This window comes from Syntrophomonas sp. UBA1041, from assembly GCF_002316705.1.
Classification (GTDB): Bacteria; Bacillota; Syntrophomonadia; order Syntrophomonadales; family Syntrophomonadaceae; genus DTU019.
In genome coordinates, this window is sequence record NZ_DCEA01000001.1 from 917 (window position 1) to 58587 (window position 57671).

Below are 57671 nucleotides of genomic sequence, written 5' to 3' on the forward strand. Positions count from 1 at the left end.
AGGGACCTCGGCCATCATCCGGCGCATGGCGTATTCGCGCTGAATCTGCTTCTGCCGGGCCTTGAGCTGAGGATCGCCCTCGCTCTGTTTGTATTCCTGCCGGATGTCATATTTGCTCATTTTCAAGGACTGTTCGTACTCATACCACTGGTAGAAATAATCCATAACCCCGATAATTATAAGCACCAGGCCGACTTTTAAAGCCAACTCAAATATCATATTGCTGAGCATTTTCACTATGGCCAGGGGGTCCATATCCACAAAACGCGGAAACAGGTCAAACTGCGTCTTGATGGTGGTATATACGATCCAGCCTACGATAACCACCTTGGCCATCGACTTGCCGAATTCCACCAGGGCGCGTTTGGAGAAGATGCGCTTGAATCCGGACAAAGGGTTGATGCGATCCGGCTTGGGAGATAAGGGTTCAGCGCTGAACACGAATCCCACCTGCATATAAGAAACCAGCAGGGCCGCTAAAAAGGTAGCTCCCATTATGGGCAAACATAACCGGGCCAGGACCAGCACCACTTCTCCCAGCAGGAACCGGGCATACTCCGGGGTAAACTCATACCAGCCCCGGTCCAGCAGATAGGTGGCGGTAAAGTGTTGCAAGGTGGAGACCATATGAGGCAGAGTGGCGAAGGTAACCACCGTTCCTACCGCCAGGATGACTGCCGCATTCAGGTCGCTGCTCTTGAATACCTGGCCTTTTTGCCGGGCCTCTTCCCTTTTTTTGGGGGTGGCCGGTTCCGTCCTTTCCCCGCTGCCCTGATCTTCTGCAAAAAGCTGGAGGTTAAAGCGATACCCGGCAAGCCGTTCATCCATGTCAGTTACCTCATCAAAGCCATGATTCCGTCAATATAGCCGAAAAACCTGGAGAAAAGCAGGTCAAATACCCACAGATATACCGGCAGCATCACCAGCAAACAGCCCAGCCCGATCAGGATCTTTAAGGGCAGCCCCACGATGAATACATTCATCTGCGGCACGGTCCGGGCGATGAATCCCATGGCCACATCAGTGATGAGTATGGCCACCACCAGAGGCGCGGCCACTTTCAAGGCGATCACAAACATTTCCGCACCGATGGAAAACAGGCTTTGATAGAATCCGCTGCCCAGTTTCAGTCCCAAAACCGGGATCACCTGGTAACTCTGGGCCACTGCCTGCAGCAGATAGTGGTGGCCATTGACCGCCAGATAGAACAACAGGGCTACGGTCTGGGTCAGGTTGCCCATCAGGGGAATCTGCATTCCCGATTGGGGATCAATTACATTGACAATGGCAAAGCCCATCTGCATATCCATCAATTGGCCGGCGGTTTGGATTCCGGCAAAGAGCATATAAGCAACCAGGCCAATTGTATAGCCCACCAGGATCTCCAGGACCACCGCCGCCATCATATACAGCGGGTTGGCGATCTCCACCCCGGAGGCAACGGGTAGAAAGTAGGCCATCATGCCGGCCAGGGCCAGGACCAGGAGAATTTTAACCTGCCCCGGCATTTGCCTGCTGCTGAAGATGGGAGCGCTCAGAAACAAGCCGGATATTCTGGCCAGAACCAGGAGAAAGCCAAGGGCGGTAAATCCCATAGAACCCCTCTTTCTAGATGGTCACCATCTGGGGAATGGCCGTCAGCAAATTATGGGTGAAACTCACCAGAATATTGAGCATCCAGGGGCCGAAGATGAGCACCACCAGCAAGACCACTACAATTTTAGGCACAAACACCAGGGTCATTTCCTGAATCTGGGTGGTAGCCTGCAGTATGCTGATTAATAAACCGGTCAATAAGGCTGCGCCGAGAATGGGTGCTGATATAAGCAAGACGGTCAACACAGCTTCATTGGCAATCCCCAGTACAATGTCTTCGTACACTTTTTAAGGACCTCCCATTTATTTGAAACTCAATACCAGTGACTGAATCACCAGATCCCACCCGTCAACCAGGATGAACAGCAATATCTTAAAGGGCAGGGAGATCATCATCGGGGGCAGCATCATCATGCCCATAGACATCAAAGCGCTGGCAACCACCATATCGATCACCAGAAAAGGTATAAAAATAATGAAGCCGATCTGGAAAGCGGTTTTCAATTCACTGATGATAAAGGACGGAATCAGGACATAATTGGGTATATCGCTGAAATTGCGGGGCCGCTCCATTTGGGAAAGGCTGACAAACAGAGCCAGGTCCTTTTCCCGGGTCTGTTTAAACATAAAGCTGCGCAGTGGATCCATACCCTGGGTGAAGGCGGTCTGCTGGTCAATCTCCCCTTTCATGAAGGGCTGCAGGGCATTGTTGTTAACCTCCTGCAATACCGGAGCCATCACAAAAAAGGTCAAAAATAAAGCCAGGCCAATCAGGATCTGATTGGGCGGCATCTGCTGCGTGGCCAGCGAACTGCGCACAAAGGACAATACCACTATGATGCGGGTAAAGGAGGTCAGCATGATCAATATGGCCGGAGCCAGAGAAAGCACGGTCAAAAGCATAACCAGCTGCAGGGCCGATGATAATCCCTGCGGGTCGGCCGGATCCCCCCCGCCGATCTGCAGGTCGATATCAGGCAGCTGTATGGGCTCGGCCAGCGCCGGCTGGGCGAACCACATCACAAGGGCGGCTGCCAGACTCACCGCCGCTGAGGCATATAATAATTTTCTGGTCCTGTTACTCACAATCATCACTGCTTTTCACTTGGATCCCTTCTCGGCGTGGTTGGAAATCATATCCTGTAAACGGCGCGCCTGTTCGGCCATCAACTGGCTGAACTGATTATTGGAACTCCCCGGGCGGCTTCCGGGGGGCAAAGTCTGTCCCAATATCTTCGCCAACGGTCCCGGCTGGGTTTGACGGTCTGACAGAGGCTCCTGACTGATCTCTTCCAGCAGCTTGGCATTGTCAGTCTCAAACAACAGGTTGATGTGGTGTTCGGTGATACCCAGAGCGTAGAGCTTGCCCCCCACTTCGCAGAGTGCTATGCCCCGGTTCTGGCCCAGGATGACTTCGTCCACGATATGGACGTAAACGCCCTGCGATCGCGCCCTGGCGTTTTGGCCCAGATAACGGATCACCCAGCCCGAGGCGGCGATCAAAAGCAGAAGGAAAAACACCAGTTTGACGAATTCCCACCACAGGTTATTCTGCTGCGGGGCATTTTCCTGCCCCTTGTCAAGTTCCTCCTGCACGGCCCCGATGTCGTCTACCGCCCCGGTAATAGGAGCTGACAGCTGTAGGAAAGACAGGGCCAGCAAAATGATCAATAGGCACCGGCCTGCGTTTTTTCCGGTTTTAAGCCTTAGCATCACTGGTTAAAAGCCTTGCCCACCGCTTCCAGCACTCGTTCGGGCTGAAAGGGTTTGACGATAAAATCAATGGCCCCGGCCTGAATGGCATCGATCACCATGGCCTGCTGCCCCATAGCGCTGCACATGATAATACGGGCTTGGGAATCAAAGGCTCTGATCATTTTTACCGCGGCAATGCCGTCCATCTCCGGCATGGTGATGTCCATAGTGACCAGATCGGGCTTAAGATCTTTGTATTTCTCCAGGGCGGTTATCCCGTTTTCCGCCTCCCCGATTACCGCATAGCCGTTCTTGGTCAGGATGTCTTTGATCATCATCCTCATAAAAGCGGCATCGTCCACAATCAACACGTTTTTTGACATAGTGAGCCTCCTCGCCTGTTATTGAAGTTTATTAACCCGGTCAATGGGACTAATGATCGCGGTTATTCTGATCCCATAGTTTTCATCAATGACCACCACCTCGCCCCTGGCGATGAGCTTGCCATTGACAAGCAAGTCAACCGGTTCCCCGGCCATTTTGTCAAGCTGAATGATAGACCCCTGCTGCAGTTCCAGAACCTCTTTGATGGTCTTGCGGGCCTTGCCCAGCTCCACCGATACATCCAGGGGAACATCCATGATAAGGCCGATGTTCTGGGGCATGGAACCCAGAGGAAATTCGTGCAGAGAAGCAAACTGTACCGGCTGCACCGTCAGGGATGCCGGGGTTGGCTTCGGCGGGGGCGGTTCAGCCGCAAACGCCGTCTCAGGACCGGCCGGGCGGTCAGTCCCCAGACTGTCCCGGGCCAGTGCGGCTTCCAGCTGTTCAAAATGATCATCCGTCTCCGGCTCTGGCAATGAACTGTCCGTTTGCTGAGATTCTGACGGGCAGCTGTCACCGGTCAGCATTTCCATCATATGTTTGACCGCTTCGATGGGGGTGATCTGCATGATCTCACTTTCCAGAAGGTTTTCTATCTTCATCTGGAATTTGATGGTAACCAGTTCCTCAAACATGCTGTGTAAACCCAGTTTTTCTTCCCCCAGGTTGACCACCGTCAGCAAGGGCGGGGAAATATCAATACGGGTGTTGAACATGGTGGACAGGCTGGTAGTGGCTGAACCCATCATCTGGTTCATAGCCTCTCCAACCGCGCTTAACTCGATTTCACTGAGACTGCTGCGCCCCGCGCGGGGTTCCATGCCCATCATGAGATCGGCGATCATACCGGCATCCTCGGTTTTAACCACAAACACGTTGGCGCCGTGCAGACCTTCGCGGTACTGCACTTCCACGATCACATAAGGCATGGGGAAATCAGAGCGCAATTGCTCGCGGCTGATTACTTTAACCTCGGGGGTGGTGATGGCTACCTTGCGGTGCAGCAGAGTCGACAGTATAGTCGCTGAGGTGCCCATGGAGATATTGCCGATTTCCCCCAAAGTGTCGCGTTCAAATTCTGTGATCAATTCGGCCGTATTCTGGCCGCTTTTTTTATTCCCGCCCGCCAGGAGAGCATCGATTTCCTGCTGGGACAGAATTCCGTTATTCATCGTCATTTCCCTCCTTCATCACCTGGGAAACTTGCACTGCGTTACGACTTTCATAGATGCCGGGTTTGGCCAGGAATTTGGTTTTTTGGCCAATCGCCACTTCCAGAGGTTCTTTGATATTGCGCTCCAGGGAGATCACGTCGCCTATACCCAGTTCCAACAGATCCCCTACTGTGATGGTGGTTCTCCCCAGGACCACTTTAACGGGAATGAAAGTGTTTTCCAGCTTTTGTTGAATGGCAGCGACATTCTCCGGGCTTCTGGATTTGGTGCTGGTGGAGTAGTAATAATGCACACTCAAGCGATCCATAATAGGTTCCAAAACCAGAAATGGTATGCAGATGTTGATCATGCCCATCACATTTCCCATACGGGCTTCCAGGGAAACCATCATCATTATTTCCGCCGGAGACACCAGCTGCGTAAACTGGGGGTTGGTTTCCATTCTTTCCAGGGATGGACGCAGCTCGATGATCCCTCCCCAGGGTTCTTCAAAATAATCCAACATGCGTTGAACAATGCGTTCTATAACGCTCTGCTCGATTTCGGTCAAACCTCTGACCTTGGGAAGGGTGCTGCCCGGTCCGCCCAGGAGGCGGTCTAAGAAGGCAAAGCCCAGGTTGGGATTGATCTCCATGATGGCATTGCCTTCCAGGGGATATAGTGAAAAAATATTTAATATGGTCGGGTTGGGAATGGAACGGATAAATTCTTCATAACTCAACTGTTCCACTGACAGCACCTCAAGCTGCACCGGGGTGCGCAGTTGAGCCGATAAATAGGTGCCCAGGGAGCGCGCGTAGTTATCGTAAATGACCTGCAGGGTGTGGATCTGATCCTTGGAGAATTTGCTGGGCCTGCGAAAGTCATAAACCCGGATGCGCTTACGGTTTTGCTCTTCTTTCAATTCCTCCGCATTGACCGCCCCGTTGCTCAAGGCTGAAAGCAAAGCGTCAATTTCGTTTTGCGACAGAACTTCACTCACAAAAGACCCTCCCCTTAGGCCTGCTCCAGCTATTGCATGATGAATTTGGTAAAATACACATTCCTTATTACCTCGGCTCCCAGCTTGGCATTGAGCTGCCTGGTTATCTCGGCTTTGAGATTGTCGCGGTTGCGGATATCCAGATCGGCCACGGTTTTGCCCGCAAAAGTGTTGAGAATGGTATCTTTGATCACCGCCATATTCTTATTGACATCCTCTTTTTTCTTTTCGTCGGTCTCGATGGTGACCTCTACCTTCAAAAACCGGGTTCCGTTGACGTCATTGATATTGGTGGTGAACTCTCCCACCGACAGCAAAGCTCCCACTTTCACTTCAGCGCTATCAGCCTTGGGCGGCATAAGCGGAGCCAGGAGGCGGTCCATGATCAAATAGGAAGCGCCCACCGCCACTAGAAAAAACACCATCCCGATTATGATAATTTTGCCGTCAAACCCGGTTTTGGCCTTTTTCTCCAGGCCGTTTTCCTCCGCCATCGCAATTCCTCCTTGCCCGTTCTATTTCTTTAATGTAGTGAAAATGGCGCGCTTTATCTTGATGATCTGGGCGGATATGTGCCGGACGCTTTCTTTGACCACCAGCTTGCGGCCGGTGGTTAAGGTAACGACCGTATCCGGCGTCTCTTCCATCAACTCGATAAGGTCTATATTGACCAACAGTACTTCACCGTTTAAACGGGTTAAATATATCATTTCTCACCTCTGGTCATATGCTCCGGGGGCCTGGCCCCCGGAGCCGCGGCTTATCTCTTCAGATTGACCAATTCTTGCAGCATCTCATCCGAGGTGGTTATCACCCGGGAATTAGCCTGAAAACCCCTCTGGGTGATGATCATATCGGTGAACTCCTCCGATAGGTCGACATTGGACATTTCCAGACTGCTGGGCAGAATGGCGCCCATGCCCTGACTACCGGGCCCGCCGATAGAGGGGTCCCCGGAGTTACTGGATTGCTGGTAGAGGTTGCTTCCCATCTGCAGCAGTCCGGAGGGGTTCTGGAAATTGGCCAGGGCCACCCGGGCCAGGTTCATGATGGCTCCGTTGTCATAGACTCCCTGTATGGTGCCGTCAATGCCGACACTATAGCTCGACAGGCTGCCCATGGAATATCCGTCCTGGTGTTCGACCCAGGCGGACGATTTGGTGTTGAATTGAGTCAAACCGCCGAAATCGATGTCCAGCACCAGGTCATTGGCCCCCTCCTGGGAGCGGTCCACAGTCAATTGCAGTTGGGCGGCTTCAGGCAGGATGATAGCCCCGCCTTCGTCAAACTGCAGGTTGTAGACGCGCAGCATGCGGGTACCGCCGGCAGGGCTCTCTCCGGCAGCAATGTCCAGGGCTTCGAAATCGGCGGCATCATCGTAAGCTTCCATATTCTCAAATTCCGGATCCAGCGATATATCACAGGCCCAGTCGCTTACCGGGGGCGGACCGCTCTCAACCTCATGCTTGAAGAACCTGAAATATAAAGTCACTTCATTCCCCAGTGAATCGTAAACCGTTTTCGAGGTTATGACCGCATTATCGGCTGCAGGGTGCTGCCCGCCGTCGGCGGGGTCGATGTCACTGCCCGCGATTTGCGGAATGGTGAGGGTGGAATTTAAATTGCCTGAGAAGACCACGTTTTCGGTGGCTTTGGGGGCAATGGTTCTAAAGGCTGAAATATCGATATTCCGGGCGGCCTGGACAGTATCGATGATTCCATTGGCGTCCGCCACCCAGCCCTGCACCCGGTAACCATTGCTGGTGCTGACCAGGTAGCCCATGGTGTCAAAGTCGAAGTTCCCGGCCCGGCTGTAATATATCTGCCCGCCGTTGCTGAGCATGAAATAGCCGCTGCCATCGATAGCCATATCTGTAGACTTATTGGTTACAGTTGCCGGAGCCGGGGTATGGATCTGGTCGATACTGCTTATGGTCATCCCCAGGCCGATAGACATGGGGTTGGTGCCGCCCCGGGCGTCGGTGGCCAATGAGGCGCCGCGCATGGTCTGATATAAGGCCTCTTTGAACACCACCCGGCTCTTCTTATAACCCACCGTATTGACGTTGGCGATATTGTTGCCTATTATGTCCATTCGGGTCTGATGGTTTTTCAAACCGGACACGCCCGAATACATTGATCGCATCATGTTTTTCATGACCTCCTTTAAAGAGCGTTACTTGTGGATGCTTCCATCGCTCCGCATCCAGGGCTTCCTGAGAGGTCCAGCCCTAAATGATGACTGCACTGTCAATGTTGGTAAATACGTTTTGTTTGATGCTCTGATCATCCACCGCGGTTATCACGGTATTATTCTTGACGCTGACCACCAGAGCGAGACGATCCATTATGATCAGGGAATCCCGGGAGCCCTTTTGGCGAGCCTGGGTAACCGCGTTCTGGATCCGGTCCACATCCTCTTTGGACAATTGGATGTTGCGCGACTGCAGGCGTTCCTGGGCATGCTTGGAAAATTTCAGCCCGCGGCCGATCTCTTTTTCCAACAGCTTTTCAAACCCCGCAGAGCCGGTCTTGCCCGGACCGGGCTGAACGTTTTTCTTACCCAGCGGCTGTATGGGTTGGGTTGGGAATAATGGACCCTCAATCATGGGATTCCTCCGTTTCGACTCCGAGCTGTTTCAGCAGCTGATCCAGTTTGTCCAGGATCTGGCTGTAATAAGCGGTTTCCATGCCTACCACCGAACCACCCAGTTCAATCACCGCCTCCATGCTCACCTCCTGGCCTTGAATCACCAGATAAGGAGTGCCCTGGCGCATAATCACCGAGTCCACGATGCCAACCGTGCTTTGCAGCTCTTCGTTCTCATCCAGATAGAGGTAGGCCACCTCCCGTCCCACCATCTGTCCGGCTTGCTGCATCATCATGCTGGGCAGCCAGCGGTTATTGATGGTGTCGGCCAGGCCGGTCATGGTGCTGTTCAGATTCTGCATCTGTTCAAGCGAGCTGAACGTGGCCATCTGTGAGATAAATTCCTTGTCCTCCATGGGCTGAAGCGGATTCTGATAGCGCAATTCCGTAACCAGCAGTTTGAGGAAGTCGTCTTTATCCATAATGGATTTATTGGATTTAGCGGCGGTTTGAGCCGTGTTATTGGCTGCGGCCGCAGTAGCTTCTACTGTCATCTGATCACCTCCTAAACCAATATGTTCATCTCACCGTCAGCAGAGTATCCATAAAGAGCTTCAATCTCCGGGCCTGCTATACCCGCAGTCTCCATTTCCAACGGCAGGGCTTCCTCCCCGTCCAGGTTGGAACGATGGCCTAAATTGCGCTGATTGCCCCAATTGTCCCGGTTCCAGTCGCTCATGCCGCTGAAATCCTGTTGATTGCCGACCTGTACTTCAACCTCGGTGCGGTCTACTTTCAGCCCCTGGTTTTCCAGGTTCTGGCGCAGATGAGTAAGGTTTGACTCCAGCATTTGCTTGACCTGATGGTTGTCGGTGATAAACCGGGCCGTGACCAGTCCGTCTTCAACCAGCACTTTGATGGACAATTTCCCCAGCGAATCCGGTTTCAGATCGATATTCATCTCCGAACTGCTCAGTTTTACCATCAGTTTGGCCCGCTCCACGATCTGATCGAACAGCTCCTGGGTTTGGGCCGGGTTGTGAAGAGCCTTGCCGGAATTGTCCGGGGCGCCGATAATTACCCGGGTTGCGCCCGGGGTTTCCCGGGTGTTTACCAACAGGGAGGGATCCGCATCCGCTTCGGTTGAAACCGCGGCATGCCCGGCGGAGGTTGTAATGCCCTCCGGCAGCTGGGCCGCGTTGAGGCGGCGGCTCTCGAAATCCAGCAGTTTCCTGGCCTGCCCCGGGTTGCTCTCCGCTGTTTCCTGGGGGGCGGCTACATCCTGATGCACTTTCAGCTTGAGCAGGACCTGGTTCTTATGACTTAATAGCATCATTTTGAACCTTTCCCTGCCATCATGCCCGGCCGCGCTGTTTTTATGGCTTTCAGCCTCCGCACCGCCGGAATTGTTCAGGAACTCTTCGCCTTCCAGAGGGGCGGCGGTCTGAACCGGGCCGGAACTGGCTGTTGCCGCACCGCTTGCACCCGCTGCGCCGGACTGCTGAGCATCACGGCCCTGTATCTTGCCGGGCGTCTCCGCGGGCAAGACCGGCAATGCCTCAGCCGGTTGCTGTACTTCACCGCCCGCATCCGGGTTGATTGTCTCCGGGGCTGAATCCGGGACGGTCAGGGCATCGGCGCACAAGCTCTCCCCGTCCGGGAGCGGAGCGGCCATTGCCTCAGCGGGACTTGATGCGGTTTGCGGCTCTGAAGCCCTGGGTTCTGCGGCCTTGTGCCGGGGCTTATCGCTATGGGATCGGGCTTTCATGAGCTGATGCTTAAAGGCTCTTTTCCCATTAAGCTGAGCGGAAGCCGCTTCGCTTTTGTTCCTTGCGGATGGAGCGGGCTTCTCCGCTTTGGCCGCTACTACCTGGTTTACGCTGCATTGCAATATACTTTCACCTCCTTTCTTCAGATTCAGGGGTCGGAATAAGGCGTCTCGGCCGCTATTTGAAACACCTTACGCCCACACCCGACGCTTACGGCTCCGTCACCAGCATCTTGGAGGCAACGGCGGCGGCCCGGTCACGATTCATAAAAGGCAGAATCTCGGCTGCGGTTTCTTTTTCCATAGCGGAGAGAATGCCGATAATATCATCATCTTTTAAACGGGACAGGATGTCGGCGGCATCTTTAGCCTTCATATTGGCGAAATAAGGCGCCATATCTTTATAAGCCGCCGTTTTGGCCGCGGCCCCGGATTTCAGGTTGAGGACCTCCTGGTTCAAGCGGGCTACCTCTTCCTTTAAGCGGGCTTCACTGTCCTGGCTCTGCATAAGGGCGGTCTCAGCGGCCGACAGGCTGGCCTGTAGCTCGTTGATCTCGGCTTGCTGTTCCGCCAGGTTCTGTTCCAGCTGTACCAGCTCGGCAGGGCTGCCTTTATCCGGAGTTTTCTCCCCGCCTGAAGCCGGACTCATCCCGGGCAGATTCTGCAGGGCCGGCGGAGCCGTCAAGACCCCCAGGGCGACCAAAAAATACCAGCCGGCCGACAGGGCCGCCAAGACCAGTAGGCCCAGGCCCAATAATTTAACTGTCTTTAAACTATTCGTCATTGACAGACTCCTGCTTTACACCTTGTTGAGATTTTTCCGAAAATGACCCGCCACGGCCAGTTCATCTATGACCTTTTGCTCTTGCTGCTGCGCTTCTTTCCGGTATTCTTCAAATTGACGCTGCTTCAGCTTTTCCAGGGTGCTGGTTTCCCGGGCCTGCTCGAACAGCTTGACGCGCATGGTGTCCACTACGGATTCCGCTTCGTGCAAATGGCTTTGCACCTCATTTTTGCGCATGTGCAAAACCGGCAGATACTGGCGGCGGGCCAGCAGGTAAGAAAACGGGGCCGGGTCGCTTGTTTCCCTGATGCTGCTCTCAATGGCCTGCACCCGGTCTGCCAGCTGGTTGAGCTCTTGGGCGATTTCATCGCGCACCTGCAGGCTGGCCTGCAGGTTCTCACGGGCAATGTCCTTCTGCAGTGTGGAGATATCCAGTTTGGTTTGCAGCCTAAAATCAAAAGCTTTCATTATTTATCCCTGCCTGTCGGCGATATTTTGCAAGGCCGTATAAGTATCCGGGAATAGGGCCTCTTCATGAATATCCTGGCGCAAAAAGGTCTGGCATTGCTCAATGACGGTTATGGCCCGGTCTATGCGCGGGTTGGCGCCTTCCTTATAGGCCCCGATGTCGATTAAGTCCCGGGCCTCCTCGTAAGTGGCCAGAACACTGCGAAAATAATTGGCCACCCGCATGTGCTGGTCGTCGACCAGGTCGATCATGACCCGGCTGATACTCTGCAGTATATCAATAGCCGGGTAGATATTCTGCGCAGCGATGTTTCTGCTCAAAACAATATGCCCGTCCACAATGCCCCTCACCGCGTCGGTGATGGGCTCATTGATATCATCGCCCTCCACCAGGACCGAGTAAAGTCCGGTTATACTGCCCCGGGCCGCGGTTCCGGCCCGCTCCAGGAGTTTGGGCAGCAGCGCGAAAACCGAGGGGGTAAAGCCCCGGGTGGCCGGCGGCTCACCGATGGCCAGGCCTACTTCACGCTGCGCCAGCGCAAAACGGGTCAAAGAATCCATCAATAAAAGCACGTCAAGGCCCTGGTCGCGGAAATATTCAGCTATGCTGGTAGCCACGAAGGCTCCTTTCAGCCGCACCAGGGCCGGTTGATCGGAGGTGGCCACTACTACCACGGATCGGGCCAGCCCTTCCGTTCCCAGGTCCTTCTCCAAAAATTCCCTGACCTCGCGGCCGCGCTCCCCGATCAGGGCGATGACGATGATGTCAGCCGCCGTATTTCTCGCTGTCATGCCGATCAAGGTGCTTTTTCCCACCCCGCTGCCGGCAAAGATGCCAATCCGCTGCCCGCGCCCCACCGTATTCAGCCCGTCAATGGCCCTGACCCCCACCGGCAGGACTTCCTTGATGCGGGATCTCTCCATGGGGTTGGGGGGCTGATTCATGACCGGATAGGTGGCTTCTGCCTTGATTCGGCCTTTACCGTCGATGGGCTGCCCCAGACCGTCCAAGACCCGGCCCTGCAAGTCCATACCCACTTTTACCTGCAGGGTTTTGCCGGTGGCGATCAATTCACTCCCCGGGCCGATCCCTTCCACTTCGCCCAGCGGCATCAGCAGGATGCGGTCATTTTTGAATCCCACCACTTCCGCAGAAGTTAGGGGATGATTAGCATAATTGCTGCGGATGAAACACAACTCACCCAGGCTCAAGCGCGGGCCAACCGCTTCCAGCGTAAGGCCGATGGCCTGTGATATCCTGCCCTTGACCAGACACAACTGGGCCTTGTCGACGGTTTGCAGATGTCTGGTGAAAACTGCCCGGTCAATCATCGCCGCTCACTTCCCGCAGGAGCTGTTCCATATTATCCAGACGGGTCTCCAGGCGGGCATCGATCATCCCCACTTCGCTTTCCAACGTACACCCGCCCGCACTGATGCGATGATCGGCCACTGCCTTGACTTGGATCATCCCTTGATTGGCGTCGCTGTATAGCCCTGATCCGATCTCCTCCAGCACCTGGTCCAATTCAGCGGGATTAACGTGCACGGTTATATTGTCGGGACTGTCCAGCAAAGCGGTGGCGTCGCGAATCACGCCGAGGATAACGTCGGGGTTGGTCGCCAGCTCTGCCGCCACCACCTTTCTGGCGATCGCCATAGATAGGCGCAAAATATCGGCTTCGCAGTCCCGTATGGTTTGCAGCTTCTGCGCCCGGGCATTCTCCACCAGGGAGCGGCTTTCTTCTTCGGCCCGGGCCTTTAAAGCGGCCGTCTCCAGCCTGGCCTGCTCCAGCCCGTCCCGGTAGCCGTCTTTAAGAGCCTTTTCTTTCATTTCATGGGCGGCTTGAGAAGCCTGTATCTGCATGATCTCCGCTTCATCCCGGGCCGCCGCCATAATGGCCCCGGACTCCTCCCGGGCTTTTTCCAGGAGGTCAACGATCATGGCTTCGGTTTCCTGCAAGACTTTCTGGCTTTCCAACCGCAAGTACTCAAACTGCTCCCGGTCTTCCTCCCGGGGCCTTTCCGCTGAATGGGTCTGGGGAGGGGCGGTTTCCAACAGACCTATCCCCGCCAGCTCAATCAGCCTGGGATTGGAGCGCTGCAATGCACTGCCTTTGATAATGTTAGACAATGATTTCATCTCCTCCGCCGCGGGCCACCACTATTTCTCCGGTTTCTTCAAGGCGACGAATCACATTGACAATGCGCTGCTGCGCTTCTTCAACGTCTCTCAAGCGGACCGGCCCCATAAATTCAATATCTTCTTTCAACATATCAGCAGCCCGGGTGGACATATTGCTGAAAATTTTGTGGGATACCTCGGTACTGCTGCCTTTGAGCGCCATAGACAGGTCTTGGGATTCCACATCGCGCAGAAAGCGCTGAATGGAACGGTCATCAATCGTGACTATATCTTCAAACACAAACATCAGTTTCTTGATCTGTTCGGCCAATTCCGGATCCTGAACCTCCAGCGCCTCCATGATGGTTTTTTCCGTGCCTCTGTCGACCAGATTGAGGATCTGAACCACCGATCTGACGCCGCCGGCGCTGGCCAGCTCCTGAGGGCCGATGGTGGACAGTTTGCGCTCCAGGACATTCTCCACCTCTTTAATGATCTCCGGCGAAGTGGTATCCATGATGGCAATTCGCTTGGCCACTTCGGCCTGACGCTCCGGGGGCAGAGCGCCAAGTATGCTGGAGGCTTTATCCGGCTCCAGATAAGCCAGTATCAAGGCGATGGTCTGGGGGTGCTCGCCCTGGATAAAATTGAGCAGCTGGGCGGGTTCGGTTTTGCGCATGAAATCAAACGGCCTGACCTGTAAAGAGGCCGAAATGCGCGAAATAATCTCAGTCGTCTTTTCTTCGCCGTAAGCTTTTTCCAGGATCTCCTTGGCATAGGCGATGCCACCCTGGCTGATGAAATGCCGGGCCAGGCACATTTCAAAGAACTCGCGAAAAATTTCGTCCATGCGTTCCGAAGATATCTGGCGTATATTGGCGATTTCCAGGGTCAACTGTTCTATTTCTTCTTCACTCATATATTTGAAGATCTGAGCTGATTTTTCGGGACCCAGAAAAATCAGAAAATTGGCAGCCTTCTGCCTGCCGCTTAAAGTCTTTCTGGCTACCATGGCTTTCACCTCTAACCTTCCAGCAGCCAGGACTTGATTACCTGGGCTGCATTTTCAGGATTGCTTTGCACCAATTTGTCGATCTCTTCTTTGATCTTCTGGCTTTCACGGTCGGCGGGCGTCATGTTTTTATCAATCAGCTTCTCCAGACTGATTTCTTCGTCCGCCACCGCCTCGAAACCGCTCAGGGGCACGCCGGCTTCAACCTGTGGAACCCTGTTTTTGCCCCTCATGCTCAAAAACACTGCCAGACAGGCCAGCAGGCCCGCTGCGGCCAGAGCCCAGGGCATCCACCCGCTGTTCAGCAGCTGGCCGACCGTACCGGGGACGGCTGCTTCCGGCACAGGCTGGGGATGAAAATCGATAAAGGCCACCGATATGTTTTCTTCCAGGCTGACATTCTCGTTGTCCCGATTTTCTCGCAGTCCGCAGGCGGTTGCCACAATATTGCGAACCGTATTTATTTTTTCCGCTTCAGTCGACCCCAGTTTCAGCCCCTGAGTGGCCGCATTATTTACCAGGACCGAAATGGTGAGGTAATCGTATTTGACCTCGCCCGGAGCATAGCGGGTGACGGTTTCAGTTTTATCAATCTCGTAATTGCGAGAAGTCTGGGATTTGTCATAAGATCCCTGAGTGCTGTCGACCTCGGTGTATTGCGGTATATTGTTGTCCGTTCCCGGAGCCGCCGCAGCAGAAGGCGTAGTGCCGGACTCTTTGATGATCTCCTCGCTGCGAATGAAGGCCCCTTCGGGATCATGATTGTAGGTCTCGGTGCGCTCCTCACGGTCGTTGAAGTTGAGTTCAGCGTTGACGCGAACCACGGCATTGTCTATGCCCAGGGTTTTGTCCAGCATGGTTTGAATGGCGGTCTGTTTTTCTTTTTCGTATTCCTTTTTCAGAGCCATCTGCATCTGCAGCTGTGATGAGGCCGCCAGGCTCTCCTGGGGCAGGACATCTGACAAGAGCGTGCCGTATTGGTCGACGATGACCACGTTCTCGGCGGTAAGCCGCTCTACGCTGTTGGCTACCAGATTGGTCACCGCCTGGACTTCTTGAGGACTCAGGCTCTGGCCGGGCTCGGTATTTATGACTACCGAAGCCTTGGCGGGTTCGTCCTGTTCAGAAAATAAGGATTGCTCGGGGAGGGCCAGGTTGACCTTGGCGGCTTTTACCTTTTCCAGGCGCTGGATGGTGCGGGCCAGTTCCCCTTGCAAGGCTTCCAGATATTTAACCCGCTTATCGGTCTGGGTTTCGCCGAAATTGGTACTCTGCCGAAAAAGTTCAAAACCCGATTCACCCTGGGGCAGGTTTTGCTCGGCCAGTTTCAGGCGGGTATTGTACTTGGCTTCAGCGGGAACCAGTATGGTCTGGCCGTTGTCCTCCAGCTGGTATGGGGTTCCCAGTTCTCCTAATTTGGCTACTATGGCTGCGGCGTCCTTGTCGCTAAGTTGCGTATAGAGCGGTTCATAATCGACCCGGGTGACATTCACCCAGGCTACGGCTGCAATACAAATCACTAAAGCGATTAAACCGACACTGAGGACTTTGCGGTTCAGGCTCATCTCCGCCCAAAGTCCTCTTGCGCCAGCGGCAAGCTGCCTGGCGCTGTTCAAAAAGGTTTCCATCTATCTTTTTTCTCCCCTGCCTGTTTACATCTGCATGCGCATGATTTCCTGATAGGACTCTACCAGGCGGTTGCGTATTTCAATGGTAAGCTGCAAAGCCAGATTGGCTTTTTCATAGGCAATCATGGTGTTATGCAAAAAATCCTCACTTCCCAGGGCTAATTGCTGCGCGCTCAGCGAGGCCTCCTGCTGCAGGCTGTCCACCCTGCCCAGGGCCTCTTGCAGGCTGTTCCAGAAACTGCCGCCCTGTCCCGGGGCAGCCTGAGGTCTGACTTCGCCCGGGGCGGCCGCAGGAGATAACACATTCAGATCAATGGGGTTTATGGCCATCAGGGATCACTCCTCTATCTGCCGATGTTCAACGCCCGGGCGGCCATGGCCCGGGTGGCTTCGATAACCTTGGCATTCGCCTCATAAGCCCGGGTGGCCGATATCATGTTGACCATTTCCTCAACCATGTTGACATTGGGGTAAGTGACATAGCCCTGTTCATCCGCATCGGGATGACCCGGCTCGTAAACCTTCTTGAAGGGGGCTTCATCATCATTGAGCGAATGAATCGCGCTTACTCTGACCCCGCCTCCGCCAGATTCCAGGCTGCTTTTTAATATAGCGGCAAAACTGCCCTTCACCGCGCTGCCAGGACGGGCTTCGAACAAAACCACCTGGCGGCGATAAGGCCCGGTCCCCCCCGCGACCCGGGTGGTCTCGGCATTGGCCATATTGTTGGCAATGGTGTCCAAGCGCAATCTCTGGGCCGTTAAACCGCTGGCACTGATGTCGATGCCATCGAGAAAACTCATGTTTTACCCCCTTCCGGTAATGGCCAGGCGCAGCAAGCGAATCTCATTGCTCATGCTCTGACTAAGGGCTTCGTATAAGAGGTTGTTCTTAGTCAAACCCGCCATTTCCGCGTCAATGTCCACGTTGTTGCCGTCATTGCGGTAGGATGAGTCGGTGATTTGATCGACCACTATAGTATCCAACGCGCCCGTCCGCGCCGCCCGGCCTTGAATATGCCTGGGATCGGTAGTCGTCAGCCGTTTGTCCCCGGGTCCTAAAAGCCAGGCCTTGCGCATGTTTTTGGCAAAGAGCACCTCGCTGCGTTTAAATCCCGGCGTATCCACGTTAGCTATATTATCGGCCGTGACTTCTTTAGCACGCCAGGTGATGTCCATTGCCCTATTTAATAGGGACTGAGTTCCTGAATTGAATACCCGGCTGAGCAATTTATCACCCCTTTTTGTATTATCCAAGCTAAAGCAATGCTTCTACTCGACTCAACAAAATTCCTGCAATTATTAGCAGAAACATCACATAAATCCGTAATTTTACAAAAGTTTTACGACTTGGTTATATACTCAGAAATTACAATTAGCAGCCATGCCTTGCGGGGTTTGCTTTTCCGGTGCAGAAAAAAAGAATAAGGACTGGGAAATTAGGCTTACTTTTGTCGAAGCCCAACCTCCAGCCCTTGTGTTTCCCGGTCTTACAGGACTATTTTCTCAGTTCCTCAAAAAGGTAATCGTTCAGTACCTTGATATAGGTGCCTTTCATGCCCAGGGAGCGCGACTCAATAACCCCCGCGCTCTCGAACTTCCTTAAGGCGCTCACGATGACCGAGCGTGTGATCCCCACTTTATCCGCGATGCGGCTGGCTACCAGCAAACCTTCGGTGCCGTTCAACTCGGCGATGATATGCTCGATGGCGCCTTTTTCCGAGTAAGACAGTGTGGCCAGGGCGATCTGCACCGAGGCCTTCTTGCGGGCCTGCTCTTCTACTCGCTCCGAGGTCATGCGCATGATTTCATTGGCCACCACAATAGCCCCGTACTCGGCCAGGACGATGTCCTCTTCCGTAAATTTACTGGCGTTATCCCGCACCAGTATCAAGGTGCCGATGCGCTTGGCGCCTCCAAATACCGGGGTAATGGACCAGACGCGGTCTGAACACTCACAGTCCCCGTTGTTGTAGTTAAAAATGCATTTGCGCCCCTTTTCCAGAACCACATTGGTCTGGGTCTCCTGTATATTGGTGAACTCCTGGTTAAAGCTCTCCGGGAAGCGCTCGGCATGGTAAATCAGCTTTTGGATATCAGCACAAGCGGTATCGGGGTGAAAGGCGTATCCCGCGATCTGTCCGCGGCGGCCCACTATGAAGACGCTGCACTCCAGGTTAAGTGAAAGCACTTCACAGATCTCATAGAAATTGACCGGGTTGCCTCCGATTTTCTGCAGAGACCTGTTAATGGAGCGCGATTTCTCTAAAAGCGTTCTGCCCATATAGATGACCTCCTACAATATAAATCTGCTCAAATCCTCATCCTGCACTATTTTTTCCAGGCGCTGATTAACAAAGGCCTGATCTACAGCGATTGCCTGACCCTGCATATAGGGTGAGTGGAACAATAAATCCTCCAGGACCTTTTCCATGATGGTGTGCAAGCGGCGGGCGCCGATGTTCTCGGTGCGGTCATTCACTTCGGTGGCTACGGCGGCGATGTAATCAATGGCCTCCGGGCTGAAATCGATCTTCACCTCTTCAGTGGCCAGAAGCACCGTGTACTGCTTCAGCAAAGAATTATGGGGTTCGGTCAGGATGCGCTTCAAGTCCTCTTTATTGAGGGTCTGCAGTTCCACCCGGATGGGGAAGCGCCCCTGCAGCTCGGGGATCAGGTCCGAAGGTTTGCTGACATGAAAGGCCCCGGCGGCGATAAACAGCATGTGATCGGTCTTAACCGCGCCGTATTTGGTCATGATAGTGGAGCCTTCCACCACCGGCAGAATATCTCTCTGCACGCCGCCCCGGGACACATCGGGTCCGTAACCGCCTTCCCGGCCCGCTATCTTGTCGATTTCATCGAGAAAGATGATGCCATCCTGCTCAGCCCGGTTTATAGCGATGCGATATACTTCATCCATGTCGATCAAGCGCCCGGCTTCCTCATAGATCAATATCTTGCGGGCTTCCGCAACCGTCATTTTCCGCTTTTTGCGCTTGGCGGGCATGAGGTTGCCGAACATATCCTGGAGGTTGACCCCCATGTCCCCCATCCCGGATCCAGAAAAAACCTCGAGAAAAGAGGGGCTTTTTTCTTCAACTTCAATTTCAACTATCGTTTCTTCCATTTCCAGGCGGGAAATCTTTTGCCGCAGAATCTGGCGCTGTTCTTCCATCGATTTGGGCTCCTGCTCCTCATCCTGGGCCTGCTGCTGCTGGGCTGCGCCGCCCAAAAACAACTCCAGGGGGTTTATGGCAGCCAGGCTCTTTTTCCTGCGCGGCAAGAGGCATTCCGCCAAGCGCTCCTCGGCCAGCATACGGGCGCGGTCCTCTACCTCTTCCATTTTCTCGGCTTTCACCATGCGAATGGCGGTTTCCACCAGATCCCTTACCATTGAGTCAACATCCCGGCCTACATAACCCACTTCAGTGAATTTGGTTGCTTCAACTTTGACAAAAGGGGCTTTTACCATTTTGGCCAGGCGGCGGGCGATTTCAGTCTTGCCCACACCGGTAGGACCTATCATAATGATATTTTTGGGATATATTTCTTCCTGCCATTCGGCCTTAAGCAGTTTGCGGCGATAGCGGTTGCGCAGAGCTATGGCCACCGCCTTTTTGGCCTCTTTCTGGCCCACGATGTATTTATCCAATTCGGCAACGATCTCTTTAGGGGTAAGGTTGTGCACGGTTTCCTCCTAACTGACCAGTCTATGCGATGGTCTCCACGGTAATGTGGTGGTTGGTGTATATACAGATATCAGCCGCGATAGAAAGAGCCTGGCGCGCGATTTCTTCGGCCTCCATATCGGTGTGCCTCACCAAAGCCCGGGCTGCCGCCAGGGCATACGCCCCCCCGGAACCTATGGCGGTCACCCCGTCATCCGGTTCGATCAATTCGCCATTTCCCGAAATCAAAAGCATCTTTTCCCGATCGGCGACAATCAGCAAAGCCTCCAGTTTTCTCAACACCTTGTCACTGCGCCAGTCCCGGGCCAGTTCAACCCCGGCCTTGGTAAGGTTGCCGCCGCTTTGCTTCAGTTTCTCTTCGAAGCGGGTGAAAAGGGTGAAAGCGTCGGCGACTGAACCGGCAAAGCCGGATATGATGCGCCCCTCGTAGAGACGGCGAATCTTATTGGCGGTCTGCTTCATAACCGTATTCTGGCCGAAGGTAACCTGACCGTCGCCGGCAATAGCGGTTTTACCGCCTTTTCTTACTGCTACGATAGTTGTGCCTTGAAACATGTTTACCTCCTAGGCAGGGTTCGGTCATGAACCCGTTTAATGTCTTCCTTGGTCAAATGGGTATATATCTGCGTAGTGGACAATTTTACGTGCCCCAGCAGTTCCTGCACCGAGCGCAAATCGGCCCCCCGGTTGAGCAGGTGGGTGGCAAAAGTATGCCTCAGGGTGTGCGGGCTGACTTTGATGTTGATGGCCAGGGCATCCACGTATTTATTAATGATATTCCTTACCCCCCGAACCGATAACTGCCGGCCAAACCTGTTTAAAAATAAGGCGCTGCTGGCGCTCTTTTTTTGGTGCAAAAGGCTTTCCCGCACCTTCAGGTAGCGGCTTAGAAATTCGGCCGACTGTTTGCCCAGGGGAACGATGCGCTCCTTGCCCCCTTTGCCGGCGACCTTGATAACGCCCTGCTGCCGGTTGAGATCGGCAGCATTCAGGCCGACCAGCTCAGACACCCGGATGCCGGTGGCATATAAGAGTTCCAGCAAGGCGCGGTCTCGCATTCCCAATGGTTTGGAGATATCAGGGGCTTCGATCAACTGGGCGACTTCGATGGGATAGAGGAAGTTGGGCAGGCGCTGGTCCTGTTTGGGCGTGGCCACCGCGGCGATGGGATTGCTGGGCAAAACGTTCTCCCGGCACAGGTAGCGCACGAAGGATCGCAAAGCTGCCAGTTTTCTGGCCATAGTTGAGCGCTGCATCCCTTGCTGCTGCAGGACGGACAGATATTCGCGCACCGACTTGTGGTCAATCTTATTCAGATCGAGGTCCTCAACATCGGCGCCATGCCGTCGGGCCAAAAATTGAAAATATTGTTCCAAATCGGTGCGGTAACTGACCAGGGTCAGTTTGGAGGCGTTTTTTACCACCCGCAAATAGTTTAAAAATTCTTCAATATAACGCAAAATCATATGGTTTCACCTGAATTGCTTATCTAAGCACAAATGTTAGCACAATTAGGTGACTTTTACAATGTGTTTTGCAACAATTCAGAAAACTCATGCAAATCTTGCAAGGATCTAGTCATATAGGCCAAATTTCTTTGTTTTTTATCTTTAATTACCTCGGGCAGTCCGGGCAAGATGCCGAAATTAGCGTTCATGGGCTGGAACTTCCCGGGGTTGTCAGTGGTGATATGGTGAATCAAAGCTCCCAGCATGGTGGTTTGCGGCAGCGTCAGGGCTGCTTTCCCCTGAAGACGGCGGCCCAGGCTTAAGCCTGCCCAGATACCGCTGGCGGCAGATTCCATATACCCTTCCACGCCGGTAAGCTGTCCGGCTAAAAACAAGCCGGGGCGGGATTTAAACTGCAGGCCGGCACTCAAGCAGCGGGGGCTGTTGACATAGGTGTTGCGATGCATCACCCCGTAGCGAACAAATTCAGCCCTTTTAAGACCGGGAATTAGACGCAAGACCCGCTCCTGCTCGCCCCAGCGCAGCCGGGTTTGAAAGCCCACCAAGCCCCATAAATTTCCCTCTTCATCCTCCTGGCGCAACTGAACCACCGCATAAGGGCGCGGGCCGCCCGCAGGGGAATTGAGTCCCACCGGGCGCATGGGGCCAAAGCGCAGGGTATCCACCCCGCGGTGGGCTATGAACTCAATGGGCATACAGCCTTCGAACACCATTCCCCGGTCGGCGGCGTGCGGCTCCAGGGCATCGGCCGCCACCAGTTCGCGGTAAAATGTCAGGTATTCTTCCTTATTCATAGGACAGTTGTAATAATCCGCGCTGCCCTTGCCATATCGGGAGGCTTTGAATACTATGCTTTCGTCCAGGCTGGCTCTGGTAACGGTTGGAGCCACCGCATCATAAAAATAGAGGTTTTCCTCGCCGCTGATCTTCTGCAGCGCGTCCGCCATGGCCTCTGAGGTCAGGGGCCCGGTAGCGATAATACAGGGACGCTCCGGTATGGAGCGCATCTCCTGCCGCTCAACCGTTATCAGGGGATGGGCCGCTATCTTTTCGCTTACCAGACGGCTGAATTTGGCCCGGTCAACGGCCAGGGCCGAACCGGCCGGAACCCGGGCCGCCTCTGCGCAGGGCAGCAACAGAGAACCCAGGATTCTCATCTCTTTTTTGAGCAAACCCTGGGCGGTATCCGGCTGTTCTGATTTTAAGGAATTGCTGCATACCAATTCGGCCAGATCCCCGCTCTGATGAACCGGGGTTTTAAGGCCGGGCCTCATTTCCCAAATAACGACAGGGATGCCCTGCCGGGCCAAGGCATAGGCTGCCTCGCATCCGGCCAGGCCTCCGCCAATGACGTCAATCCGCACCGTCCGGCCTCATTTCTTGATGTATTTGCACTCCGGGTTCTGGCATACCGCCTGTTTGGATTTGTCGGCTCCGACCTTTTCCACCATAACCTGCCCGCACTGGGGGCATAATTCTCCGGTAGGCTGCTGCCAGGAGACCAACTTGCATTCAGGGTAATTGCTGCAGCCGTAAAAGCGGCGGCCTTTTTTGCTCTTCAAGCCTACGATTTTCCCGCCGCACAAAGGACACAGCACTCCGATTTCCTCATTAATGGATTCGGTGTGGCGGCAGTCGGGGAAACCGGAACAGGCCAGGAATTTCCCGAAGCGCCCGTGTTTGATGAAAAGGGGGCGTTCGCATTTCGGGCAGGCTTTGCCGGCTTCTTCATCCTTGATCTCCACTTTGCCGATCAGTTCTTTAGCCTTTTCCAAATCCTCCGCAAACGGTTCATAGAAATCCGCCACCACCCGGCGCCACTCCAACTTGCCCTCTTCAATCTGATCCAGTTCTTCCTCCATGTGGGCGGTAAAATCGACATCCATGATCTTGGGGAAATTGGCCTTCAACAGGTCAACTACGATGACTCCCAGTTCTGTAGGGGCAAATTGCCGGTTCTGCCTCTCCACATAATTTCTCTTTAAAATGGTATCGATGATGGGGGCATAAGTGCTGGGGCGGCCAATGTTATTGTCTTCCAGGAACTTCACCAGGCTGGCCTCGGTAAAACGCGCCGGGGGCTGAGTGAAATGCTGTTCCGGGTTAAGGCCTTTAAGGGTTAAAGCCTGATTCTCGTTTAAATCCGGCAATGGCTTCCCCATATCCTCTTCGTCATGGTCATTATAGACCTTTTTATAGCCCGGGAATTTGAGTTGTGATGAGGTGGCCCTAAGCCCGTAGTCCCCACCTTTAATGTCGATGGTGACACTGTCATACACCGCCGGGGTCATCTGGCTGGCCACAAAGCGCTCCCAGATCAATTTATAGAGCCGGTACTGGTCGCGGGTGAGGCTGTTTTTAACGCTTTCCGGGGTGCGCGCCACCATGGTGGGGCGGATCGCCTCATGGGCATCCTGGGAGCCTTTTTTGCTTTTGTATTCATTGGGCTTTACAGGGGCATATGCGGAACCGTATTGTGCGGCGATGAACTGCAGGGCTTCCTCCTGAGCTACGCCGGCAATGCGGGTGGAGTCAGTTCTAAGATAGGTGATCAGGCCCACCGTGCCCTCTTTTCCTATCTCCAGGCCTTCGTACAGCTCCTGGGCCACCTTCATGGTGCGCTTGGAATAGAAGTTCAGCTGCTTGCTGGCTTCCTGCTGCATGGTGCTGGTGGTGAAAGGCGGGCTGGGTTTTTTGCGTTTTTCCTTTTTCTCTATTTTGGCCACTGAAAAGGAGGCCTGTTCCAGGTCGCCGACGATCCGGTCCTTCTGCTCGGCATTGCCGATTTCGATTTTATTGTCCTGGTATGAATTCAGTTTAGCGATGATGGTGTGCTTTTTATTGTCGGTCAGCTCAGCATTGATGGTCCAATATTCTTCACTCACAAATTGCTGGATTTCTTCTTCCCGTTCACAGATAAGCCTGACTACCACCGATTGCACCCGGCCCGCACTCAGGCCCTTGCGTACCTTGCTCCACAGCAAGGGGCTGAGATTGTATCCCACCAGGCGATCCAAGACCCGCCGGGCCTGCTGGGCATTAACCCGGTCCAGATCTACCGGGCGTGATTTTTTAATGGCCTGCATTACGGCATCCTTGGTTATTTCATGAAACTCGATGCGGCATTTGCTGCCGGCGGGTATTTTCATGGCATTCTGCAGGTGCCAGGCGATGGCTTCTCCTTCCCGGTCGGGGTCGGTCGCCAGCAAAACCCGGCCGGCTTTGGCGGACTCATCTTTTATATCTTTCAAAATATCGCCTTTACCCCGAATGGTAATGTACTGGGGTTCAAACGATTTTTCAATATCAATTCCCAATTTACTTTTGGGCAAATCTTTGATATGACCTACCGAAGCCTTTATTTTATAGGTCTTCCCCAAGAATTTGCCCAATGTTTTGGCCTTGGCGGCCGATTCCACAATAACCAGGGTGCTACCCGCCAATCATATCACCTCTCCTGTGTTTGTTAAACTAGCCAATCTTTACATAGTAATTGCCCGGCAATGATTGTACTATACCTTCTAGCTCCAGCTTTAGCAAGATCAAGCTTAAATCGCCGGGCTGCAAACCGGTCAAACGCAAGAGTTCATCGCGATGGCATTTCTCGAACCCCATATGCATTAACACCAGGTTTTCCGTGTCCTCATAAATGGGCAGAGCGGGTTGCACCAGGCCTGCAGCCGGTTCTGCCGGGGCCCAACCGGGAAACTCCTCCAAAACATCGTCAACACAGGTCACCAGTTTAGCCCCCTGTTTTATCAAAGAATTGGTTCCAGCGCTATGCAGGCTGCTGATAGGGCCGGGAACAGCGAATACCTCGCGGCCTTGTTCCAGGGCAAAATCCGCGGTGATCAAAGCCCCGCTCTGCTTTCGCGCTTCCACTACCAGAACCCCCAGAGAAAGCCCGGAAATAATGCGGTTTCTCATTGGGAAATGATTGGGTAATGGCGGAGTGCTCCAGGGAAACTCACTGATTACCAATCCTTCACTGCAGATTTGCTGGTATAAGGCCTGGTTTTCCCGCGGGTACACGATATTGATACCGCTTCCCAGCACGCTGACGGTTGCTCCTCCGGCTTCGAGGGCGCCCAGATGAGCCTGACTGTCGATGCCCCGGGCCAGCCCGCTGACAATGGTCAATCCCCTCCCGGCCAGCTTTAGAGCCAACTCCCGGGCCACTTTGCGGCCGTACTGCGTAGCCTTCCTCGAGCCTACTACCGCTAAACACTGTCCCTGAATCAATTCCACCCGGCCGCGGCAATAGAGCAGCTGCGGCGGGTTGGGTATCTGCCTGAGGCTAAAAGGATAACGTTTCTCGCCCGGCCAAATTATGTCCACCCCCTGGCTATCCAGCATGCTGCCTATCGTCAGCGGATCCAGGCGGCGGCGCCTTTCTATAAAAGCATCGGCTACAGCGGGCGGCAAAAAATTCTGTAAAGCAGACCTGGGAGCCCGGTAAAAAGGCTCACAGGTAGTATATTCTGCCATGATGCGTCTCAGGGTTTTATTGCCTAATCCCGGGGTGCCGTGCAGGATACTCAGCCTGCCTTTTTCGGCTCTTTCCATAATCAAAGCCTCGTTTTCGGTTCTTGCCCGGCATGATGAACAGGTACGATTTTCCAGTCTAATGCCATTGATAACATAAAAATTTTTTTACTGCAAGCATTTAATCCCCAAGCATCCAAAACGGTCAGAATTTGCCTAACGATTTAAATCGCCGGCGGGGAAAAATAATGGCGTAAGATTTATACAGCTTCAAAAGAAAGGAGTGATTCAATTTGCTGTCCGATTTAATGGATCGCCGTAATTCTGCGATAAGAAAAATGATGGGCAATGATAAAGCCGACCCCGGCACCTATAGTTTTCTGCAACCTGGATGGTGGGCCTTGCATGCCGCTGCCATAACCGGACTTTACATTATGGCTAAACGCGCCGGCAAGAATGACTGCTACTAGGCTTTCAAAAACAGCTCCCCCGCCGTACGAATCCCTTATCGCTCAGCGAAGGGTTCAGGCATTTTCAAGAGGCGGTCTGACGATCGCCTCTTGAATTAAAACCTTTCCAAAATCATAAAAAAACTTTCATTTCTCCTTTTATAATTCAAACTCTGTGGTTTTTTGTCAAACTTTACGATAATTTTATATATAATATATATCTGCCTTTTATAATTTCAAGGAGTTCTTTTGATGCTGATAATTTTGCTCAATTATACGGCTCTCTTGGTATACCTATTCATGGGGTTTCATGCCTATAACACCAACCCCCGGGAAAATTTAAACCGCCTCTTTTTGGCGGTGTGCCTGTTATTTGCCCATAATATCTTTTTCGAGCTGATGGTATTCAGCTCTATAGATCCGGCCAACGCCTATTTGTTCGGTCAGATTGCCGAATTAGGATGGTTGAATTACCCTGGGTTGATGTTAATTATGGCGCTGATTATCAGCCGCCAAGAGAAATATGTGGATAAACCCGTCAAACAGATGGCGGTGTTTCTGCCCGGGATACTATTAAGCTTTTATGAGCTATTGATTAACAATTACTCGCTCCGGGACAACCCCACAGTTTTGCTGCTCGAACAAGTCGAATATGCCTACGCCTATCTTTACCTGTTCATATGCTTGCTTTTGGTTGTGCACTGGAAGCGCTCCGCCTCTTCGGAAAGAGAAAAGAAACAGTCGGCAATCATTCTCAGCTTTGCGGCCGCCGCTTTTGTGATCGGAGCGGTCAATGACCTGATATTGACCAGGCTCATACCGGATTATCCCTGCGTCGATCAATTTATATTTCTGATTTTGGTATTCGCCATCTGGTACGTCAAAGCGAAGTACCGCTTTATGAGCGTATCTTCGTTGATAAGCGCTGAAGACATCGTCAGTAAAATCGATGAAATCGTCCTGGTTTTAACCTCACAGGGCGAGATCTCAGATATGAATCAGGCTGGTGAAAGGGCCCTGGGTACTGACAAAAGGGAAATAACCGGAAAACCTGTCAACAGTATTATCAATTTAGATTTTGCGGATATTTTAAGGGAGATCAAAGGCCGGCCCAGTTATATATGGGGAGAAGAACTGTTCCTCAAGACCCGGCAAAACACAGGTTTGCCCGTCAAGGTGAGCATTTCATCCATAAAAGATCAGGGCGGCAACCTGATAGGGATATTACTCATTTGCCAGGACAAAACCATGGTTAAAGAACTGCAGGCCGAAATAAGCCAGCGTAAAACCAAAGAACAGCAGCTCAAGTATTTAAGCCTTCACGATCCATTGACCGGGCTGTACAATCGCACCTATTTCGAGCAGCAAATGCGGCAGAGAAAAGGCAGCAGCAGTATTATCGTATGCGATGTCGATGGACTGAAACTGATCAACGACACTTTTGGCCATGAGGCCGGGGACCGGTTATTGATCAAATCGGCCTCCATCATACAGTCGGCTTTAGACAATTCCCTCAAGCTGGCCCGAATCGGGGGAGATGAATTTGCGGTTTTGATACCTCATAACAACAGAGACCAGATCCATGAAATCTGTGCCGCCATAAACCGGGCGGTAAAACAATGCAACAGCAATAACCCCCAGATAATGATCAGTATTTCTATCGGCTTTGCCATTTCCAGCTCTGATTTTCACGATATCAATGAACTGTATAAAGAAGCGGACGATAACATGTACCGTGAAAAACTGAATCATATCCAGAGTTTCAGGAGCAGCATGGTGCAGGGCATGATGAAGACCCTGGAGGCCCGTGATTTCCTCACTGAAGGCCATGCCGAACGGATGCGGGAGTTGATCTGGAATCTGGGCACTTATGTCGGTCTAAGGTCCAACATGCTCACCAATCTGCAGCTTCTGGCCCAGTTCCATGATATCGGCAAGGTTGGTATTTCTGATAAAATACTGTTCAAACCGGGAACACTCACTGAAATCGAAAGGCTGGAAATGCAGCGCCACAGTGAGATCGGCTACCGCATCGCTCAATCCATTCCGGACTTGAGCAGCATCTCGGACTTGATCCTCAAACATCATGAGCGCTGGGACGGCAGGGGATATCCGCTGGGTGTCAAAGGCGAAGATATTCCCCTGGAATGCCGCGTTTTAGCGATAGTCGACGCTTACGACGCCATGACTAATGATCGCCCTTACCGGAAAGCCATGTCAGAGGAAGAAGCCCTGGCAGAAATTGAAAACAACGCGGGGACACAATTCGATCCGGCGCTGGTGGCCAAATTCCTGCATATGCTCAGAAAGAGTGACCGGGACTCGACCGCCCCCGATTCAGAACTTTCCATAAAGGATGCGGCATTATGACTTTTATCTGATATTCCTCACCCCACCATTCGGGCAAGTTTTTTCCTATACACATAAACCGCTGCTACCATGGTCAAAATCATATAGCCTGCCATAATCAGCCAGCCTTCGGCAAAGCCTTGGATCAGTTACGCGGTAGAAATCCAGTATCCCTTCGGTCAGATACAGCCGCAAGTTTTTGGCCATATCGGTATTGTAATTGTTAAAGTGATATTCGATACTTGTGTTTTTCCCATTTTGTAGGTCGGCGCTAAATCTTTCACCGACAACGACCACGCCATTTACTTTTCCTTGGGCATATAGGTCAAACGCCGTATCATAGTCTGCTTCCACTGCTTCAAAATATGGATTCTGCCCCAAGGGGGAAATCTGGGTGAAGATGGATGTTTCAAGCATCGTTCCGTAAGTCCCGCTATCCTCATTGACAAAAGCCAGTTTCAGTGCTGTAAAATTGCCGAAGGTAAGGGCAAAGACAAGGAGAATGATGGTAGGGGCGATGATTCCCGCCACAATGGACTTCGGGTCGGCTTTGAACAGTAAAAATAGTTTTTTTAATTCCGCTGTAAATACTCTCATCATCTGACCTCCTCACTGCGTACCCATCTTGTATATATAAAAATAATCAAGGAAAACGCTGCAATAAATGCAAGGCTCAAAAAGGTAAAACCGGCAGCGAGATTAACATTGCCATTGAAATAGCACCATCGAACAACTTCTATGGCGTAAGTCGCAGGGTTTATGCTTCCCAAAGCATTGGCAATATCTCCGAAATAGGAAAGCGGACCGAAACCGCCGCCGCCAACCCAAAGGGCCAATGCGGTCGCAATGGATATCAAAAAGGCTGTCAGTGTCGATTTGATATAAATACCAATGCACATGCCGACACAGACAAATATGCCGTAAACCAGTAATAAAGAAAGTGAAAATGGCAGGGTGTGAACAGGTAAAGCTTTGGAAATCAGGAAAAAGATGATGAGAAATACAAGGCCCGAAACAAAGCATTTGATAATATTGGCAATTATTTTACCTGTTGCCGTAATTCCCGCAGGATAGGGTGAAAGTTTCAGTAATTTCGTTGTTTTATTTTCCCATTCGCTTGTCATGGATAACATACCGAATAGAAGCCCTGAGAGCACTAATCCAAACACGAAAACACTTACCCCGAATCCCGTATCCCAGGGGATATCCTGTTCATACACCGTTGTTTCGGCAATGATAATATTTCCGCCGTTTCGCAACTAATCGATATAGCTGACCAATGCACCGTCAAGGCGGTTTCTGAAATTTTTGGTCATATTTTCATTGACGTCGTTGAGATAGTGAACAATCCTCCCTGTAATCCTTTAGATTGCGGATGTACTCCCATATTGTATGGGTGCTTTGAACATCCACGCCTAGCGTTGGTTCATCCAGAAGCAAAATTTTGGGGTCATTGAGCAAAGCCCTGCCAATTCCAAGCCGTCTGCTCATTCCGCCTGAAAAATTTTTTACCGGCTCATTGGCGCGCTCTGTTAAATCCACAAGTGATAAAATCTCGTCAATCCTCTTGTTGATATCCGTCAGATCGGAAAGATATAAAGAGGCGTGAAATGAGAGATTGTCCCTTGCGGAAAGCTCAGGATAAAGAGCCGTGTCCTGTGGGAGCAAGCCGATACGCTTTCTTACTTCATCAAGCCTATTGCATAAAAGCAGGAAAAACATATCCTACAATAGCTTATAAAAAGAAATCCGTACATTACGCAGAAGGGACAAGCGTAACAACAAGATCCGTTATAAAGCAGTTTTGTAAATGTTCCGCTAAACGCAAGCACCGGCCATCTAATCTCCGGATTAATCACCCGATTTGTGTTAACATAAAGGTGCCGTCAGGCTTCTGCGCAAAAGTCAGAGAAGGACCGTCATAGGGCCGTAAGCCGAATTCAGGGGAGAAGGAGCCTTTAGCCGATGATTATTGGTATTGATATAGACAACACGATCACACATACCACCGAAATGATTATGCACTATGCCAGAATATTCGGTGAGCCGCGGGGGCTCAACACTATACCCGACCCGCGCTATTATTATCTGGAAGATGCCCTGGGCTGGGATCAAGCCGTGGCTGATGAATTTCTTTCCAATTACCTGGGTCACATCTATCGTGAAATGCGGCCCAAAGACCAGGCCATCGAAGTCATCCGCCAGTTAAAGCAGCAGCATGAGATCATACTCATAACATCCCGCAACCGGCAGTTCCCACAGGTGGAAGAGGTTACTACCTGCTGGCTGGCTCAAAACGGCGTCGAATACGATCGTCTTATCCTCAATGCCACCGACAATATGCATTATTTCAGTAAACTGGCGGCATGTCAGGAAAACCGGGTCGAGCTTATGATTGAAGACCATCACGACCTGGTCAGAGAAATAAGTTCTTGTATACCGGTAATCATGTTCGACTACCCTTACAACCGCCATCTAAACTCCAAGAATATCGTTCGTGTGGAGCATTGGAACCATGTACATAAGTGGGTGCAGTCACGCAAATAGCCAGGTCCGGCCCCGGCATGGCATACTGCACCTGGTACGCTGTCAAAACCGGAACGGGGAGGATTGGCATGGCTATAAAAACCGGCCGCGCCGATACGGCGGCCACAGTCAGGATTGACTATGACAGCTGCATTCATTGCGGTCTGTGTGCGGAGGTGTGCAAAGGCCAGCCTCTGATTATGGCGGAGGGCAGACTCAAGATCGATAATGAGCGTTTTTTTGGCTGCATCGGCTGCGGACACTGCATGTGCGTTTGTCCACAGGATTGCATACAAATCAGCGGACGCGACATGAGCCCTGAAGATGTCCTTCCCCTGCCGGATAAAGCAAGCCTGCCCGGCTATGAACAGTTTTACGGCCTGTTGCTGTCCCGGCGCGCAGCATCCGCAATTTTCAGGATAGAGTGGTTGAGCCCGAAAAGATTGCCCGGATCGTAGATGCAGTCTGCACCGCTCCCATGGGTTTGCCGCCCAGCGATGTGGAGATTTTGATCCTGGACGGCTTTGCCCGGGTGCAGCAGTTCGCCGATGATATCATGGCCGTTATCAAGAAATCGCGCTGGTTCTTTTCTCCCCTGATGACCGGATTGCTGAAGCCTTTCTTCGGCAGAGAGTATGCAGAATCTGTGAACTCCTTCATCCGCCCCGCCGTACTTCATCAAGTACAGTAAGGAATTCAAGCAAAAATACCAGCTCCCGTCCAATAACCGGCCCGGAATCGTAGTGATTTTCGGATATCCCCGGATTAAATTCAGGAAAACCCTGCAGCGCCAGTTGAGCAAAGTCACCTACTGGTAGCGGGGGAAACCAAACCGGGCAATATGCGCTTATGAAACGGCCTCAAAAATATTGGCGTTCAAAAGGCAGGGCAAGAACCGCCGCCATTCTGCTTCTCCTTGTTAAATATTGGCTGTAATTCTATAATAAAGATATGTTATATGTTGTTATTATATTGAAGGAGGTAGGATTTTTGAAAAAGATCACAGCCGGAATTCTGATCCTGATGCTAATGCTGCTATCCATGCCGGGAATGGCGGTCGCCGGGGAATCCCCCAAACAGGCCTTTATCAACTATTATACAAACTACTTCGCACAATCCATGCAGTTGCAGCAGCAGGTTCTTAACGCCCTGACCACAGATACTGTACAGCTGCGAGCCAATGCCGATCTCAAAGATTTCAATATGGTTCTGGATGATGGCACCGCGGTTAGCAACGTCTCGGGGAATGCTTCATTGCTACTCGATTTCAGCCTCGCCCAAGGCAAGGGCAGCTGCAGTTTCCAGAGCAAAATGCTTGAGTACGACATTCAGGGACAGGTCTATATAAGGGGAGATGAGATCATCGTTACCCGCGAAACCATACAGTCCCTGAGCAATGCCGGCGCCGACTTCTCCGAGCTGGGCAATCCGGGGCAATTGCCCCCATATATCGTCTTCCCTCTGGGATTAAATGAACCGGAGCAGGCCGGTTTCAATATGGCCTTAAAACAGAGCATTACCTACCAGGAAGAACAAATGCAAGGCATACAGGACCTCCTGGTGGAAATCCTGGAAATTATACCTGACAGTTGTTATTCTTATGACCAAAACTATGCGGTCCTGGATCTTACACGGATTGCTAAAGATCCCCAGCAGCTGCTTAACAACCTCAAAAGCCACAGCGAGAGTTTAAGCGATAAAGTTTTCGGCACATTTATGAGCTACCCCAGCTTACAGAGCGATCCCCAATTCGAAACCCAGATGATGCAGGCCAGAAACGAGATGGTGGCAGCCATCAATAACCTGACCATCGCGGACCTGAACGAATTCCAGAAAAGTATTCCGTTTACCCTGAAAAAGGGCAAACTGTATGCTTCGGCGGATCGTCACAAAGCCTCTGTGGAGATAACCGGAGAAGTGGAAAATAATGATATAGGTTTCGCCTTAAATAGCGAAGTGAGGTTAAGCGGCGATGCAATGGCTTCAATCGAAAAGTATGACCTGTCTATACATACTTCAGATTTCAAACTGGTTTTGAACCTGTCAGCGGACAGCAGCATAAATCCAAATCAGGCTGCCTGTAAAATGACCTTATCCGGGCAATGGCAAGAGGGCAAGGATATTGACGACATAAACAGCGTTAGCGGTAAAGTGAATTTAGACATGGACTTGGATTGGTCGGGGAACGGCAACATAGTCATACCGCCGATAAATGCGCAGAACAGCAAACGGGTGGAGCCTGATAACAATAACCAGTCTATTCAGGTTTACCTTGATGGGGAAAAAATATCCTTATACGGAGCGGAACCGATAGTATCCAATGGAAGGACCTTGATTCCCGTAGCGGTATTGACAGCAGCTCTGGGCGGCAGCACCGAATGGCAGCCACCCGACACCATTGTCCTCTCCAATGGCAGTGAAAATCAACTGGTCATGCGGCTTAATTCCACCAGCTATAAAATAGGCGCTCAGGAATATACCATGGACGCCCCGCCGGTGGTCCAGGACGGCCGCACCTACGTGCCCGTAAGGGTGATTGCTGAATACTTCGGCCTGTCGGTCTACTGGGATGCCGACAACCGCATAGTATATCTTAACCGGCAGTAACCGCTGTAGAATGAAAATATGGGGTCGTGTCGTCTGTCCTTTCCCTAACAAGATAGACGACACGACCCCATTCTTGTGCCAGGACGGAGATTTGCATATAAGCTTTAACAGACTTTTATCCGGGGGGTGTGAAACCAAATTTCGCGCACCCTACCGTTTTTTTGGCCATTATCAGTGTAGATTATATACAGTTTCTGTTGCGGGAGGGCTTAGGATTCAGATTATAATTAAGCTGCTTGAGCTGCCATGGCATCAGCTGCAAATCCGTAGATCTCACCGGCGAACTTGGCCAGGCGGAGCATGCGCATTCCAACTTTGACACCATGCCGCCTGGCCAGATTACTTACCATAGAATAGACAGTGCCCGGATCGAAGGAAGCATCTTGCCGGTTGCCCACTAATAAGAAAGGCCCTCGCAGAATCGGCCTCAGAATCATGTAATGCTGCCAGGCCAGCCTGGCCTCGGCATGCAGTGATACCTGGCGCTTACCCACCTTAATCGTTTGGGGACAAACATCGCTGTGGTCCCAGAGCAGACTGCATAACTCTTTGACCGTCAATCCCGTATAAAGCAGTTCTATGATGGCCCTATCGCGGACATTCATAACATCCTGATGCAGTTTAGCCCGAAGAAGCTGGATATCCTGCCAGGCCGCCCTCCTTTCTATCGAACTCATTGAGCACTTGCCGGCTCTGGCCACCAAATCCAGGGGGTTATAGGACAACATTCCCCGTTCCATGAGAAAACGGGCAAATGCAGACAAGCCGCAAAGATTCCGGTTAACTGTGGATGAAGCGTAGGATTTTTCAACTATCAGATAATCACGGTATTTTTCCAACAACAGCGGATTCATCAGAGCAGGTATATTGCCGCGCTTTCGATGCTGCGCACAGTAATGAAGATACATCTGCAGTGACCCGGTATAGAATTTTACCGTAACCGGTTTTCTGCCCTGACGCCGCAGATATGCGGCAAAGCAAACCCGATAATTCATCATGACCAACCCCTATCGCTAACTACTATATGTCAGCAGGAAGAGATTGGTAACATTCGGTTACTCAAGCTTATCATGCCGGCAGCCGGTTTGCGGCCCCGGCGCCATTAACAGGCTAGACTTCGGCAAAAACATCCCCCAGAGAAATCTTAAGTTCTGCAAAAGCGGTCGATTCTATGGTCTCTCCCTCAGCACAGGTTTTTAAGTTTTCCAGTTCTCTTGCCGGGGAGAAGGAATACTGTAAAATAGTGCGGTTTTCCAGATTTACCACCCAGTATTCCGAAACCCCGCTTTTCATGTAGAGATTCAATTTCGTGACCATATCCTTGCCTTTAGTCGACGGAGACAATACTTCAACCACCAGGGCGGGTACGCCTTCATATTTATCAGATTCATTCACCTTGTCCAGATCGCATATAACCACCACATCAGGCTGGACGACATTGGGATCTTCTTCAAACTTGGTCGCAAAGCCGAAAAGCCTTACATCAAATGGTGATGTTAATGACCGGCAGGGCTTTCCTTTAAAATAGTTGTAAAAATGCCAGGATATTTCGTTGACTACAATTTGATGTTTAAAGCTCGGCGAAGCCAGGAGGTAAATCTCGCCGTCGATGAGTTCATACCTCTGGTCGGAGGAATCGACCAGGGTCATATATTCCTCGTAGCTGACTTTTCTGGTGGTCCTGCAGCCTTTGGCTTCTTCGTGAACCAAAAAATAATCAGGTTCATGGTAGCGGCTCAGTTTGGCCACGCTTTTTCCGTTTTTGGTAACTATAATATCTTCCTTCTCCACCAGAGCCAGATATTTCCCAAAAGCATTCTGCAAGTCGGTAGTGTTTACACGCATAGCAGCACCCCCAATCTTATATTAGCTAAAATTATAAGGTATATTATCTATATTATCAATAAATAATTAGCTATAAAGACAAGGGGGACGGCAGGCTGTGTGAAAAGTCCCGAAATTGGCGATGGAAACGCTATCTTGAACAAACCCCGTCGCTATATGGTCCCCCGGCATAGCCGGGGTTTTCTCCCATAAAAAATAATCGGGGGCAACCCCCGATTATATAAGAAACGTGATTTATTAAAGCTGCCTGAACTGCAGCAGCGGGCTCAAACCAAACAGAGCCGCCTGTTTATGCCCACATAAAGGTGAGCAGCGCGGCGACGGTGGTGAATACCAACGCAACCACTATGGCGGTTTTGATGACCTGGGACTCGATACCCAGCGCATCGATAGTGGCCGCCGCATTCTGCAGCTTGGCCGGTGAAATGACGCTGGCCAGGCCACCGGCTATGGCGATCCCGGCGGTGACCACCAGCGGGTTCAAATTCAACAGCTTGGTGGTCATGAGGTTGTATTTGGCATAGAGGGCGATGGTGGAGGCTTCCGAACCGGTTATAAAACCACCCATCAGTCCCAGGTAAGCAGCCGCTATGGGATACAGGTCTTTAAAGAATTGGGCTGACGTGTTGGCCAGAACAGAGATCATGTTCCAGTCCGGATTGACGATCTTCCAGACGTCTCCTACCGGGCTCATTCCCGAATTCACCATTAGTTCAGCAATGGCGAAGAAAATAGCCGCGGAGAAAACCGGGCGCGGGGCCCGTTTTAGCCATTTCAATCCGATATCCTTCCATTGCGCTTTGCTGGGAGTGATGAAGGGCAAAGCCAGGATAGTGCTGATCACCACCCAGGTATAGGCGTTCCACAGCATGCGGGTGGATATGGGTTTTCCACCTGGGATCAGATTAAAAGGCATGGCCAGTTTTTTGGATAACAGGGTCAAGGCCGGACTCCAGAAATTTACAATCAGGCAGCAAATGATGAGTATTATCCACGGAGATAAGGCTTTTAATAATGACATGGAGTTCTCGGTGCGCAAATCCAGTTTGCTGATTTCACTGCGGTCGATAATCGGTTTGCCCTGAACCTTTAAGTAGGCGAACATTATTAAAATAGTGGCCATACCGGCAAAGATCCCTGTCAAAACCACCCCCGCAGGCACCCAGTGGGCTACCGCCACGGCTGTAAAACCCATGGTTACACCGGCCAGGGTACAGGGCACAAAGCCCTCCACCACTTTCTTCCAACCGCCCACGATCCACAGCATCCCGAACCCGATCATTGTCGAGATAACGGGCATGAATTTGGAGAATACCAGGGCGGAGTCGACCAGGGGGGTGCCGGTAAGGTCGGCGAAGGCCACCAGCGGAGCGCCCAGGAGAGCATAGGTGCACAAGCCATCAAATCCCAACGCGGGCAAAGCCACTGCCACGAAAGTAGAATAGCCCATGGCCAGCATTATAGGCGGTAGAATTGAGACCGGGGTGGCGCCTACCGACACCAGCAGGGTGCCGATTCCCATATTGATTATCATGATCTGCACCGCGTGATTGCTGCGGGCGATAGTTTTGACAAAGGCCACGATGCGCTGCAGGGCTCCGGTAGATTCCAAAAAGGTGATCTGCAGAATTGAAGTGGCTACCATCAAGGAAACCGGGAATGAACGGACCATCCCCATTACTGTCGAGGCCAAACTTACGCGCAAAGAGGTGTGGAAGAACAGGTAGGCAATGGTGAGGGTTAATAACCAGCCGATAAACCCACTGATATCAGCAGGGCATTTAGCGAAGATCAGAAGACCTAAAACAACAATAATGGGCAACAAAATTAACAAAATGTCCAAAGTGAATCCATCCTCCTATACTACAATATTGGGTTTTAGAGTGTAACCTGCCTACCGTCAAACCATGCTGCGAAATCTGACGAAAACACACTGACAATAGAATAACATAATTTTGAATTAAGATGTTCAAGAAAATACTTTGTCTGGTTATCGTACTGTCATAGAACAAAAAAATACTTCTCAACTTCTAGGGAAGTACCAGTTTCTCTAATGGTACGCCTGAGAGGAAGCGAACCTCCGCACCTGTCCATCGATTTCTCATGTGTAGTTTTGTACGCTAATCATCAAGGGCAATTGCATAATCAATCGGCGTAAGACGATAAAAAGAAAGTGCTAATGTGCAAAGCAGGCAGCATGGGAGGCATGTATAAACGCTATACATACGCCCACCGCCCCATGGGTAGCGGTTGCCGCCTGGCTTCTGTCAGTGTAACCAGGGCCGGTAGTTGTCCCAATAATCCCGCCATAGTTATTCCAGACATATCTATAATCTGTTTCAGGAGTTTAAACGGGCGATGGCCACTACTGTATCACCGAATACATCATGTACTCTAATGGCGATCTCAATGGGTGTTGAGGGCTTTTTGAGGCGGGCGGTGATTTGCAGGGGCAGGTCGCTGTCCATGCGCTGGCTGGCCCTGACGACCTGCAGGTCGGAGTTGAAAACCTTTCCGTCATAATTGAGGTCGATTTCCCAAAAGTCTATATAGCTAAACGCAGGAGCGGGCTTGATCTCCTGTCCGGGCCGGTAGCTTTGTATACCCACTTGGAGCAGTATATCTTCCGAACTGAAATCATTGACCAGCAGGGGTTTGAGTACTAGTTTCCCAGTCTCATGAGACGAAGCCTCCATACTCTCCACAGTGAAAGGCCGGGCCGGCATTCTGATCAAACGCTTCATAGCGGTGTCGATAGCGATGGGGCTGTTGTCACATGTCACCCAGAAACGGCCGCTTGCTTCGCATGCCTGCGCGGCTGTCGCCGAACCGGCATAGAAGTCGCCCACCAGATCACCGGGATTGGAGGCTGCGGCGATTATCCGCTCCAAGAGGGCCAGAGGCTTTTGAGTCGGGAATTTAAGATTCTCATGGGCGGTGGGACTGAGGATCTTGTTTATGTCGCTCCACCAATCCTGCATCAATGCGCCTTTGGAGTGCAGCTTATAACGGTCTCCCTTGACCCTGGTCAGTCCCCTCTGCACCGTCCCCGGCGAATAAGAGCGATACTGCGGGTTAAAGGTATAATCAGGACCTTTGGCGTACCACAGGATCAAATCGTGCTTGCGGTGAAAGTGGCGCCTGGTTCCGGTGCCGCCCCCGTAGCACCATACGATTTCGTTGATCATGGTCTGAGACCCGAAGATCTCATCGAGCAATACCTTTGCATAATGGCTGACATGCCAGTCCAGGTGCACGAAGAGGCTGCCATTCTCATTTAAGAGATCTTTCATCAGTTGCAAGCGCAGGAACATCTGCTCCAGAAAGGCGTCCAGGCCGCCCGGGCCATTATCACGAAATACCTGACGCTCCACCGGTTGGGGACTGGTCTTGTCACCGATCTCAATGCGCGACAGGTATTTTTGGTTGCTCAAATAGGGCGGGTCTATATAGATCAGATTGAACCTGTTTTCATATCCATTTCGCAGCAGATACTGCATTACATCCGAGTTGTCGCCGAAGCACATGCGGTTTTCCGGGGTGGCATCGGGGCGCCGGATCTCTTCCGGCCATAAAGAGTTTTCCGGTTTGACTGGATGGGGATAAATGCGGGAAATTACGGCGGGCTCCACGCTGTGGGCAATTCCTGACGGCGTATCCTGGCGCCCCTCCCAGAACAACCGCACCTTGTTACCCGACAAAATCCTCAACCTCCCTGGTTACGGGGGGATGGTTCTAGGATACCCCTGGTAAACCTCTATCCCCCAAACCCTTTTTCCGCATTGTAACACAAAAAGGGGACTAACTCCTGGTTTTAATTCTATCGGCGCCCAGACCTTGCATACATTATATGCTCTGACTCGAATCCAGGAGGTACAGGCCTTTAATGAATCTGCGTTATCTGCGCCTATTTTTTATTAACACTTGTTAGCATATTGTGCAATTAATGCTATTATTTATAGTATAATAACTGCTATAGGATAACGATAGTTAGCAGAAAGGGATTAAAAAATGAAACGGCTGTCCGGAACAAGAGAAAAAATATTTGATGTGGCAATAGATATGTTTTCCAGGCATGGCTATAACGGTGTATCTGTAAGAAAGATAGCTTATGGGGCAGGAATAAAGGAAAGCTCAATATATAACCATTTTAGAAACAAAGAAGATATCCTGAACCATATATTTGACTGTTTTCAGGAAGGAATGCAGGCCCAAAAGCCGGATCAAAAAGAACTTGAGTATGAAATCGAATTTATGGCGCCCCGGGAGATTTTCAGGCTGCTATTCATCAAATATGTTAAGAACAGGACCTCCAGAATCGATAAAATGGCCCTGATCATATTGATGGAACAGTATATAAATCAAAAGGCCAGAAACTTTGTCAAGGAATTCATGCTGAAAGAACCGGCGGATTACTACGAGGCAATACTGAGGACCATGGCGGCAAAGGGAAAGATACGGGATGATACTGATCTGAGAATCGCCGCCGAAGAATTGAATTACGGCTTCATGGGCATTATTTTAGACCTTTTGGTTGCCGTTCAGGAAGGCGGTGATCATACCGTCGTTATTCAGAAACTATCGGACCACGTGGATTTTGTATTTGAGCGTCTGGAAAAACAGGGATGATGATTGCTTCGTTTAAGAATCAGGGGAAGAATACTATATTTCTTAAAGCACATCGATGCTTTATAAACATGTACCAACTAATCATTTGATTAAACAGGAGGTCGGTATTGATGAAAATTATTACGAACCCAAAATGTCGAAACATTTCCTCACCAGTATTAGCCATATCGTGGGTATTAGCGAGTTTAATGATGTTTTTTCCTTTGCTCGCCATCGCTGCTGAAACATCAAAAAGCCAGGAGACGGTGATGGTTTTTATCCTCGACAACAACACCTATACCGCCAATGGCGAACTGATTGTTATGGATGTCAGCCCTACCATTATTGAAAGCCGGACCATGCTGCCGATCAGATTTGCCGCGACTCCCCTGGGCGCTGATGTGGCCTGGGATAATGAAACCAGAAAAGTAACGGTGTCATTAGGTGAAACCAAAATGGAACTATGGATTGGGCAAAGCAATGCATTGGTCAATGGAAAAACTGTTCCCATAGATCCTGACAATGTCAATGTAAAACCCCTGATTATCAACGGGCGGACCATGCTGCCCCTCCGATTTGTTACGGAAACCCTGGGCTGTGACGTTCAATGGGAAGAAGTCGCCAGAAAAGTAACCATAACCAAAACAGGCTCATCAGGCGAAGCAATCGTTAAGCCTGTTAAGCCTATTCTCCCGTCGTTGCCGGATATTAAAGAGACCCCCTCGGTAGTTACGCCCGTAAAACCAGATATCACTCCGATGATTTCAATCGATATCAGTAAACTCAAAGGTACCTGGGCAGTTGAGCAGGTTGGAAAAGCTTATAAAGTAACCATGAATGAAGCGGATATTCCTGTAGTTATGCGGGTGGGCAGAGGCTATGATGTCTTTGGCAAATACGCATCTGTGGATTCGTTAAAGCAGCCGGTTTTAGATACTGGGAAGCTCATTCAGAACCAAAAAATGGAACGAATTCGTTATGATGAGGGCGTAAACAGTCAAAATATCAGCGAATCCATCAGGTCATACAGCAATAACATGTCTACCAAAATAAGCGCCTCGGGCAGCTATTTTGGCTTTGGCGGTTCGGTTAAGGCTAATTTTGATTCGGCACGCACCCAAAAACTGAACAACTATTTTTCCACCTATAGCTATGTGGTTAAAAAGTACGGCGTATACGTCAACGGAACGGCCGACTTAAAAGACTACCTCACCGCTGATGCCAAGCAGATGCTGAATGACAGCAGCATTTCCGCCAATACGGTTTTTGCCAACTTCGGCCAATACGTACTTGTCGATACGATTACCGGAGGCAGAGTTGATTATAGCATTACTGCCAGTTCCAAGGCGTCAACCAGTTATGAAAACTTTAAAACCGCTACAAAAGCAGACTTTAATGCCGTCATATTCAGCGCCGGGGGCAGCGCCCAATATCAAAACGTCAAGAATAAATCCACGTATGACAGCGACAAGGAGCAGATCCTCCACAGCTATGGCGGCGGTTTCGCTCTGAATATCAATCAATTTGTAAACGATCCCCAGGCACTGACGAAATGGGAAAGCACATTGGAGGACAAGGGTACGCTGGTCGATTTCGGCAATACCACTGCCAGGGCTCTCGTGCCTATTTGGGAGCTTTGCAGCGATCCGGCCAGGGCCGCCAGCCTTAAAGCCGAATTCGAAAAGCTGAATCTGGCCCAGGGAAACCAGTGGCCTGTGCAAAAATATGTAACGGATATCGTATTCGTCGCAGACAAAAACGAATGGAACGCAAGAAGCCAATGTCCTCCCGGGTATCAGCTGATCAATGCTGACTTGAACGCGGGTGCAGGCGGGAATTTCATCTATTTGTGCTATAAACTGGGAGAAAACATCGATGAGGCCTATACCGATTTCTTTATGGAATACCGGGGAAGTTCGGCGGGCTCGGAGACAAACTCCATGAACCACAATTCGAACTACGTTGATTATACGCGAAATAGCATGGATTTAAATTGGGGTTCGGGCGGAAAGTTTATCTATCTGTGGACGAGCAAAGCGAATACTTTGCCGCCCATAACGGATATTACAGTGGTTTTCGATAATCCGGATAACGTTAACCCCGATTGGCCCAGTGTATATTGGCAGAATACCCAAAGCCCGGCTGATGTCAATAAAAGTGTAGGCGGCAAGTTCATATATATTAAATACATCAGATAATCAAGGGACAAATGGGGACGGGGAACCAATGGGAACGTCCCCATTTGACATTTATTCAGCGGGCAGTTCTATGCGCACCAGGTTGTCTACCGTAAAGGCATTTTCAACCGCCAATAACTCCTGGGTCAAAGGCATCAACAAACCTAGAACGGCCATAACCAAAAACATCGTTATGATTTTGTTGCCCATATTCTAGCCTCCTAGCGCACCTTCAAATATACTTTTTAAGCTGTTTGAGGGCAGCTTTTTCCAGGCGGGATACTTGAGCTTGGGAAATGCCTATTTCATCGGCAACCTCCATCTGGGTCTTGCCCGCGAAAAATCTTAGTGAAACGATATGCTTTTCCCGCTCATTCAGCTTTTTCATGGCTTCTTTGATGCTGATTTCCTCCAGCCACAGATCGTCGGTGTTCTTGTCATCGCTGATCTGGTCCATTACCAGAATCGGGTCGCCGCCGTCATTATAAATAGGTTCAAATAGTGACACCGGATCCTGAATGGCATCCAGGGCAAACACCACCTCTTCGCGGGGCAGTTCCAGCTCTTTGGCGATTTGAACCACGGTCGGCTCGGAAGAATGATCCGAGACCAGCCGTTCTCTGACCTGCAGGGCTTTGTAAGCGATGTCGCGCAGAGAGCGGGAAACCCTGACCGGGTTGTTGTCGCGCAGGTAGCGCCGGATCTCCCCGATGATCATAGGCACCGCGTAGGTGGAGAAACGCACATTCTGGCTCAAATCAAAATTATCTATGGCTTTAATCAGTCCGATGCAACCCACCTGGAATAGATCGTCCACGAATTCCCCGCGGTTGCTGAAACGCTGTATCACACTTAAAACCAACCGCAGGTTGCCCTGTATCAGTTTATCCCTGGCCTCCTGATCACCCGACTGAAACTCCTTAAACAGCACTCTCATCTCATCATTTTTCAGCACGGGAAGTTTGGAGGTATTGACCCCGCATATCTCAACTTTATTGATCAAGCCGGTTCCTTCCCTTCATAGCATTTGCATTGGCACTCATAAAAAATAGTGCTATTTTAAGCACTATATTCCCTTAATTAAATTGTTTACGTAGCAGCCCGGATTTATTCGCTATTTAGCGGGGACAGACGATGAAGTCTGCCCCAAATTCCCGCCTTTATTCGATTTTTCGAATCTCTCGCTGCAGCCTTTTCAGGATTCTTTTCTCCAGGCGTGAAATATAGGATTGTGATATCCCTAAAATATCGGCCACTTCCTTCTGGGTTTTTTCCAATCCATCCCCCAGGCCGAAGCGAAGCTGAATGATGGTTTTTTCCCGGCTGCTCAATTTATGCATGGCCTGCCACAAAAGGCTCTTTTCCACTTCATGTTCAATGCGTTTGTAGATCATGTCCCCGTCAGTTCCCAGAACATCGGACAGCAAGAGTTCATTGCCGTCCCAATCCACATTAAGAGGCTCATCCAGGGAGACTTCGCCGCGGTTTTTCAGATTTCGGCGCAGGTACATGAGGATTTCGTTTTCAATGCAGCGCGAAGCGTAGGTGGCCAGTTTGATATTCTTTTTCGGTTCAAAGGTATTGACCGCTTTGATTAGGCCAATAGTGCCGATGGAAACCAGGTCTTCAATGTTGATACCGGTGTTTTCGAACTTTTTGGCGATATATACCACCAGGCGCAGGTTATGCTCGATCAGTTTGGCTTTTACCCCGGCGTCGCCCTGCTCCAGGCGCGAAATCAGGCTCATCTCCTCATTCTCTTGCAGCGGTGGAGGCAATACTTCTGTCGAGCCGATATAATGAATGAACTGTGGTATCCTCTTCCTGATGTACAGCCTGATGAGGCTCATCTGCCAGTTCTTTAACAGGTCTCTGATTCCCATAGCATTCCCTCCTATCCTTCCACCATATCCGCGGGAATCAACATCTGATAATTGCCCTGCGGATTCAACTGTTCCCGGTAGATTCCTATTACCGCATTTTTGTGCATTATATCTTTGGAGCCGATATTCAACACCACCTCATCGGCCCGGACCCCCAACAACATCCCATTTTTTCTTCCGATGGAAGAAAAGGGTATCAGCCTGAGGCGGTTTGCCCAGCTGCTGGCAATGATTTGCTCCAAAAGGGCCTCTTCGCTCTGATCCTTTTCCACCATATTTTGCAGTTCGAGGGGCAGACACGGTTTTATCAACCCATATTCCGCCACAATTACCGGTTTCCTGGTCAGGGGATCTTTGAGCGAGTTGCCGGTGTCCACAAAGCCGTGGCCCATGCAATGTTGTTTGCCGAATCTCAAGACCACCTGAAACTTTAACAGCCCGGGAAGAAGATGGTCTTTCACGTAGCGGCCCGCGAACAGTCCGATAGCCAGGGCGGCCAATACAGCCACTACAATCCAGATAGCCGGGAAAAATCGGGCCAATTCGGTGTCTGCAAACAGTGAGGAAAAGGCGATGGTAGCCCCTGCTACGGTGAAATTGATCAGGTAAAAGTACAGCAGGACCTTGCTATAATCCTGCCAGCGGGCAGGTTTGATGGCCAGAATGACCATAATTACGGAGACCACGATTTTGCCGGTCATGCTGAAGATCAGGCTACCCGCCAGCCATACGTAACCCACCGCATAGGCCGCCCCCAGCACCGATGCCACCGCTATACGGGAATGTTTTGGTTTAAGCCCCGACAGCCTGGCGGTAGCCCACAGGATTATAAAATCCATTATGAAATTATTGAGAAAGGTCAGGTCCAAATAGACTTTGGGATTGTTCAATTCGCCTTCACCTTTTTAGTTAATTCCGGTGGTTTTGTAAGTTTTTATTCACTATAAACATTCATATTCTTGCTCTTGGGCTCACATGCTTAACAGATTATACCAGAAGGGGGTGAACATAATTTGTTGGATTTGCCCCGGACTGACCCACATTCTTATCCTATAAAAAACAAAAAACCGAGAATTCACATTCCCGGTTCTAGCTGGTTTGATTATCTGCTTATATAATTAAGCCCAGGCGTCATCTATTGTCCGAGCGCTTACGGCTGCGCAAAAAGGGCGGAATTTCGAGGTCGCCTTTTTCCGTAAAAGTAGGTGGGGCGTCAATGCCCGCTCTGCCTTTGGTGGTCTCTCCCAGTCTGGGCTTATAGGCGCTGAATCCGGTGGCGATCACGGTGACGCGCACCTCATCTTCCAGGCTCTCTATGATATTGGCGCCGAAGATGATATTGGCTTCCGCGTCAACCGCCTGATGAATAATCTCGGCCGCTTCATAGATCTCGAACAGGGTGAGGCCTCCTCCCCCGCTGATGTTAAACAACACCCCTTTGGCTCCGTCGATGGAGGTTTCCAATAACGGGCTCGAAATGGCCATACGGGCAGCTTCCGCGGCCCGGTTTTCCCCTTTGGCGGTGCCGATGCCCATCAGCGCCGAGCCGGTATTTTTCATGACGGTTTTGACATCGGCAAAGTCGCAGTTTATGACGCCGGGTACAGCGATGAGATCCGAAATGCCCTGCACGCCCTGGCGAAGAATGTCATCGGCGATGCGGAAGGCATCGTTAAAAGCGGTATTCTTCTCTACCACCTGCAGCAGGCGGTCATTGGGTATAGTGATCAGGCTGTCCACTTCTTCACGCAGGTTATGTATACCGCTTTCCGCTTGCGAATTGCGCTTGCGGCCTTCAAAAGTAAACGGCCGGGTAACAACACCTACTGTGAGTGCACCCAGCTCCCGGGCTATTCTGGCAATCACCGGCGCGCCACCGGTGCCGGTGCCGCCGCCCATCCCTGCGGTTACAAAAACCATATCGGCTCCCTGCAGGGCTCGTTTGATTTCATCGGCGTTCTCTTCAGCCGCTTTGAGTCCGATCTCCGGGTCGGCGCCCGCGCCCAGACCTTTGGTCAGCTTTTCACCTACCTGGATCTTCTTGTCCGCTTTGGAAATCCACAATGCTTGCGAATCAGTATTTACAGCTACAAATTCAACCCCTTTTAAACCGGCTTCAATCATGCGATTAATGGCGTTGTTACCGCCGCCGCCGATTCCTATGACTTTGATGTCAGCAAACTGTTGCATCTCAACGTCAAAATCCAATGGCATTAAATAACCTCCTCTGTCCTTTACCTAAAAAAATCCTTATACCATTCGCCCATTCTGTCAATCAAGCTTGACAGGCCACGTTTGTTTTCAAATTTATGAGGCCCCATGTGCCGGGCTGCACAGATTAAACCGCCCACTGCCGCACCGTAGCAGGGCCGTCTGTATTCGCTGGCTAAGCCTATCACCCTATCCGGAGCCCCCAATCTTACTGGAACTCCCAGATATTCCTCAAACAACTCCGGCATGCCAATTAGTTCTGCCCCGCCTCCGGTGACTACAATTCCGGCCGGTATTCTATTAATGGCATCAAACTGCCTCAATTCCCTATAAACCATTTGCGCGATTTCCAGAACCCGCGCTGAGATGATCTCGGCGACCAATTGCTGAGAAACCTGGTGCCCTGGCTGGCCCTGAACGTCTTTTATCTCTATCACTGCATCATCGTCTGCTTGTAAAGCCGTTATCTCACTGCGTTCTTTAAGGCTGGCGGCCTCCTCCAATGAAGTTTTTAGAATAATAGCCAGATCTTTGGTAATATGCTCCCCTCCCAGGGGCAAGACCGAGGCACATAACAGGCTGCCCCGTTCAAATACGCTGACATCTATGGCGCCTCCACCGATGTCAACCAGAGCCACCCCCATCTCCATTTCAGTAGGCATCAAAACTGCCTCCGCTGTCAACAGGGGATTGAATACTAAACCTTCGACCTCCAGATTGATTCTGCCGGCGCTGCGCTGCAAGTTTTGAACCGCGGCAATGGCAGCAACGATAACCGTAATCTCTGCTTCCAGGCGGCTTCCTACCATTCCTACCGGTTCCTTGACCCCGTCGTATCCGTCGATGATGTATTGACGTTCCACGACCTGCACAATACTTTTATCAGGCGGAAGGGAAATGGTCTGCGCCGAATGCAGAACTCGGCTCTTATCATCCTGGGATATCTCGTAGCTGGGGGTTCCTACTGCTACGACGGTATGATTATTGATTGTTGACAGGCTGGTCCCTGAAAATCCGATTAAGGCCCCGCTGATTTCCATACCGGTCAGCCTCTCCAGGGCATTCAAAGCCTCTTCCATGCTCTGGGCGGCAGATTCGATGTCAACGATGTGACCCTTTCTTATCCCCCGGGCAGGCAGAGCTGATATACCCAAAATGTTAATTTGATCTACTGCAATCACTTCAGCCATGGCGGCTTTGATAGTGTGGGTCCCTATGTCCAGGGCAACCACTATATGGCGGTTTTTAATAGTGATTCCCCCTTACTTTAATACCTACATAGAAATACCACAAAATCCTGGATATTCCTTTATTTTGGTACTAATATTTTTTCATGAGATATCGACGAATTATCGCCAAATTTTGGAACAATCGTACTCCAAAGACCAAGACCGCCGCCAGGTATAGATCAACCCCCAAACGGTCCCCTAAATAGGCCATACCAGCCGCCAATAAGGCATTTATAACAAAACCGGTTACAAAAATGGTGCTGTCAAAGCCGTCTTCCATATAGGCGCGAATGCCCCCAAATACGGAATCCAGGGCCGCCAGTATGGCAATAGACATATATTTTGCATACAGCACCGGAAATAGCACCGGCATCTGAAATCCGATAAATAATCCTATTAATAAACAAAAAATAACTACCAGCCACATTTTCTATTCCGCCTCATTCGTAGTGATTACGGGTACAGCATGGGTAAATTTCATGGCCCCGTTATAAGCAGGCAGCTCCAACTTGTCCGCCTTCTGCAGGTTGGTCTGCACCCCCAGATATTTGAGGGTTTCCAGATGGCCGCCCCTGATGTTTAATCCGCTGGTCAGCATTTCGGGATCCCCGATGGCCTTTATCTCATAGGGCGGACCGATGCGGGCCCAGTTGACCAAAATCAAGGTACCGGCACACCTTATCTCTGAAATTGCGGTGAGGCGCTCGCCATTTACCGCAATGGCTTCAGCCCCTGAAGCCCGCAATTCATTGACTAAGGTCAAAAGGTCATAATCATGTACAATTCCATAGTTGGGGTTTTCTCCGGACTGCAGGGTGCGGTTGCTGTCATTCAGGGTCAGGAGGACACCCGGCCCGCTGACCGCAACCTTTCCGGCTGCCATATTGGCCTTCATGACCTCGTCCTGCAGATCGGCCATGGCCTCGTCAACCTGACGGATTTTCTGAAGTTTGTCGCTCAGGGTTTGCACTTCTTCGGCCAAGGCATCGCGCTGTTTGGTCACTTCGATGAGACTCTGGCTCAGTTCTTCGACCCGCCCCGGCATGAGAGTGTCATTGATGTTTTCCTGGGTCTTGAACTGTATGGCTAACAAAATACCAAGGATTAAAGAAACTATTGCAATCGTTATTTGAGCATTTCGGCTTCGCATTTTACCATCACCTTTTTAACCGCCCCATATTTAATCAAGTGTTTTAACAACCGGTTGACCTTTGAAACGCAGGTCAACATAGCTAAGCGGGCTTTTGCCTTGCTTCTCATAGTCCTTTTCTATATTTATAATTTGAAGCAGGGACTGTACCTTATCTGCTAATCGCTCCAGATCGCCAAAAAGAATCTCTGTCCCGTGGTTGGTATATAAGATCACCTCTTTACTCTCATTGACATAATGATAGTCGGAGATGTCAACCCGGGGTTCAACTGGGATGGCCTCCCAGATCTGGCGAATGGCCGCGATTGCTTCGGGATCTATCACTTGTCCTAAAACCACTTGCTCGGGTTGTTTGTCCATAGTAATTATACAATATTGATCTGGGGAAAAAATATTTAACTTATCGATGACAACGCCCTCCTGGTCGATGCATAAAAACCCGCCCTGACAAGGAATTAAAGCCCAGGCCTGCCGTTCGCTGACCTGAATCTCCAGGTGCCTGGGCCAGTGCCTGATTACCTTGACATCCTGAACCATGGGATGCACCTTCAGGGCTTGACTGATTTGCTGCCCGTTGACCGAGAAGATATTCAGCCCGGTCTGCAGTCCGGAGAGCCGAATAACCTCTGCGGATCCCATTCTTTCTGCCCCTTGCACAGTAATCTGATCGATGTAAAAGAAAGAACTATGCATAAACAGGAAAATAGAAATGAGACTGACCAAAAGGAAAACCGTATATTTTACAAAACTATAATTCCATTGACTCTTCATAAGCTGCCTCTGCCCCTAATTGCTGGATAGATTATAGCAGAATTCAGTGGTAAAATCATCTGCCTGACTGGATTCCCTATACTCTTTCTGTATGAATTTACCGGCCTTCAGGGCGCGGGCTTGCGCTGTACATCTGCGCCTAGATTGTGCAGCTTGCAGTGCAGTTTTTCATAACCACGGTCTATGTGTTCCAGTTTGCCTACTCTGGTCTCTCCGCGGGCTTTCAAACCGGCTAAAACCAGTGCGGCTCCGGCGCGCAGATCAGTGGCCTCCACGGCAGCCCCTTCCAGGTATTCTTTTCCTTTGATGATGGCTACCCGGCCTTCTATTTTAATCTCCGCTCCCATCCTTCTCAATTCATGAACATGCATAAAACGGTTCTCGAAAATAGTTTCAACCATAATGCTGGTTCCCGGTACGGTGGACATCAAGGCCATCATCTGCGGCTGCATGTCGGTGGGGAAGCCCGGATAAGGCATGGTCTTAATGTCCGCACTGTGCATGGGCTGATGCCCCGACACCCTGACCCAGGAGCCGTTAGAACTGATATCCACACCGATTTCGCGAAGTTTGGCTACCAGGGATTGAATATGCTCCAATACTATATTGTCGATCATAACATCGCCACTGGTAATGGCTGCCGCCACCATGAAGGTTCCGGCCTCGATGCGGTCGGGGATGACCGTGTGCTCCACTCCGTGGAGCCTGCTCACCCCTTCAATGCGTATGGTATCCAGCCCGGCGCCTCGTATTCTGGCCCCCATACGATTGAGGAAGTTCTGCAGGTCGATAATCTCCGGCTCCCTGGCGGCATTGCGCAAAGTAGTGATACCAGGGGTTAAGGCCGCTGCCATCATAATATTTTCTGTTGCCCCCACACTGGGGAAATCCAGCAAGGTCTCCTGCCCGCCGAGGCTCTCAGCTTCTCCAAACATGACTCCGCACTCGTCGGTGATATGGTACCCCAAAGCTCTGAATCCCTTGAGATGGAGATCCATGGGCCGGCTGCCGATGGCACATCCACCCGGGTACGCTACCGCAGCCTTTTTAAAACGGGCCAGCAAAGCGCCCATCACCAGGTTTGAGGCCCGCATCTTCCTGGACATGGACTCAGGCAGTTCGACACCGTTCACGTTACGGCTGTCTATGATTAATACGTCATTTTCTCTCTTAACTGTCGCTCCCAAAAGCCTTAAGACATCAGACATCACATTTATATCTTCCAAGTCGGGAACGCCGCATAGCACCACTTCGTCAGCCGCCATCAGGCTGGCGGCCATAATGGGCAGAGTGGCGTTTTTGGAACCACTGATATGAACCTGGCCTTTCAGGGCGACGCCACCCTTGATATAGAAATTATCCAATATAGCACCCCCACAGGTGTTAAATCTTTTCTAAGATGATTGGGCCCAGCTTCCAAACATCGCCGGCTCCCATGGTAATAATCAGGTCCCCCTTTTGGGATTGGCCCGCCACCAGAGGCGCCAGCGCCTCTTTATCGGGCACATAATAGACTTTGGCTTCAGCCCCGCGGGCCGCATCATAGACGATCTGCGCTGTAATCCCGGGAATTACCGGTTCACCGGCTGAGTAAATATCTGTAACAAAGACCGTATCGGCTCCGACCAGGGATTTGCCCAGGCGCTCTCCCATAAGCTGGGTGCGGGTAAAACGGTGGGGCTGAAAAATCACTGTGAGCCGCCCCTTATGAGCCTGCCGAGCCGCCGCAATGGTAGCTTCGATCTCGGTAGGGTGATGGGCATAATCGTCTATTACAGTGATGTCATTCTTCTGTCCCACCAGATGAAAACGCCGCTTGGCGCCGCTGAATTCCTGCAAAGCCCGGGCTGCGGGTTCATAAGGCAGGCCCAGCTCACAGGCAGCTGCCACTGCGGCTATAGCGTTAAGGGTGTTATGCCTGCCCGGGACCGATAGATGCAGACTGCCCAGACGCAGACCGCGTTTAAAAACCTGGCATCGGGAGCCCATCTCCCTGGCTTCCCAATCGGTGAAATAGTAGTCGTTGGCAGTCCCTTCACCGTATGTCACTACACGGGATGACACCTCCTGAGCCAGCAGCTTTTGTACCTCGGTATCATCCCCGCAGACTAAGGCGAAGCCACCGTTTTTTACGCAATCGAAATAGCGCCTGAATGCTTTGAGAATGTTTTCTGTAGATCCGTAAAAATCCAGATGATCATCTTCGATATTGGTGATTACCGCTATATACGGTCTCAATTCCAGAAAGGAGGCATCGCTTTCATCGGCTTCAACTACGCAATAGGGACTTTTGCCCAAACGCGCCCCCAACTGGCTGCCCTGTAATTCTCCCCCCAAAATAAAAGTAGGATCTAGACCGGCTCCGCACAAAGCCTGAAAAACCATTGAGGTTGTGGTGGTTTTGCCATGGGCTCCGGCCACGGCGATGGTCTGCAGGTCGTTCACCATATAGGCCAGCATTTGGCCCCTTTTTAGAATGGGGATGCCGCTCTCACGGGCGGCGGTCAATTCGCTGTTGTCTTTCGGAATGGCTGAGGAAGCCACCACCAGATCAACTCCGGGTTTAAGGTTGGCTGAAGAATGCCCCAAGTAGACAGTAACGCCCTGGTCCGCCAATTTACGGGTAACATCTGTACTCTGCAGATCTGAACCGCTGACTTTAAGTCCCTGCTCTGCCAGAACCTTGGCGATGCCGCTCATCCCGGCTCCTCCAATCCCGACCATATGCACCCATTGCACCGACGAGGCGGTCATTTCCTCATCTCCTTCCCTATTTCGATAGTATCTACAACCTATAGTATGCATCTTTGATAAAAGTGGTTACATAGTGTTCCTTAAGCCTGTCCATCTTTCACCCGTTTAAAATAGCCGGGCCGGCCGATTGGCTTGATGTTCAGGACAGTATAATGTTCAGGATATCATCTAATGCGTTCGGTTTGGCTTCCTTTTTCATATTGGCTGCCATGAAACGCACTTGTTCGGGCTGATGGCGCAGACTTTCAATTTTTTCATAGAGAGTATCCCCATCCAGGAACTCATCGATAATCATCTCGACTGCCTTTTTTTCCAGCAAAGCCCGGGCGTTCTTTTCCTGGTGATTGTCGCTGGCATAAGGATAAGGCGCCAGAACAGCCGGCAAGCCAAGCACGGCCAGCTCGCTCAAGGTGCTGGCTCCGGCTCTGCATACCGCCAGGTCGGCCGCTGCCAGCGCATCTTCGATATGATCCAAATAGGGTTTTAACACCAGCTTGACTTTACTTTGCCCTAATTGCAGGCCGTTCACCTGCTCCAAAAGCTCTTCATACTGCTTGTGCCCGGTCATCCATATCACCTGGGAACGCTCCGCCCTGATCCTGTCCAGGAAGCCCAGCATGGCGCGGTTAATGCTGGCGGCTCCCTGGCTTCCTCCAAATGCCACCAGGGTGAAAACATCAGGCGAAAAACCCCATTTGTCATAAGCTTGAGCTCGATTTACGCTAGTGATGGCCTGGCGAACCGGCAGACCCGTAATTTCAATGCGTTTGGCCTGCAGGTGCCGGGCCGCTTCCTCAAATGTCAGCATAACGCAGTCTACCCTGCCGGCTAGATGCCGGTTAGCCAGTCCGGGCTGCGCATTCTGTTCATGGATATAACTGCGGCAAGAAAAAAAAGTGCTGGCCAGCACCACCGGGAAAGAAGCGTATCCACCCGTGCCAACCACCACGTCCGGCTTAAACTCTTTTAAAATATCCCAGCCTTGAAAAAAACTCTTGGGGAACTTGACCAGGGATTGGGAGGCCTTGAGCATTGAAGAACGGTCGATGCCGGCTATGTCTACTGACGCGTAGTCAAACCCCCGCTTGGGGACGATGTTCTTTTCCATCCCCTGCCGGGAACCGACATATAATATTCTGGCGTCGGGAAGACGCTCCTGAACACCTTCAGCGATAGACAACGCCGGGTAAATATGCCCCCCGGTCCCCCCGCCGCTAATAATCATTTTCATATTTTTGCCGCCTCACTTTTTATGCTTCCCCGGGCAGAGGATGAATAGGCAACCTTTGTCAGCGGTTTATGCTATACCTGGAGATGTTTAGCAATAAACCGACCCCAATCATGGTAAACAGCAAAGACGAACCCCCGTGGCTGATAAAGGGCAAAGTAATACCTGTCACCGGCAAGACCCCACAAACCACCCCGATGTTAATCGCGGCTTGAAAGGTTATTAAAACAGTGATTCCGGCCGCCAACAGGCTTCCGAAGTTGTCGGGGGCATTTATGGCTATCTTGAAGCCCCGCCAGGCAAACAGCAAAAACAGCGCGATGACCACTATAGCCCCCAAAAACCCGAGTTCTTCGCCCAAGATAGCAAAAATAAAGTCAGTATGCTGTTCCGGCAAGTAAAAGAATTTCTGGCGGCTGCGGCCCAAGCCCATGCCGAATAATCCCCCTGAACCCAGGGCATAAAGGGACTGTATGGTCTGGAAGCCCTCGTCGCTGGCATACTTCCAGGGATTGGTAAACGCTATCAGGCGCTCCAGACGGTAAGGCGCAACCGCGATGGCCGCGAAAACTGCGGCCAGCCCTGCGACAGCTATGCCTCCCAGGTGACTCCATCGCATGCCCGCCACCAACATCATAAAAAATATGGTTGCCGCCACCACAAATGTGGTTCCCAGGTCGGGCTGCAGCATGATCAATCCACATATAACGGCCAGTATGCCCAGATACGGCAGAACCCCTTTCGCAAAATCCTTCATCTTGTCTATATTCACTTCCATAGTGCGGGCCAGAAACATAACCGTAGCCAGTTTTGCCAGTTCTGAAGGGGCGAACAGTCTGACATCGCCGATACCCAGCCAGCGGCTGGAGCCCTTGGCTGCGATCCCCAGCGGCGTAATTACCAGAACCAGGCAGATCAGAGCAATAATCATGGCCGGCAAAGCCAAACCTTTTAATTTGTGATAATTGATTTTCATAGTGATCAACAGTGCGCAAATGCCGATTACGGACCAGATAATCTGGCGTTTAAAGAAATAATAAGCATCGCCATAGCGGACACTTGCCGTAACCGCACTGGAACTAAACACCATTATAAGTCCTATGCCTAATAAGGTTAATGCGGTTATAAATAAAATTAAATCAGGGGGTCCTTTTTTTAATCTCAAGCGTCTGCCTCCAGCAAAATTACACTTAATCCCGGGCTCTTAGCGGTTCACCAGCCCGCAGAAGACATCTCCCCGTTGTTCGTAATTGAGGAACATATCCCAACTGGCACAGGCCGGAGAAAGCAGTACCACATCTCCGCTCCGGGCCAACTGCCGGGCCTGGTTTACGGCCGCCTCCAGGGTATCTACCTCATATATATTCTGGAAATCAACATCCATGACTGCTTGGCGAATCTCATTGCGAGCCTCCCCCAGCAAGATCAGGGCTTTTACCTTCTGTTTGACAAGCGCTGCCAGCTGATCAAATTTACTGCCTTTATTACGCCCCCCGGCAATGAGTATAATCGGCTGCTGAAAGGCATCCAGGGCCTTCATGACCGAATCCGGATTGGTAGCCTTGGAATCGTTTATGTATAAGACGCCGTCAAGAGTGGCGGCTTCCTCCATGCGATGCCGCACTCCGCGAAAGGTCTTGAGGGCCGAGCCGATGGCCTCAACGGCAACCCCGCAGCAAAAGGCCATACCTGATGCGCATAGAATATTTTCCATATTGTGGCTGCCCCGCAGCAATACTTCATCCCGCCCGCAAACCGGATATAGCGCTCCTTCACTGGCTATGACAATCTGCCCGTCATCCAGGAAAACCCCCTGTTTCAGCAATTGTTTTTGAGAAAAAAACCATACCTGTGCCGGGCAAACAGCAGCCATTTCCCGAACAGCTGCATCATCGTAGTTTAAAAGGGCCTGATCGCTTAAATCCTGATTTTCAAAAATGCGGGCTTTAGCGGCCGTATAGGCCGGCATACTCTTGTGCCTATCCAGATGGTCCGGGGTGATATTGAGCATTCCGCTCACCCGGGGATGGAACTCACGAATGGTTTCTAACTGAAAGCTGGACATTTCCACCGCTATGATCCCCTCAGGCATTTCTTCCACCAGGCTGGTCAGAGGTGTGCCGATATTGCCGCCGGCGGCTGCACGGCGGCCGCCCTGTCTGAGTATGTGCTCCAGCAATGCGGTGGTAGTGGTTTTGCCGTTAGTTCCGGTAACTGCCAGCATGGTAAGCTGAGGTTTTTTGATCTGATAGGCCAGCTCAACTTCACCGATTACCGGCAGGCCATGCTTAAATGCCTGTTGAAATGGCTCGATTTCCAGGGATATGCCCGGACTGGCTACCAGCATATCATAGTGGTCGGGATCAATCTGGGGGTACTCCCCGGCACGGATCTTTACGCCCTGTTTTTCCAGGCCGGCTATCATATCACTATCAAAATGCTCCACTGCTTTAGCGTCGCACACCTGGACCAGAGCACCATGCCGGACCAGGGCTGAGGCTGCTGCCTGCCCGCTTTTTCCCAATCCCACCACCAGGACACGCTTATTAACCAGCTCCAATTATTTCACTCCATTCTTATCGCCAAAACGCCGGGCCCAGGCTGATTACTCCCAGCGTCGCACTGCATAGGGCTAAGAACCAAAATACTCTGACCACCTTCTGTTCGGACCAGCCCTTTAGCTCAAAATGATGGTGCAAGGGCGCCATTAAGAACAAGCGCTTGCGGGTGGTCTGATAGGAGATTACCTGTAAGGCCACGCTCATGGTTTCCAGCACATAAACCCCGCCTACCAATACCAGGGCCAGTTCGGTTCTGGTCAAGGCCGCCATGGCCGCCACCGCGCCCCCCAGGGCCATCGAGCCGGTGTCGCCCATAAATACTTTGGCGGGATAGTGATTATAGATTAAGAATCCCAGGCATGCGCCAGCCAGGGCTCCGGAAAAAGTCATGATTTCGTGGTGGCCGGTCAGCCATGCCACTATAACATAGGCTATGGCCACAAAAACCGTCACCCCGGCGGCCAGGCCGTCCAAACCATCGGTCAGGTTGACCGCATTTGAGGAGCCTACCAAAACCACAATCAAAAATAACACATAACCTGCTCCCAAATCCACACTATAATTGGAAAAGGGAATCAGAATTTCAGTGCCGCGATTAAAATAATAGATTAAAAACAGGCCGTACAGCAACCCGATCAAGAGCTGTAATCCCAGTTTCTCCCGGGCCCGCAATCCCAGTGAGCGTTTGAGGACCACTTTAATGTAGTCATCCCAGAAGCCGATGGCCGCGAGAGCGATCATCACCAAAACGGCAGTAAGAGCTTCCAATCCTGAACCGGCCATAATAAAGGTAGCAATCATCACTCCGGTGATTATCATGACTCCGCCCATGGTGGGAGTTCCGGCTTTGGCCATATGCCGCTTGGGGCCGTCGTCGCGAATATTCTGGCCGAATTTGAGGCGGGTTAAGAGCGGTATTATCAATGGGCCCATAACTGCAGTAACCACCAGGGCTATGGCTGCCGCCAGTATACTGTACCATATAGCTTCCATCATCACGTCTCCTGCATCGATATTATGCCCGGTTTAGTTCGCTGAGTATCTTTTGCGCCACTTTGCGGTCGTCAAAATCCAAGCGCTTTCCTTTGATGAGCTGGTAAGTCTCATGACCTTTGCCGGCAATGATTATGAGATCACCGGGCCGGGCCAGATAAATAGCATGCCTGATGGCTTCCGCTCGATCCGCTATAATAGCGTATCGGGAGTGGGATACTTTTTCCATTCCGGGGATAATATCAGCGATAATATCCTCAGGTTCTTCGCTGCGCGGATTGTCAGAGGTAACCACACAGAAATCGCTGTATCGTGCGGCGATTTCGCCCATCAAGGGCCTTTTGCCGCGGTCACGGTCTCCGCCGCATCCGAATACGGTAATTAACCGGTTGGCAGTCAGTTCCCGGCCGGTTCGCAAAATGTTTTCCAAGCCATCCGGAGTATGGGCATAGTCTACCACTACCGTAAAATCATGGGA

At 51.3% G+C, this 57671-nt stretch carries 61 protein-coding genes (1 of these 61 cut by a window edge); 8 read left to right on the forward strand and 53 right to left on the reverse strand.

Translation table 11 applies throughout. The annotated features are described in order from the left end of the window. From B2633_RS00015 to dprA, 30 genes are all read right to left on the reverse strand, one after another. Positions 1-828, reverse strand: an 828-nt coding sequence (locus B2633_RS00015; protein ID WP_483168480.1) for an EscU/YscU/HrcU family type III secretion system export apparatus switch protein, incomplete at its 3' end; no start/stop codon positions are given. A gap of 5 nt (positions 829-833) precedes the next feature. Further along, positions 834-1595 (reverse strand): flagellar biosynthetic protein FliR, encoded by a 762-nt coding sequence (gene fliR / locus B2633_RS00020; RefSeq protein ID WP_483168482.1) that lies wholly within the window; start codon positions 1593-1595, stop codon positions 834-836. A gap of 13 nt (positions 1596-1608) precedes the next feature. After that, entirely contained in the window at positions 1609-1881 is a 273-nt protein-coding gene (gene fliQ / locus B2633_RS00025) for a flagellar biosynthesis protein FliQ (protein WP_481040074.1), read from the reverse strand. An 18-nt stretch (positions 1882-1899) separates the two neighbouring features. Beyond that, positions 1900-2688 carry a flagellar type III secretion system pore protein FliP gene (gene fliP / locus B2633_RS00030; RefSeq protein WP_483168483.1) on the reverse strand — a complete coding sequence of 263 codons (789 nt, stop codon included), beginning with the start codon at positions 2686-2688 and terminating at the stop codon, positions 1900-1902. Positions 2689-2697: 9 nt separating this feature from the next. Next, positions 2698-3267 carry a flagellar biosynthetic protein FliO gene (locus tag B2633_RS00035; RefSeq protein ID WP_483168485.1) on the reverse strand — a complete coding sequence of 190 codons (570 nt, stop codon included), beginning with the start codon at positions 3265-3267 and terminating at the stop codon, positions 2698-2700. A gap of 41 nt (positions 3268-3308) precedes the next feature. Next, positions 3309-3674 (reverse strand): response regulator, encoded by a 366-nt coding sequence (locus B2633_RS00040; RefSeq protein ID WP_483168486.1) that lies wholly within the window; start codon positions 3672-3674, stop codon positions 3309-3311. Between the two features lie 18 nt (positions 3675-3692). Further along, positions 3693-4847, reverse strand: coding sequence for a flagellar motor switch phosphatase FliY (gene fliY, locus B2633_RS00045; protein ID WP_483168488.1), 1155 nt, complete (start codon positions 4845-4847; stop codon positions 3693-3695). Then, complete coding sequence (gene fliM / locus B2633_RS00050) at positions 4840-5832, reverse strand: flagellar motor switch protein FliM (protein ID WP_483168489.1); 993 nt, start codon at positions 5830-5832, stop codon at positions 4840-4842. The genes fliY and fliM overlap by 8 nt, the downstream gene beginning before the upstream one ends. Before the next feature lie 29 nt (positions 5833-5861). After that, the gene (locus B2633_RS00055; RefSeq protein ID WP_483168490.1) at positions 5862-6326 is read right to left on the reverse strand and encodes a flagellar basal body-associated FliL family protein; all 465 of its coding nucleotides are present in this window, start codon (positions 6324-6326) and stop codon (positions 5862-5864) included. A 21-nt stretch (positions 6327-6347) separates the two neighbouring features. Further along, the gene (locus tag B2633_RS00060) at positions 6348-6542 is read right to left on the reverse strand and encodes a flagellar FlbD family protein (RefSeq protein ID WP_483168491.1); all 195 of its coding nucleotides are present in this window, start codon (positions 6540-6542) and stop codon (positions 6348-6350) included. A 50-nt stretch (positions 6543-6592) separates the two neighbouring features. After that, entirely contained in the window at positions 6593-7981 is a 1389-nt protein-coding gene (locus B2633_RS00065; protein WP_483168492.1) for a flagellar hook protein FlgE, read from the reverse strand. 82 nt (positions 7982-8063) lie between these two features. Further along, positions 8064-8441, reverse strand: coding sequence for a TIGR02530 family flagellar biosynthesis protein (locus tag B2633_RS00070; RefSeq protein WP_483168493.1), 378 nt, complete (start codon positions 8439-8441; stop codon positions 8064-8066). Continuing rightward, positions 8434-8976 (reverse strand): flagellar hook capping FlgD N-terminal domain-containing protein, encoded by a 543-nt coding sequence (locus B2633_RS00075; RefSeq protein ID WP_481040094.1) that lies wholly within the window; start codon positions 8974-8976, stop codon positions 8434-8436. Before B2633_RS00075 ends, B2633_RS00070 begins: the two co-directional genes overlap by 8 nt. Before the next feature lie 11 nt (positions 8977-8987). After that, positions 8988-10313, reverse strand: coding sequence for a flagellar hook-length control protein FliK (locus B2633_RS00080; RefSeq protein WP_483168495.1), 1326 nt, complete (start codon positions 10311-10313; stop codon positions 8988-8990). Positions 10314-10401: 88 nt separating this feature from the next. Then, on the reverse strand, positions 10402-10974 hold the full coding sequence (locus B2633_RS00085; RefSeq protein WP_483168496.1) for a MotE family protein: 573 nt from the start codon (positions 10972-10974) through the stop codon (positions 10402-10404). 15 nt (positions 10975-10989) lie between these two features. Then, positions 10990-11442, reverse strand: coding sequence for a flagellar export protein FliJ (fliJ, locus tag B2633_RS00090; protein ID WP_483168497.1), 453 nt, complete (start codon positions 11440-11442; stop codon positions 10990-10992). A gap of 3 nt (positions 11443-11445) precedes the next feature. Then, positions 11446-12774, reverse strand: a complete 1329-nt coding sequence (gene fliI, locus B2633_RS00095; protein ID WP_483168498.1) for a flagellar protein export ATPase FliI — start codon at positions 12772-12774, stop codon at positions 11446-11448. Continuing rightward, the gene (locus B2633_RS00100) at positions 12767-13576 is read right to left on the reverse strand and encodes a FliH/SctL family protein (RefSeq protein WP_483168499.1); all 810 of its coding nucleotides are present in this window, start codon (positions 13574-13576) and stop codon (positions 12767-12769) included. Before B2633_RS00100 ends, fliI begins: the two co-directional genes overlap by 8 nt. After that, entirely contained in the window at positions 13569-14579 is a 1011-nt protein-coding gene (gene fliG / locus B2633_RS00105; RefSeq protein ID WP_483168561.1) for a flagellar motor switch protein FliG, read from the reverse strand. Before fliG ends, B2633_RS00100 begins: the two co-directional genes overlap by 8 nt. Positions 14580-14590: 11 nt before the next feature. Next, positions 14591-16207: a flagellar basal-body MS-ring/collar protein FliF gene (gene fliF / locus B2633_RS00110; protein WP_483168500.1), complete on the reverse strand. Its 1617-nt coding sequence runs from the start codon at positions 16205-16207 to the stop codon at positions 14591-14593. Positions 16208-16231: 24 nt separating this feature from the next. Further along, positions 16232-16537 (reverse strand): flagellar hook-basal body complex protein FliE, encoded by a 306-nt coding sequence (gene fliE, locus B2633_RS00115; protein ID WP_481040108.1) that lies wholly within the window; start codon positions 16535-16537, stop codon positions 16232-16234. 14 nt (positions 16538-16551) lie between these two features. Then, entirely contained in the window at positions 16552-17010 is a 459-nt protein-coding gene (flgC, locus tag B2633_RS00120) for a flagellar basal body rod protein FlgC (RefSeq protein WP_483168501.1), read from the reverse strand. A gap of 3 nt (positions 17011-17013) precedes the next feature. Beyond that, on the reverse strand, positions 17014-17463 hold the full coding sequence (flgB, locus tag B2633_RS00125; RefSeq protein ID WP_483168502.1) for a flagellar basal body rod protein FlgB: 450 nt from the start codon (positions 17461-17463) through the stop codon (positions 17014-17016). 241 nt (positions 17464-17704) lie between these two features. Continuing rightward, a complete protein-coding gene (codY, locus tag B2633_RS00130) occupies positions 17705-18490 on the reverse strand; it encodes a GTP-sensing pleiotropic transcriptional regulator CodY (RefSeq protein WP_483168503.1) in 786 nt (261 codons plus the stop codon). 12 nt (positions 18491-18502) lie between these two features. After that, complete coding sequence (hslU, locus tag B2633_RS00135) at positions 18503-19897, reverse strand: ATP-dependent protease ATPase subunit HslU (RefSeq protein ID WP_483168504.1); 1395 nt, start codon at positions 19895-19897, stop codon at positions 18503-18505. 22 nt (positions 19898-19919) lie between these two features. Further along, positions 19920-20453, reverse strand: coding sequence for an ATP-dependent protease subunit HslV (gene hslV, locus B2633_RS00140; protein WP_483168506.1), 534 nt, complete (start codon positions 20451-20453; stop codon positions 19920-19922). 2 nt (positions 20454-20455) lie between these two features. Beyond that, positions 20456-21364, reverse strand: coding sequence for a tyrosine recombinase XerC (xerC, locus tag B2633_RS00145; protein ID WP_483168507.1), 909 nt, complete (start codon positions 21362-21364; stop codon positions 20456-20458). Positions 21365-21420: 56 nt separating this feature from the next. Beyond that, positions 21421-22731 carry a methylenetetrahydrofolate--tRNA-(uracil(54)-C(5))-methyltransferase (FADH(2)-oxidizing) TrmFO gene (gene trmFO / locus B2633_RS00150; protein WP_483168508.1) on the reverse strand — a complete coding sequence of 437 codons (1311 nt, stop codon included), beginning with the start codon at positions 22729-22731 and terminating at the stop codon, positions 21421-21423. A 9-nt stretch (positions 22732-22740) separates the two neighbouring features. After that, positions 22741-24810 carry a type I DNA topoisomerase gene (gene topA / locus B2633_RS00155; RefSeq protein ID WP_483168509.1) on the reverse strand — a complete coding sequence of 690 codons (2070 nt, stop codon included), beginning with the start codon at positions 24808-24810 and terminating at the stop codon, positions 22741-22743. Positions 24811-24838: 28 nt separating this feature from the next. Further along, positions 24839-25933 (reverse strand): DNA-processing protein DprA, encoded by a 1095-nt coding sequence (dprA, locus tag B2633_RS00160; protein WP_483168510.1) that lies wholly within the window; start codon positions 25931-25933, stop codon positions 24839-24841. Positions 25934-26145: 212 nt separating this feature from the next. Here dprA and B2633_RS00165 point away from each other — a divergent pair, with 212 nt between their 5' ends. Beyond that, positions 26146-26322, forward strand: a complete 177-nt coding sequence (locus tag B2633_RS00165; protein ID WP_481040128.1) for a hypothetical protein — start codon at positions 26146-26148, stop codon at positions 26320-26322. A 231-nt stretch (positions 26323-26553) separates the two neighbouring features. Further along, positions 26554-28671, forward strand: coding sequence for a diguanylate cyclase domain-containing protein (locus tag B2633_RS00170; protein ID WP_483168511.1), 2118 nt, complete (start codon positions 26554-26556; stop codon positions 28669-28671). Between the two features lie 45 nt (positions 28672-28716). Here the strand turns inward: B2633_RS00170 and B2633_RS00175 are convergent, their stop codons facing one another. The 3 genes from B2633_RS00175 to B2633_RS00185 form a co-directional block, all read right to left on the reverse strand. Further along, entirely contained in the window at positions 28717-29247 is a 531-nt protein-coding gene (locus tag B2633_RS00175; protein WP_483168512.1) for an ABC transporter permease, read from the reverse strand. After that, positions 29247-29909 carry an ABC transporter permease gene (locus tag B2633_RS00180; RefSeq protein ID WP_483168513.1) on the reverse strand — a complete coding sequence of 221 codons (663 nt, stop codon included), beginning with the start codon at positions 29907-29909 and terminating at the stop codon, positions 29247-29249. The genes B2633_RS00175 and B2633_RS00180 overlap by 1 nt, the downstream gene beginning before the upstream one ends. 61 nt (positions 29910-29970) lie before the next feature. Continuing rightward, positions 29971-30372 carry an ATP-binding cassette domain-containing protein gene (locus tag B2633_RS00185; RefSeq protein WP_483168514.1) on the reverse strand — a complete coding sequence of 134 codons (402 nt, stop codon included), beginning with the start codon at positions 30370-30372 and terminating at the stop codon, positions 29971-29973. A 243-nt stretch (positions 30373-30615) separates the two neighbouring features. On the opposite strand from B2633_RS00185, the gene B2633_RS00190 reads away from it, so the two are divergent. The 4 genes from B2633_RS00190 to B2633_RS00205 all read left to right on the forward strand — a co-directional run bounded on the left by B2633_RS00190 (position 30616) and on the right by B2633_RS00205 (position 33783). Next, positions 30616-31197 (forward strand): 5' nucleotidase, NT5C type, encoded by a 582-nt coding sequence (locus tag B2633_RS00190; protein WP_483168515.1) that lies wholly within the window; start codon positions 30616-30618, stop codon positions 31195-31197. Between the two features lie 68 nt (positions 31198-31265). Continuing rightward, positions 31266-31634, forward strand: a complete 369-nt coding sequence (locus B2633_RS00195; RefSeq protein ID WP_483168516.1) for a 4Fe-4S binding protein — start codon at positions 31266-31268, stop codon at positions 31632-31634. Next, positions 31601-31867, forward strand: coding sequence for a hypothetical protein (locus B2633_RS00200; protein ID WP_483168517.1), 267 nt, complete (start codon positions 31601-31603; stop codon positions 31865-31867). Before B2633_RS00195 ends, B2633_RS00200 begins: the two co-directional genes overlap by 34 nt. Before the next feature lie 299 nt (positions 31868-32166). Continuing rightward, positions 32167-33783, forward strand: coding sequence for a stalk domain-containing protein (locus tag B2633_RS00205; protein ID WP_483168519.1), 1617 nt, complete (start codon positions 32167-32169; stop codon positions 33781-33783). A 227-nt stretch (positions 33784-34010) separates the two neighbouring features. On the opposite strand, the gene B2633_RS00210 is transcribed toward B2633_RS00205, so the two are convergent. The 4 genes from B2633_RS00210 to B2633_RS00225 all read right to left on the reverse strand — a co-directional run bounded on the left by B2633_RS00210 (position 34011) and on the right by B2633_RS00225 (position 39329). Beyond that, the gene (locus B2633_RS00210) at positions 34011-34778 is read right to left on the reverse strand and encodes a tyrosine-type recombinase/integrase (RefSeq protein ID WP_483168520.1); all 768 of its coding nucleotides are present in this window, start codon (positions 34776-34778) and stop codon (positions 34011-34013) included. Between the two features lie 115 nt (positions 34779-34893). Beyond that, a complete protein-coding gene (locus B2633_RS00215; protein WP_483168521.1) occupies positions 34894-35628 on the reverse strand; it encodes a type II toxin-antitoxin system prevent-host-death family antitoxin in 735 nt (244 codons plus the stop codon). A 289-nt stretch (positions 35629-35917) separates the two neighbouring features. After that, a complete protein-coding gene (locus tag B2633_RS00220) occupies positions 35918-37471 on the reverse strand; it encodes an L-lactate permease (protein WP_483168522.1) in 1554 nt (517 codons plus the stop codon). A gap of 496 nt (positions 37472-37967) precedes the next feature. Then, a complete protein-coding gene (locus tag B2633_RS00225; protein WP_483168523.1) occupies positions 37968-39329 on the reverse strand; it encodes a DNA-methyltransferase in 1362 nt (453 codons plus the stop codon). Between the two features lie 310 nt (positions 39330-39639). On the opposite strand from B2633_RS00225, the gene B2633_RS00230 reads away from it, so the two are divergent. Next, positions 39640-40257, forward strand: coding sequence for a TetR/AcrR family transcriptional regulator (locus B2633_RS00230; RefSeq protein WP_483168524.1), 618 nt, complete (start codon positions 39640-39642; stop codon positions 40255-40257). A 110-nt stretch (positions 40258-40367) separates the two neighbouring features. After that, positions 40368-42434, forward strand: coding sequence for a copper amine oxidase N-terminal domain-containing protein (locus tag B2633_RS00235; protein ID WP_483168525.1), 2067 nt, complete (start codon positions 40368-40370; stop codon positions 42432-42434). Between the two features lie 51 nt (positions 42435-42485). On the opposite strand, the gene B2633_RS00240 is transcribed toward B2633_RS00235, so the two are convergent. The 16 genes from B2633_RS00240 to B2633_RS00315 all read right to left on the reverse strand — a co-directional run. Next, positions 42486-42623: a hypothetical protein gene (locus B2633_RS00240; protein WP_481040151.1), complete on the reverse strand. Its 138-nt coding sequence runs from the start codon at positions 42621-42623 to the stop codon at positions 42486-42488. Positions 42624-42645: 22 nt separating this feature from the next. Beyond that, positions 42646-43416: an RNA polymerase sporulation sigma factor SigG gene (gene sigG / locus B2633_RS00245; protein WP_481040153.1), complete on the reverse strand. Its 771-nt coding sequence runs from the start codon at positions 43414-43416 to the stop codon at positions 42646-42648. A gap of 157 nt (positions 43417-43573) precedes the next feature. Further along, complete coding sequence (gene sigE, locus B2633_RS00250) at positions 43574-44296, reverse strand: RNA polymerase sporulation sigma factor SigE (protein WP_481040155.1); 723 nt, start codon at positions 44294-44296, stop codon at positions 43574-43576. 11 nt (positions 44297-44307) lie between these two features. Continuing rightward, entirely contained in the window at positions 44308-45186 is an 879-nt protein-coding gene (locus B2633_RS00255; RefSeq protein WP_483168526.1) for a sigma-E processing peptidase SpoIIGA, read from the reverse strand. Between the two features lie 241 nt (positions 45187-45427). Then, positions 45428-46510 carry a cell division protein FtsZ gene (ftsZ, locus tag B2633_RS00260; protein ID WP_481040159.1) on the reverse strand — a complete coding sequence of 361 codons (1083 nt, stop codon included), beginning with the start codon at positions 46508-46510 and terminating at the stop codon, positions 45428-45430. 20 nt (positions 46511-46530) lie between these two features. Then, a complete protein-coding gene (gene ftsA, locus B2633_RS00265; protein ID WP_483168528.1) occupies positions 46531-47739 on the reverse strand; it encodes a cell division protein FtsA in 1209 nt (402 codons plus the stop codon). 88 nt (positions 47740-47827) lie between these two features. Next, positions 47828-48163, reverse strand: a complete 336-nt coding sequence (locus B2633_RS00270) for a small basic family protein (RefSeq protein WP_481040161.1) — start codon at positions 48161-48163, stop codon at positions 47828-47830. A gap of 3 nt (positions 48164-48166) precedes the next feature. Then, on the reverse strand, positions 48167-48829 hold the full coding sequence (locus B2633_RS00275) for a DUF881 domain-containing protein (protein ID WP_483168529.1): 663 nt from the start codon (positions 48827-48829) through the stop codon (positions 48167-48169). A gap of 87 nt (positions 48830-48916) precedes the next feature. Then, complete coding sequence (locus tag B2633_RS00280; protein WP_483168530.1) at positions 48917-49657, reverse strand: cell division protein FtsQ/DivIB; 741 nt, start codon at positions 49655-49657, stop codon at positions 48917-48919. Positions 49658-49764: 107 nt separating this feature from the next. Beyond that, a complete protein-coding gene (gene murA / locus B2633_RS00285; protein ID WP_483168531.1) occupies positions 49765-51021 on the reverse strand; it encodes a UDP-N-acetylglucosamine 1-carboxyvinyltransferase in 1257 nt (418 codons plus the stop codon). A gap of 19 nt (positions 51022-51040) precedes the next feature. Then, positions 51041-52411 (reverse strand): UDP-N-acetylmuramate--L-alanine ligase, encoded by a 1371-nt coding sequence (gene murC, locus B2633_RS00290; RefSeq protein WP_483168532.1) that lies wholly within the window; start codon positions 52409-52411, stop codon positions 51041-51043. A gap of 139 nt (positions 52412-52550) precedes the next feature. Then, positions 52551-53642 (reverse strand): undecaprenyldiphospho-muramoylpentapeptide beta-N-acetylglucosaminyltransferase, encoded by a 1092-nt coding sequence (gene murG, locus B2633_RS00295; protein ID WP_483168533.1) that lies wholly within the window; start codon positions 53640-53642, stop codon positions 52551-52553. A 58-nt stretch (positions 53643-53700) separates the two neighbouring features. Beyond that, positions 53701-54804 carry a putative lipid II flippase FtsW gene (gene ftsW / locus B2633_RS00300; protein WP_483168534.1) on the reverse strand — a complete coding sequence of 368 codons (1104 nt, stop codon included), beginning with the start codon at positions 54802-54804 and terminating at the stop codon, positions 53701-53703. A 39-nt stretch (positions 54805-54843) separates the two neighbouring features. Then, entirely contained in the window at positions 54844-56199 is a 1356-nt protein-coding gene (gene murD, locus B2633_RS00305) for a UDP-N-acetylmuramoyl-L-alanine--D-glutamate ligase (protein ID WP_483168535.1), read from the reverse strand. Between the two features lie 16 nt (positions 56200-56215). Further along, positions 56216-57196 (reverse strand): phospho-N-acetylmuramoyl-pentapeptide-transferase, encoded by a 981-nt coding sequence (gene mraY / locus B2633_RS00310; RefSeq protein WP_483168536.1) that lies wholly within the window; start codon positions 57194-57196, stop codon positions 56216-56218. 19 nt (positions 57197-57215) lie between these two features. Then, positions 57216-57671 carry the end of a UDP-N-acetylmuramoyl-L-alanyl-D-glutamate--2,6-diaminopimelate ligase gene (locus tag B2633_RS00315; protein ID WP_483168537.1) on the reverse strand. 1020 nt of this gene lie beyond the right edge of the window, so 456 of the gene's 1476 nt are visible here — the last part of the coding sequence; its start codon lies off the right edge, out of view — the gene reads right to left on this strand; it ends in the stop codon at positions 57216-57218.

Coding starts and splice junctions, on each gene's coding strand:
- B2633_RS00240 (WP_481040151.1), bottom strand. CDS start 42,623: ATGGGCAACAAAATCATAACGATGTTTTTGGTTATGGCCGTTCTAGGT.
- codY (WP_483168503.1), bottom strand. CDS start 18,490: ATGGGCAGAACGCTTTTAGAGAAATCGCGCTCCATTAACAGGTCTCTG.
- B2633_RS00190 (WP_483168515.1), top strand. CDS start 30,616: ATGATTATTGGTATTGATATAGACAACACGATCACACATACCACCGAA.
- fliG (WP_483168561.1), bottom strand. CDS start 14,579: ATGGTAGCCAGAAAGACTTTAAGCGGCAGGCAGAAGGCTGCCAATTTT.
- fliY (WP_483168488.1), bottom strand. CDS start 4,847: ATGAATAACGGAATTCTGTCCCAGCAGGAAATCGATGCTCTCCTGGCG.
- B2633_RS00235 (WP_483168525.1), top strand. CDS start 40,368: ATGAAAATTATTACGAACCCAAAATGTCGAAACATTTCCTCACCAGTA.
- murG (WP_483168533.1), bottom strand. CDS start 53,642: ATGAAAATGATTATTAGCGGCGGGGGGACCGGGGGGCATATTTACCCG.
- B2633_RS00175 (WP_483168512.1), bottom strand. CDS start 29,247: ATGAGAGTATTTACAGCGGAATTAAAAAAACTATTTTTACTGTTCAAA.
- murC (WP_483168532.1), bottom strand. CDS start 52,411: ATGACCGCCTCGTCGGTGCAATGGGTGCATATGGTCGGGATTGGAGGA.
- B2633_RS00070 (WP_483168493.1), bottom strand. CDS start 8,441: ATGATTGAGGGTCCATTATTCCCAACCCAACCCATACAGCCGCTGGGT.
- fliE (WP_481040108.1), bottom strand. CDS start 16,537: ATGGCCATAAACCCCATTGATCTGAATGTGTTATCTCCTGCGGCCGCC.
- B2633_RS00040 (WP_483168486.1), bottom strand. CDS start 3,674: ATGTCAAAAAACGTGTTGATTGTGGACGATGCCGCTTTTATGAGGATG.
- sigE (WP_481040155.1), bottom strand. CDS start 44,296: ATGGGAATCAGAGACCTGTTAAAGAACTGGCAGATGAGCCTCATCAGG.
- hslV (WP_483168506.1), bottom strand. CDS start 20,453: ATGTTTCAAGGCACAACTATCGTAGCAGTAAGAAAAGGCGGTAAAACC.
- B2633_RS00055 (WP_483168490.1), bottom strand. CDS start 6,326: ATGGCGGAGGAAAACGGCCTGGAGAAAAAGGCCAAAACCGGGTTTGAC.
- B2633_RS00075 (WP_481040094.1), bottom strand. CDS start 8,976: ATGACAGTAGAAGCTACTGCGGCCGCAGCCAATAACACGGCTCAAACC.
- B2633_RS00065 (WP_483168492.1), bottom strand. CDS start 7,981: ATGATGCGATCAATGTATTCGGGCGTGTCCGGTTTGAAAAACCATCAG.
- B2633_RS00060 (WP_483168491.1), bottom strand. CDS start 6,542: ATGATATATTTAACCCGTTTAAACGGTGAAGTACTGTTGGTCAATATA.
- fliJ (WP_483168497.1), bottom strand. CDS start 11,442: ATGAAAGCTTTTGATTTTAGGCTGCAAACCAAACTGGATATCTCCACA.
- dprA (WP_483168510.1), bottom strand. CDS start 25,933: ATGGAAAGAGCCGAAAAAGGCAGGCTGAGTATCCTGCACGGCACCCCG.
- fliP (WP_483168483.1), bottom strand. CDS start 2,688: ATGATTGTGAGTAACAGGACCAGAAAATTATTATATGCCTCAGCGGCG.
- B2633_RS00210 (WP_483168520.1), bottom strand. CDS start 34,778: ATGAATTATCGGGTTTGCTTTGCCGCATATCTGCGGCGTCAGGGCAGA.
- fliF (WP_483168500.1), bottom strand. CDS start 16,207: ATGGAAACCTTTTTGAACAGCGCCAGGCAGCTTGCCGCTGGCGCAAGA.
- B2633_RS00085 (WP_483168496.1), bottom strand. CDS start 10,974: ATGACGAATAGTTTAAAGACAGTTAAATTATTGGGCCTGGGCCTACTG.
- fliI (WP_483168498.1), bottom strand. CDS start 12,774: ATGATTGACCGGGCAGTTTTCACCAGACATCTGCAAACCGTCGACAAG.
- flgC (WP_483168501.1), bottom strand. CDS start 17,010: ATGAGTTTTCTCGATGGCATCGACATCAGTGCCAGCGGTTTAACGGCC.
- B2633_RS00215 (WP_483168521.1), bottom strand. CDS start 35,628: ATGCGTGTAAACACTACCGACTTGCAGAATGCTTTTGGGAAATATCTG.
- ftsZ (WP_481040159.1), bottom strand. CDS start 46,510: ATGCCATTGGATTTTGACGTTGAGATGCAACAGTTTGCTGACATCAAA.
- mraY (WP_483168536.1), bottom strand. CDS start 57,196: ATGATGGAAGCTATATGGTACAGTATACTGGCGGCAGCCATAGCCCTG.
- B2633_RS00195 (WP_483168516.1), top strand. CDS start 31,266: ATGGCTATAAAAACCGGCCGCGCCGATACGGCGGCCACAGTCAGGATT.
- B2633_RS00170 (WP_483168511.1), top strand. CDS start 26,554: ATGCTGATAATTTTGCTCAATTATACGGCTCTCTTGGTATACCTATTC.
- fliR (WP_483168482.1), bottom strand. CDS start 1,595: ATGGGATTTACCGCCCTTGGCTTTCTCCTGGTTCTGGCCAGAATATCC.
- B2633_RS00185 (WP_483168514.1), bottom strand. CDS start 30,372: ATGTTTTTCCTGCTTTTATGCAATAGGCTTGATGAAGTAAGAAAGCGT.
- B2633_RS00270 (WP_481040161.1), bottom strand. CDS start 48,163: ATGTGGCTGGTAGTTATTTTTTGTTTATTAATAGGATTATTTATCGGA.
- B2633_RS00280 (WP_483168530.1), bottom strand. CDS start 49,657: ATGAAGAGTCAATGGAATTATAGTTTTGTAAAATATACGGTTTTCCTT.
- xerC (WP_483168507.1), bottom strand. CDS start 21,364: ATGATTTTGCGTTATATTGAAGAATTTTTAAACTATTTGCGGGTGGTA.
- B2633_RS00230 (WP_483168524.1), top strand. CDS start 39,640: ATGAAACGGCTGTCCGGAACAAGAGAAAAAATATTTGATGTGGCAATA.